General features: G+C 71.4%; 46 protein-coding genes and 2 pseudogenes (2 of these 48 cut by a window edge). 27 read left to right on the top strand and 21 right to left on the bottom strand.

The features are described from left to right. The 4 genes from PV796_RS00395 to PV796_RS00380 form a co-directional block, all read left to right on the top strand. Positions 1-1,311, top strand: the 3' portion of a protein-coding gene (locus tag PV796_RS00395) for a helix-turn-helix transcriptional regulator (RefSeq protein WP_274910679.1). The gene continues 1,590 nt to the left of window position 1, outside the view; 1,311 of the gene's 2,901 nt are visible here — the last part of the coding sequence; its start codon lies off the left edge, out of view; the stop codon is at positions 1,309-1,311. Positions 1,312-1,412: 101 nt separating this feature from the next. Continuing rightward, positions 1,413-4,172, top strand: coding sequence for a helix-turn-helix transcriptional regulator (locus PV796_RS00390; protein WP_274910677.1), 2,760 nt, complete (start codon positions 1,413-1,415; stop codon positions 4,170-4,172). Continuing rightward, positions 4,162-6,939, top strand: coding sequence for an ATP-binding protein (locus tag PV796_RS00385; protein ID WP_274910676.1), 2,778 nt, complete (start codon positions 4,162-4,164; stop codon positions 6,937-6,939). Before PV796_RS00390 ends, PV796_RS00385 begins: the two co-directional genes overlap by 11 nt. Positions 6,940-7,399: 460 nt before the next feature. Then, positions 7,400-7,981, top strand: coding sequence for a PAS domain-containing protein (locus tag PV796_RS00380; RefSeq protein WP_274910675.1), 582 nt, complete (start codon positions 7,400-7,402; stop codon positions 7,979-7,981). 747 nt (positions 7,982-8,728) lie between these two features. Here PV796_RS00380 and PV796_RS00375 read toward each other — a convergent pair. Then, positions 8,729-9,814 carry an Lrp/AsnC family transcriptional regulator gene (locus tag PV796_RS00375; protein WP_274910673.1) on the bottom strand — a complete coding sequence of 362 codons (1,086 nt, stop codon included), beginning with the start codon at positions 9,812-9,814 and terminating at the stop codon, positions 8,729-8,731. A gap of 122 nt (positions 9,815-9,936) precedes the next feature. Here PV796_RS00375 and PV796_RS00370 point away from each other — a divergent pair, with 122 nt between their 5' ends. After that, positions 9,937-11,157, top strand: a complete 1,221-nt coding sequence (locus PV796_RS00370) for a M20 metallopeptidase family protein (protein ID WP_274910672.1) — start codon at positions 9,937-9,939, stop codon at positions 11,155-11,157. Between the two features lie 99 nt (positions 11,158-11,256). On the opposite strand, the gene PV796_RS00365 is transcribed toward PV796_RS00370, so the two are convergent. Continuing rightward, positions 11,257-11,910, bottom strand: a complete 654-nt coding sequence (locus PV796_RS00365) for a DUF4360 domain-containing protein (protein WP_274910670.1) — start codon at positions 11,908-11,910, stop codon at positions 11,257-11,259. Between the two features lie 277 nt (positions 11,911-12,187). Here PV796_RS00365 and PV796_RS00360 point away from each other — a divergent pair, with 277 nt between their 5' ends. After that, a complete protein-coding gene (locus PV796_RS00360) occupies positions 12,188-12,745 on the top strand; it encodes a Uma2 family endonuclease (protein ID WP_274910669.1) in 558 nt (185 codons plus the stop codon). Positions 12,746-12,779: 34 nt separating this feature from the next. On the opposite strand, the gene def is transcribed toward PV796_RS00360, so the two are convergent. Next, positions 12,780-13,469 (bottom strand): peptide deformylase, encoded by a 690-nt coding sequence (gene def / locus PV796_RS00355; protein ID WP_274910668.1) that lies wholly within the window; start codon positions 13,467-13,469, stop codon positions 12,780-12,782. A gap of 115 nt (positions 13,470-13,584) precedes the next feature. Here def and PV796_RS00350 point away from each other — a divergent pair, with 115 nt between their 5' ends. Further along, positions 13,585-14,175 (top strand): ArsR family transcriptional regulator, encoded by a 591-nt coding sequence (locus tag PV796_RS00350; RefSeq protein ID WP_274910666.1) that lies wholly within the window; start codon positions 13,585-13,587, stop codon positions 14,173-14,175. 30 nt (positions 14,176-14,205) lie between these two features. Here PV796_RS00350 and PV796_RS00345 read toward each other — a convergent pair whose 3' ends face one another. Next, a complete protein-coding gene (locus PV796_RS00345; RefSeq protein WP_274910665.1) occupies positions 14,206-14,406 on the bottom strand; it encodes a hypothetical protein in 201 nt (66 codons plus the stop codon). On the opposite strand from PV796_RS00345, the pseudogene PV796_RS42190 reads away from it, so the two are divergent. Together PV796_RS42190 and PV796_RS00340 are read left to right on the top strand one after the other, a co-directional pair. Next, positions 14,369-14,509 (top strand): annotated as a pseudogene (locus PV796_RS42190) (recombinase-like helix-turn-helix domain-containing protein); the annotation flags it as partial. The gene PV796_RS00345 and the pseudogene PV796_RS42190 sit on opposite strands and share 38 nt — an antisense overlap. 1 nt (position 14,510) lies before the next feature. Then, positions 14,511-15,524: pseudogene (locus PV796_RS00340) on the top strand (Rieske 2Fe-2S domain-containing protein). A 17-nt stretch (positions 15,525-15,541) separates the two neighbouring features. On the opposite strand, the gene PV796_RS00335 reads toward PV796_RS00340, so the two are convergent. The 4 genes from PV796_RS00335 to PV796_RS00320 all read right to left on the bottom strand — a co-directional run bounded on the left by PV796_RS00335 (position 15,542) and on the right by PV796_RS00320 (position 19,092). Next, positions 15,542-16,072 carry a MarR family winged helix-turn-helix transcriptional regulator gene (locus tag PV796_RS00335; RefSeq protein WP_274910664.1) on the bottom strand — a complete coding sequence of 177 codons (531 nt, stop codon included), beginning with the start codon at positions 16,070-16,072 and terminating at the stop codon, positions 15,542-15,544. Between the two features lie 82 nt (positions 16,073-16,154). Then, positions 16,155-16,985, bottom strand: a complete 831-nt coding sequence (locus PV796_RS00330; RefSeq protein ID WP_274910663.1) for an NAD(P)H-binding protein — start codon at positions 16,983-16,985, stop codon at positions 16,155-16,157. Positions 16,986-17,121: 136 nt separating this feature from the next. After that, positions 17,122-18,357: an acyltransferase family protein gene (locus PV796_RS00325; RefSeq protein ID WP_274910662.1), complete on the bottom strand. Its 1,236-nt coding sequence runs from the start codon at positions 18,355-18,357 to the stop codon at positions 17,122-17,124. 54 nt (positions 18,358-18,411) lie between these two features. Then, on the bottom strand, positions 18,412-19,092 hold the full coding sequence (locus PV796_RS00320; RefSeq protein WP_274910661.1) for a TetR/AcrR family transcriptional regulator: 681 nt from the start codon (positions 19,090-19,092) through the stop codon (positions 18,412-18,414). A gap of 235 nt (positions 19,093-19,327) precedes the next feature. Between PV796_RS00320 and PV796_RS00315 the strand changes: the two genes are divergently transcribed. The 8 genes from PV796_RS00315 (at position 19,328) to PV796_RS00280 (ending at position 30,927) form a co-directional block, all read left to right on the top strand. Further along, the gene (locus PV796_RS00315) at positions 19,328-19,921 is read left to right on the top strand and encodes a GNAT family N-acetyltransferase (RefSeq protein ID WP_274910660.1); all 594 of its coding nucleotides are present in this window, start codon (positions 19,328-19,330) and stop codon (positions 19,919-19,921) included. Positions 19,922-20,961: 1,040 nt separating this feature from the next. Continuing rightward, complete coding sequence (locus PV796_RS00310) at positions 20,962-22,266, top strand: phenylacetate--CoA ligase family protein (RefSeq protein WP_274910658.1); 1,305 nt, start codon at positions 20,962-20,964, stop codon at positions 22,264-22,266. Next, the gene (locus PV796_RS00305; protein ID WP_274910657.1) at positions 22,263-23,582 is read left to right on the top strand and encodes an MFS transporter; all 1,320 of its coding nucleotides are present in this window, start codon (positions 22,263-22,265) and stop codon (positions 23,580-23,582) included. Before PV796_RS00310 ends, PV796_RS00305 begins: the two co-directional genes overlap by 4 nt. Beyond that, positions 23,579-24,781 carry a GNAT family N-acetyltransferase gene (locus PV796_RS00300; RefSeq protein WP_274910656.1) on the top strand — a complete coding sequence of 401 codons (1,203 nt, stop codon included), beginning with the start codon at positions 23,579-23,581 and terminating at the stop codon, positions 24,779-24,781. Before PV796_RS00305 ends, PV796_RS00300 begins: the two co-directional genes overlap by 4 nt. Continuing rightward, positions 24,778-25,944, top strand: a complete 1,167-nt coding sequence (locus tag PV796_RS00295; protein ID WP_274910655.1) for a LuxE/PaaK family acyltransferase — start codon at positions 24,778-24,780, stop codon at positions 25,942-25,944. Before PV796_RS00300 ends, PV796_RS00295 begins: the two co-directional genes overlap by 4 nt. Continuing rightward, complete coding sequence (locus tag PV796_RS00290) at positions 25,941-28,517, top strand: acyl-CoA reductase (protein WP_274910654.1); 2,577 nt, start codon at positions 25,941-25,943, stop codon at positions 28,515-28,517. The genes PV796_RS00295 and PV796_RS00290 overlap by 4 nt, the downstream gene beginning before the upstream one ends. 136 nt (positions 28,518-28,653) lie before the next feature. Further along, the gene (locus PV796_RS00285) at positions 28,654-30,153 is read left to right on the top strand and encodes a carboxylesterase/lipase family protein (protein ID WP_274910652.1); all 1,500 of its coding nucleotides are present in this window, start codon (positions 28,654-28,656) and stop codon (positions 30,151-30,153) included. A gap of 132 nt (positions 30,154-30,285) precedes the next feature. Beyond that, entirely contained in the window at positions 30,286-30,927 is a 642-nt protein-coding gene (locus PV796_RS00280) for a GOLPH3/VPS74 family protein (protein WP_274910651.1), read from the top strand. Positions 30,928-31,315: 388 nt separating this feature from the next. On the opposite strand, the gene PV796_RS00275 is transcribed toward PV796_RS00280, so the two are convergent. Next, complete coding sequence (locus tag PV796_RS00275; protein ID WP_274910650.1) at positions 31,316-31,954, bottom strand: TetR/AcrR family transcriptional regulator; 639 nt, start codon at positions 31,952-31,954, stop codon at positions 31,316-31,318. Positions 31,955-32,031: 77 nt separating this feature from the next. On the opposite strand from PV796_RS00275, the gene PV796_RS00270 reads away from it, so the two are divergent. Further along, entirely contained in the window at positions 32,032-33,561 is a 1,530-nt protein-coding gene (locus PV796_RS00270) for an MBL fold metallo-hydrolase (RefSeq protein ID WP_274910648.1), read from the top strand. Here PV796_RS00270 and PV796_RS00265 read toward each other — a convergent pair. Next, positions 33,474-34,445 (bottom strand): GNAT family N-acetyltransferase, encoded by a 972-nt coding sequence (locus PV796_RS00265; RefSeq protein ID WP_274910647.1) that lies wholly within the window; start codon positions 34,443-34,445, stop codon positions 33,474-33,476. The genes PV796_RS00270 and PV796_RS00265 overlap by 88 nt on opposite strands. 393 nt (positions 34,446-34,838) lie before the next feature. Between PV796_RS00265 and PV796_RS00260 the strand changes: the two genes are divergently transcribed. Together PV796_RS00260 and PV796_RS00255 are read left to right on the top strand one after the other, a co-directional pair. Further along, positions 34,839-35,438 (top strand): DUF4328 domain-containing protein, encoded by a 600-nt coding sequence (locus tag PV796_RS00260; protein WP_274910646.1) that lies wholly within the window; start codon positions 34,839-34,841, stop codon positions 35,436-35,438. A 185-nt stretch (positions 35,439-35,623) separates the two neighbouring features. Further along, the gene (locus tag PV796_RS00255; protein WP_274910644.1) at positions 35,624-36,148 is read left to right on the top strand and encodes a hypothetical protein; all 525 of its coding nucleotides are present in this window, start codon (positions 35,624-35,626) and stop codon (positions 36,146-36,148) included. On the opposite strand, the gene PV796_RS42185 is transcribed toward PV796_RS00255, so the two are convergent. From PV796_RS42185 to PV796_RS00245, 3 genes are all read right to left on the bottom strand, one after another. Next, positions 36,138-36,344: a hypothetical protein gene (locus PV796_RS42185; RefSeq protein ID WP_446750543.1), complete on the bottom strand. Its 207-nt coding sequence runs from the start codon at positions 36,342-36,344 to the stop codon at positions 36,138-36,140. The two genes, PV796_RS00255 and PV796_RS42185, sit on opposite strands and share 11 nt — an antisense overlap. Beyond that, positions 36,345-36,563, bottom strand: coding sequence for a hypothetical protein (locus PV796_RS42180; protein WP_446750542.1), 219 nt, complete (start codon positions 36,561-36,563; stop codon positions 36,345-36,347). An 85-nt stretch (positions 36,564-36,648) separates the two neighbouring features. Next, positions 36,649-37,680: a GlxA family transcriptional regulator gene (locus PV796_RS00245; RefSeq protein ID WP_446750541.1), complete on the bottom strand. Its 1,032-nt coding sequence runs from the start codon at positions 37,678-37,680 to the stop codon at positions 36,649-36,651. A gap of 34 nt (positions 37,681-37,714) precedes the next feature. On the opposite strand from PV796_RS00245, the gene PV796_RS00240 reads away from it, so the two are divergent. Beyond that, positions 37,715-38,311 (top strand): cysteine hydrolase family protein, encoded by a 597-nt coding sequence (locus PV796_RS00240; RefSeq protein ID WP_274910642.1) that lies wholly within the window; start codon positions 37,715-37,717, stop codon positions 38,309-38,311. Positions 38,312-38,386: 75 nt separating this feature from the next. On the opposite strand, the gene PV796_RS00235 is transcribed toward PV796_RS00240, so the two are convergent. The 3 genes from PV796_RS00235 to PV796_RS00225 form a co-directional block, all read right to left on the bottom strand. After that, positions 38,387-40,501, bottom strand: coding sequence for an alpha/beta fold hydrolase (locus PV796_RS00235; RefSeq protein WP_274910641.1), 2,115 nt, complete (start codon positions 40,499-40,501; stop codon positions 38,387-38,389). Positions 40,502-40,876: 375 nt separating this feature from the next. Continuing rightward, positions 40,877-41,554 carry an ABC transporter ATP-binding protein gene (locus PV796_RS00230; protein ID WP_274910640.1) on the bottom strand — a complete coding sequence of 226 codons (678 nt, stop codon included), beginning with the start codon at positions 41,552-41,554 and terminating at the stop codon, positions 40,877-40,879. A 1-nt stretch (position 41,555) separates the two neighbouring features. Continuing rightward, on the bottom strand, positions 41,556-42,998 hold the full coding sequence (locus PV796_RS00225) for an ABC transporter permease (protein ID WP_274910639.1): 1,443 nt from the start codon (positions 42,996-42,998) through the stop codon (positions 41,556-41,558). 188 nt (positions 42,999-43,186) lie between these two features. Here PV796_RS00225 and PV796_RS00220 point away from each other — a divergent pair, with 188 nt between their 5' ends. From PV796_RS00220 to PV796_RS00205, 4 genes are all read left to right on the top strand, one after another. Next, a complete protein-coding gene (locus PV796_RS00220; RefSeq protein WP_274910638.1) occupies positions 43,187-43,849 on the top strand; it encodes a response regulator transcription factor in 663 nt (220 codons plus the stop codon). After that, positions 43,846-45,078: a sensor histidine kinase gene (locus PV796_RS00215; RefSeq protein WP_274910636.1), complete on the top strand. Its 1,233-nt coding sequence runs from the start codon at positions 43,846-43,848 to the stop codon at positions 45,076-45,078. Before PV796_RS00220 ends, PV796_RS00215 begins: the two co-directional genes overlap by 4 nt. A 126-nt stretch (positions 45,079-45,204) precedes the next feature. Beyond that, positions 45,205-45,825, top strand: a complete 621-nt coding sequence (locus tag PV796_RS00210) for a PadR family transcriptional regulator (protein WP_274910635.1) — start codon at positions 45,205-45,207, stop codon at positions 45,823-45,825. Next, positions 45,818-47,386 carry an FAD-dependent monooxygenase gene (locus PV796_RS00205; RefSeq protein ID WP_274910633.1) on the top strand — a complete coding sequence of 523 codons (1,569 nt, stop codon included), beginning with the start codon at positions 45,818-45,820 and terminating at the stop codon, positions 47,384-47,386. The genes PV796_RS00210 and PV796_RS00205 overlap by 8 nt, the downstream gene beginning before the upstream one ends. Before the next feature lie 175 nt (positions 47,387-47,561). Here the strand turns inward: PV796_RS00205 and PV796_RS00200 are convergent, their stop codons facing one another. After that, positions 47,562-48,083, bottom strand: coding sequence for a hypothetical protein (locus PV796_RS00200; RefSeq protein ID WP_274910632.1), 522 nt, complete (start codon positions 48,081-48,083; stop codon positions 47,562-47,564). A 405-nt stretch (positions 48,084-48,488) separates the two neighbouring features. After that, positions 48,489-48,950 carry a hypothetical protein gene (locus PV796_RS00195; protein ID WP_274910631.1) on the bottom strand — a complete coding sequence of 154 codons (462 nt, stop codon included), beginning with the start codon at positions 48,948-48,950 and terminating at the stop codon, positions 48,489-48,491. 428 nt (positions 48,951-49,378) lie between these two features. On the opposite strand from PV796_RS00195, the gene PV796_RS00190 reads away from it, so the two are divergent. Beyond that, positions 49,379-50,599 carry a M20 metallopeptidase family protein gene (locus PV796_RS00190; RefSeq protein ID WP_274910630.1) on the top strand — a complete coding sequence of 407 codons (1,221 nt, stop codon included), beginning with the start codon at positions 49,379-49,381 and terminating at the stop codon, positions 50,597-50,599. A 96-nt stretch (positions 50,600-50,695) separates the two neighbouring features. Here the strand turns inward: PV796_RS00190 and car are convergent, their stop codons facing one another. The 3 genes from car to PV796_RS00175 all read right to left on the bottom strand — a co-directional run bounded on the left by car (position 50,696) and on the right by PV796_RS00175 (position 56,395). Next, complete coding sequence (gene car / locus PV796_RS00185; RefSeq protein ID WP_274910629.1) at positions 50,696-54,157, bottom strand: carboxylic acid reductase; 3,462 nt, start codon at positions 54,155-54,157, stop codon at positions 50,696-50,698. 91 nt (positions 54,158-54,248) lie between these two features. Further along, a complete protein-coding gene (locus tag PV796_RS00180; RefSeq protein WP_274910628.1) occupies positions 54,249-55,445 on the bottom strand; it encodes a cytochrome P450 in 1,197 nt (398 codons plus the stop codon). Positions 55,446-55,609: 164 nt separating this feature from the next. Next, positions 55,610-56,395 carry an SDR family oxidoreductase gene (locus PV796_RS00175; protein ID WP_274910626.1) on the bottom strand — a complete coding sequence of 262 codons (786 nt, stop codon included), beginning with the start codon at positions 56,393-56,395 and terminating at the stop codon, positions 55,610-55,612. A 417-nt stretch (positions 56,396-56,812) separates the two neighbouring features. On the opposite strand from PV796_RS00175, the gene PV796_RS00170 reads away from it, so the two are divergent. Further along, positions 56,813-57,671, top strand: partial view of an NADH:flavin oxidoreductase gene (locus PV796_RS00170; protein ID WP_274910625.1) — the 5' portion only. Its footprint extends 230 nt past the window's final position; 859 of the gene's 1,089 nt are visible here — the first part of the coding sequence; its start codon is at positions 56,813-56,815; the stop codon falls past the right edge of the window.

Genomic DNA, 57,671 nt, shown 5'->3' with positions numbered 1-57,671 from the left:
GCCACCATCGGCACCGTCCGCGAACGGGCGGCCCGGCTCACCGCGCCGCCCGGCGACACCCCCGCCGAGCGGCAACTGCTGACCATGGCGACCGTGCTGACCGCCATGGACGGCCGGGACGCCCGGGCCACCGCCGACCAGGCCCGGCGCGCACTGCGCGCACCCGGCGTCGAACGGGAACCCTGGTCGCTGCTCCCCGCCTCCTTCGCGCTGGCCCTCGCCGACGAGATCACCGACGCCCAGTACGCGCTGGACCTGATGCTCCAATACGGCCAGGACAACGCGGCCGTCTGGACCTACGTCCTGGCGCTCTCCACCCGCGCCCTGCTCCATCACGACGTGGGCGCCTTCCCCGACGCCCTCGCCGACGCCCAGACCGCGATGGAGATCATCGGCGAGGAACGCTGGGGCGACAGCGCCGTGTTGCCCCGCGTCGCCCTGGCCACCGCACTCGTCGACCGCGGCGAGCCCGAGCGGGCCGAACGGGTCCTTGACGGCATCACCCGCGACCGGCTCGAACGCTTCGTCATCGAGTACCACTGGTACCTGATGGCCCGGGCCCACGCCCGCTGGGCCCGCGGCGACCTGCACGGCGCCCTCACCGTCTTCCTCACCTGCGGCCGGTCCCTGGAGGAGACCCGGGTCAGCAACGCGGCGTTCGTGCCGTGGTGGGCCGAGGCCGCGGTGCTGTCGGCCGTGCTCGACCGGCACGGCCAGGCGCGGGAACTGGCCGCGTTCGGCCTGGAGTCGGCCGAGCGCTGGGGCACCACCAGCAGCCTGGGCCTGGCCCGCATGGCACACGGCGTCGCCCGGCCCGACGGCGCCGGCATCGAGCACCTCACGGAGGCGGTCGCCCTGCTCGCCGACTCACCGGCCCGCGGCATGGAGGCCCGCGCCGAACTCCTCCTGGGAAACGCCCACTTGCAGGCCGACGACCAGCGCGCCGCCCGCGAACACCTGCGCGCCGCCGCCGACCTGGCCCAGCGCTGCGGCGCCGTGTCCCTCGGCGACACGGCCCGGAAGCTGCTGGTGAGCGCCGGCGGCCGGGTCCGCAGAATGGCCACCTCACCGCTGGACATGCTCACCGGGATGGAACGCACGGTGGCAGACCTGGCGAGAACCGGCGTCAGCAACCGTGACATCGCCGAGACCCTGTTCGTCACCGTACGGACCATCGAAACGCATCTCACCAGCGTCTACCGGAAGTTGGGGGTCGCCGGCCGGACGGAGCTGTCCGCCGTACTGGAGACCAGGATCACCTTCGGCCCACAGTCGCCGGCCTGGGTCTCCCAGGCACGCGGCCGCGGTTGAGACGAACAGGACGAGAGGTAGCGGTGCACCGGAGCAAGGCGCGGAACGATCCGATCACCTGCAAGCCGCAGTGCCCACCGGACGCTCACGGCGATCCCACCATGCTGCTCGAATGCGGCCGGGAGCAGCGACTCATCCGCGACCTCCTGCACCGCCTCGGCCAGGGCGCCGGCGCGGTCCTCACCCTCACCGGACGGCCGGGCCACGCCCAGAACGCCCTGGTCCACTGGGGCGCGTGCCGCGCCGGGCACGACGGCCTGCACGTCCTGCGGGCCCAGGCAACCCCCGCCGAACGGGAGTTGAGGCACGGCGCGGTCCTGCAACTCCTGGCTGCCCTGCCCGACGTCGACGACGCCGTCCAGGACGCGCTGATCGGCCCCGACGACCACCAACCACCGCCCGGGATCGACCAGGTGCTGCGCGCCGCCCGTACCGCACCCGCCCTGATCGCGATCGAGGACGTCCAGTGGCTGGACCCGGCCTCGCGGAACTGGCTCGGGGCCCTGTTGCGCCGCCTCGGCCCGCAGGTCCCGCTCGCGGTCCTCGCCAGCAGTTGCGGCGCGGCCCTCGTCCCCGACGGGGACGCCGGCCCGACGTCCCGGACCGCCGCCCCCGTCCAGCGCGTCGTGGTGCCGCCGCTCACCGACCGGGGCGTCGCGGCCACCGTCCGCGCGTGCTGCGGCGTCCCCGGCGACGAGGAGTTCGTGGCCGCGCTGACCTCCGCCACCGCCGGGAACCCGGCCGTCCTGCGGGACGTGCTGCGCGAGTTCACCGACCTCGGCCTGGCCCCGGTCGCCCACCGACTGCCCGAACTGCACGCCCTGACCGCCGGCGTCGTCGGCGACCACACCGTGCGCGCCCTCGACGGCCTGCCCACCGAGGCGAGCGCCGTCCTGCGGGCCCTGGCCGTCTGCGGCGACCTGCTCGACTTCCCCAGGGTCCGCGCCCTCGCCGGCTCCCGCACCATGCCGGAGGACCGCATCCGCACCCTGCTGGAAAGCGTCGGCCTGACCGTCTCCGTCGGCGACAAGGTGCACATCCGCTTCCCCGCCTCCAAGGCGCGCGTCATCGAGGACATGCCCGCCGCCGAGCGCGCCGACCTGTACTCCCGCGCGGCCCAACTCGCCCACGGCTCCGGCGCCAACGACGAGGACATCGCCCATCTGGTGCTGCGCTCACCGCAGCTCGGCACGCCCTGGGTCGTGCCCCTGCTGCGCCGCAGCTTCGCCGCCGCGCTGCGCAGGGAGGACCATCACCGCGCCTGCGCCTGCCTGTCCCGCGCCCTGCGAGAACCCCTCGACGACCGCGCCCGCAGCCGGCTGACGCTGGAACTGGCCGCGGTCGAGGCCGTCGCCCGACCGGAAGCCAGCGACCGGCGCCTGGGCGAACTGGTCCGCAGCGCCGCGACCACCGAACTCCCGCCGCAGGACGTGGGGTTGTGCTCCCGCGCCATCGACCTGGGGTTCGCCCGGGGCAACAGCGAGTGGGCGCGCCGCACCGCGGGCGAGACCCTGCCGGTCGCCGGGCCCACCGACCGTGAGGAACTGGTCGCACTGTTCTGGCTGGCCACCCCCCAGGACGACGACGAGCCGATGGTCCCCGAGGTGCCTCCGTTGCCCGACCGCCCGGTGTCCCCGGCCCAGGCGGGCGCCCGCGCCTGGCAGCTCGCCACGGTGGGGGAGGGCGCGGACAAGGCCCGGAAGCTGGCACGGATCGCCCTCACCGGAGACGCCCGGGAGGGCCTGCTGATGCCGCGCCTGGCCGCCTGCGCGGCACTGCTGACCACCGACGACCACGACGAGGCGGTCGACGCCCTCGACGCCCTGCTGGCCACCGCCCGCCACGCCCACCTGCGCAGCATCGCCGCCCGCGTGCTGGCCCTACGCGCCCGACTGCACCTGTGCGCGGCCCGGCTGGAGGCCGCCGAACGCGACCTGGACAGTGCCGAACGCGCGCTGCCGCCGACCAGTTGGCACTCCCATGCACTGCCCAACCTCATCGCGACCCGCATCGTGGTCAGCATCGAGGCCGGGCGCGCCGACCGGGCGCGTCAACTCGCCGAGACCCTCGTGCCCGCCGACGGCGAGGAAGGCGCGTGGTGGCCCTCGCTGCTCTTCGCCCGCGCCCGACTGGCCGCCGACGAAGGCGACTGGGACGAGACCCTGCGGCTGTCCCGGGAGTGCGGGCGCCGGCTGCTGCGGCGGCGGTGGACCAACCCGGCCGTGCTGGGCTGGCGCCCGTTGGCCGCCGAGGCGTGCCTGGAGACCGGCGACCGGACCGAGGCCCACCGCCTGCGCGACGAGGAGCTGTCCCTCGCCGACCACTGGGGCACCGCCGGCGCCCGCGGCAGCGCCCGCCTGTGGACCCAGCGCCTCTTCGACGACGACCGCGACCGGGCCGCCCGGCGCGCCCGCGAGACCGCCGCCCTGCTGCGCGACTCGCCGGCCCGACTGGCCTACCTCTGGAGCCGGCTGCGCCAAGTAGGCGCCGAAGCGGCCCACGGGGACAGCGCCGCGGCCGTCCGTTGCCTGGAGGAGGTCTCCCGCACGGCCGTCGCTCACCCCGCCAGCCGCCTCGCCACCGCCGTCCGCGCCCTGACCATCCCGGCCCTCACCGTCCCCGCCGTGTCGCCCGCCGTCGTCCCACCCGGATGGCGCGCCCTGACCGAGGCGGAGAAGAGCACCGTGCTGCTCGCCGCCCGCGGCCACGGCAACCGCCAGATCGCCGAGCAACTCGCCGTCAGCAGGCGCACGGTGGAGCTCCGGCTGAGCAACGTCTACCGCAAGCTCCAGATCGGTGGCCGCAAGGAGCTCTACCGACTGCTGGCGGCGTTGGAAGGGCCGGTCGCGGATGCTTCTTGAACGGGAGGACGCACTGGCCCGGTTCCGGGCCGCCCTCGACGCGGCGCAGCGGGGCGTCCCCTCGCTCCTCCTGATCACCGGCCCCCTCGGCAGCGGACGCTCGGAACTCCTGCGCCGGCTGCCCGAACTCGCCGGCGACGACGCCCGCGTCCTGCGGGCCAGCGCCGCCTGGCGGGAACGCGACTACGCCTTCGGCGTCGCCCGCCAGCTCTTCGACCGCCTGCCGGCCACGGCCGACGGCACCGGACACCCCGGATGCCTCGCCGACGCCGAGCACTCCAGCCGCCCCGTGGGCATCGACCACCACCTGGACACCCCCGACCCCGCCGTCTCCGAAGCCGTCCTCCAAGCCGCGCACGCGCTGCTCGCCGACGCCGCCCGCAGCCGGCTGCTGCTGATCCTCGTCGACGACCTCCAGTGGGCCGACGCCCCCTCCCTGCGCTGGCTGGCCCACCTCGCCCGACGCCTGCACGGCCTGCGCGCGCTCCTGGTGTACACCCTCGCCGACGGCGACCACCGGGCCCGCCACCCACTGGTGCGCGAGGTCGCCGGCGCCGCCCGCGCCGTACTGCGCCTGCCCCCACTGTCCCGGGACGCCACCCGCGCCCTGCTCACCGGGCCGCACGGACGCCCGCCGCAGGACGCCCTGGTGCGGGCCCTGCACGATGCGTCCGGCGGCAACCCGCTGTTTCTCACCGCCTTCCGGAGCGCCCTGGGCCCGTCCCCCCTACCCAACGCACCCGAACTCGCCCTCACCGTCAGGAAATTGAGCCCGCCGGCGCTGCGCGACCGGATCGCGGGCCACCTGCGGATCCAGTCCGAACCGGCCCGCGGCGTCGCCAACGCCGTCGCCGCCCTCGGAGACCACAGCGACCCCGCGCTCCTCGCCCAACTCGCCGGCGTCGACGAGATCGGCTTCTCCGGTGCCCGCCGCGCCCTGGTCGAGGCCGGCCTGCTCGCCCGCGGACGGGACGTCCGCTTCGTCCACGGCGTCGTCCGCGACGCCGCGGACTCCCTCCTCACCCTCAGCGAACGCGAACGCTCCCACAACGCCGCCGCCGATCTGCTGTACCGCTGCGGGCGCCCCACCGAACAGGTCGCCGCCCACCTGCTGGCCGTGGTCCACCCAGGCCGGCCCTGGTCGGAGACCGTCCTGCGCGCCGCGGCCCTCAACGCACAGCGCGCCGGCCGCCCCGCCGACGCCGCCCGGTACCTGCGGCGGGCCCTGCTGCACCACCGGACCCAGGACGACAGCCGCGCCCGGCTCCTGATGGACCTGGCCACCGCCGAACGCGCCCTCGCGCCCGACGCCTGCGAGCGCCATGTCAGCCAGGCCGTGGCCCTGTTGGGCACCCCGCGGGACCGGGCCGTCGCCGCCCTGCACCTCCCGCCGAACCTCCTTGCCGCCCCCACCCCGTCCGCCGTGGAACTACTGCGACGGGCCGCCGCGGCGCTCGACGGACCGGGCGGGGAAGAGGAGGAGAGCGCCGGCGACCTCGCGCTGCGCCTGGAAGCGCGGCTGCGGCACGCCGGCCACGAGAACCCCGTCGAGTTGGCCGCCTCCGTCGCACGCCTGCGGGGCATGGGGCCGACGCCACCGGTGGACACCGTCGCGGAACGGGAGCTGGTCTCCGTCCTGTTGTGCGCGGGGGCGCTGAGCGGCCGGCTCGGAGCCGAGGAGGTCTCCCGGACCGGCAACCGCATCCTCGAACGCGAACCGGCCACCGCCGCCCACGCCCACACCACCCTGCCGCTGGTGATGATCGCGCTGTTTGTCGCCGAGTCCGTGCGGGGCGTCGCCTGCTGGCTGTCGAGCGAACAGCGCACCCGGCGCCTGTACTCGACCGGCGCCGACGACGTGCTGCTGACGGCGGAGCGGGCCTTCGTCCTGATGGCCCAGGGCCGCCCGGCCGCCGCCCGGGAACACGTCGAACGCGCCCTCACCAGGGAGGCGGACGCCTGGTCGGAACCGGCGGCGCTGCTGCATGCCTCGGTTGCCTTCGAACTGCGCGACCAGGACCTCAGCGAGCGCCTCCTGGACCGCACCCGCGAGCGCCGGCCGGCCGGGCTCGCCCTCACCGCCACCCGGGAGATCCTCCGCGCCGGCGTCGACACCCAACGCGGTCTGGGGCGCGAGGCGTTGGACGGGCTGCTCGCCTGCGGTCGTCGCCTGGAGACCGCGGGGTGGTGCAACTCCGCGCTGCTGCCCTGGCGGCCGTATGCGATCGGTCTGCACCAGCGGCTCGGCGAGAGCGAGGCCGCGCTGCGCCTCGCCGAGGAGGAGTTGGGCTGGGCCCGGGACTGGGGCGCGCCGACGGCCCTGGGCCGGGCGCTGCGCCTGAAGGGCTGGCTGCTCCAGGGCGACGGGATCGACCTGCTGCGGGAGGCCGTCGCCGTGCTGCGCACCTCGCCGTACGAGGTGGAACTCGCCCGTACCCTCGTGGTGTTGGGGCGCCGGCTGCGCAGCGGGCCCGAGGCCGAGGCGGTGTTGCGGGAGGCCGCACGGATCGCCGCGACCTGCGGTGTGCCCTGGCTCGCCGAACGGGCCGAGCACGGCCTGGGTAGCGCCAGCACGCCGCCGACCGCGGCCCTCACCCCCAGCGAGCGGCGGGTGGCCCTCCTCGTGGGCCGCGGTCTGACCAACCAGGCCATCGCCACCGAACTCGGCGTGAGTTCCCGCGCCGTGGAGAAGCACCTCACCAGTGCCTACCGGAAGCTGGGCGTCTCCGGCCGCCGTGAATTGGTGAACGCGTTGCCCGCCCGGTGATCGCCCGGCGGCTCGTTCCGGCCGCCGCCGTATACCGGCACCGCGCCCGTACGGGCATGTCCGCAACCTCAGGGAAACCTCAAGCGGAAGCGGAGTGCGCGCTTTCTCGCGAACGGTCATGCCCGATGTGTCGCCTTTGGCCTACCGCAGCTCCGTTCTTGCGGACCGAACCCCGTGAAGTGCGGACCACGGATTTAAGGGTGCGGAGATGCGCCACGTTGACGTGCCGAGCGGCGTCTAACTACGCTCAGTTTCAAGGAAATCGGAACTCTGCGGCATGAAGCGCATCGAACTTTGAACGAATTTTCAGATTCCGTTTTCTTGGAAACGCGGAAAATGACGGGGGTTATCCGAAAGGATGGCAGGTCTCGTGACCATCGCTCACCTCACTGAATCGACTAACAGTACGAACGGCGGGGTGATATCCGCACCGGCCGGGGGGCCCGGGAGCCCGGGGCTGATGGCGTCGCTCGACCGCGACCTCACCATCAACCAGGCCAACCAGGAGTTCCGCCGCCGCTTCGGCAACTCCGCCGGCGACGTCTGCGGGCGCAGCTTCCGCGAGCTCATGCACCCCAGCGTCCAGCAGCCGCTGATGCGGCAGTTCTCCCGACTGATCGAGGGCAAGCGGCACCGCTTCGCCTCGCACGTGGTCGCCGTCGGCGCCGAGGACGCGGCCTTCGCCGGCACCCTCACCGCCTCCGCGGTCACCGGCGCCACCCCGGACGTCGCCGCGATCCTGGTGCTCATGGACTCGCCCGACGAGCCAGGCTCCTCTGACGCCGGGGTCGTGACCAGCCAGAAGAAGTTCCTCACCGAGATCGACGCGCGGATCCTGGAAGGCATCGCGGCCGGGCTGTCCACCATCCCGCTCGCCTCGCGGCTCTACCTCAGCCGCCAGGGCGTCGAGTACCACGTGACCGGCCTACTGCGGAAGTTGAGAGTGCCGAACCGCGCCGCTCTGGTCTCCCGCGCCTACTCAATGGGCATCCTGAACGTCGGCACCTGGCCGCCGAAGGTCGTAGACGACTTCATCAAGTGACCCCGACGGGCCCGCCGCCCGCCGCGCCCTCCCGCCCGTGTCGTCGGACACCGCCTCTCCCGGGGCAGCGTCCGGCGACACGGGCGTGTTGTTTCCCCGGTATGCGTTTATCCATTCCCGCGTTACGTGCCCGCAATAGAGAAGCGCTCGCGCCGGGCCGCGCCGTCCGGCGTGGCCCGGGGAGCGACCGTCGCGCCCTTTTCGCTGACCGTTTTCGTGGCCCCCGGCGTCGCCCCCGTAGCCCGCTTCCCGGGCGCTGAACGCCACCCGGAGAGCCCGCACAGAAATACCCACGGTAACCCCCTTGCTTCCTGGCGCAATTCACCGTTGCGCGCATTCTTACGCACCTCTTGCACCACAGTTCGCCTCCTTTCCCTTGCGCCGCCGTGTTCTTGTGTGTCGCGACAAGGTTCAGCCGGGATGCCCGAAGTGCACGCGACGGCCGCCACGGTGAAGCGGAACGCTCCGCCCGACGCCCTCGCCGCCTCGCCGGATGTGTATCTGGTGACCGTTTTCATCAATGCGGGTCAACTTCCCCTGGAGAGCGGCCTGTTCAGGTCATGCGCGTGCTGCTCCGGTCGGGTTCGCTTATGTCGAACCGTCCGGAGTGACATGCCTGATGTGTCATCAACAGTGCCCGAATGTCAGGCAATCGCCGTGTAGGCGTGTGGTATCGGAGTCCAACTTGCCGTTATGGCAGGGGCGTTGCAGCGGGAGGCGTCGTCGATGCCCACCCGCGCCGGAGCGTCACCCCGAAGCCGCACCCGGAACCGGCCCGGTCGGCTCCGCCCCCTCCTCGTCCCACAGCGCCAAAGGCGTCGCCCCCACCCGGTAGCCCTCCTCGTCGAGGAGATGACCGCTGTGCTTCATGCTCCACAGTGCGACCGCGCGGTCGGTGACGGTCAAATCGGGGGCCCGTTCGGCGAGTCGGACCTCGAAGCGCTGGGCGTCGTCGAGCGAGCGCACCCAGGCGACCAGATGCAGGTTGTGGCGGCTGATGACGCTGGCGCACAGGCGGACCTCGCGCATGCCGGTGACCCGATGGGTCACCTCCCGAAGCTTGGCCGCCGGCACCTGCCCCCACAGGGACACCGCGACCGGCCACTCCGACAGCGGGCGGGCGACCTCGCACCGGGCGTGCAGCATGTCCGCCGCGAACAGCCTGTTGACATGGCGCCGCACCGTGTCGGGACTGGCGCCGCACTGCTCCGCCAGCGCGCGGTAGGTGGCCCGACCGTCCACCGACAGCGCGGTGACCAGCCGTTGGTCGAGGCCGTCGAGGGTGAAGGCGGGGGTGTCGGTACGCGTGCGGGGTGCGGCCGCGGCGAGTTGGGCGACCTGCTGCCCGTCCAGGGCCCGCAGCCGCCAGCGGCTGCCCTCGGTGTGCACCGGTCCGGCCAGGTGGGTGTGGACCCCCAGGACCCCGTCCAACGGGGCGAGACCGCGGGTCACCCAGCGGGAGAGCGCGGCCAGGTCCCGGGCCATCACGTTCAGGTGCAGGCTCCGGTCGCCGCTGACGTGGGAGAGCGCGGCGACGTGCGGGGCCGCGGCCAGCGCGCGGGCGACGGGATGGAGCCGGTCGGGGGCGCAGTCGACCTCGACGAACGCCAGACACCCCTGGCCCGAGGCGGCCAGAACCGGCGCCGGATGGCAACTGATCCAGGCGGCGCCGGACTCGGTCAGCCGGTGCCAGCGCCTGGCCACCGTCACGGCGTCCAGACCGAGGACGGATGCGATCCGGGCCCAACTGGCCCGCGGCGCGATCTGCAGGGCGTGCACCAGGGCCTGATCGACATGATCCAGGGTCCGAGGTGCTCGCCCGGAATCCTGCACGATGAGCCCCTCCTTGCGTGTTTCCGGCGAATTGCGGCCGCAGGTCGGCAAAAGCCACAGCCTGGACCGGGTACGGCCGGACCGTACCAGGCAACCCCCGGGCAACAGGAATGGGAATGGGCATGTCGGCAGTGGAACGCGCCAAGGAACTGCAACCCGAACTGGAGCGGCTGCGCCGGTCGCTGCACCGGCAACCGGAGTTGGGGCTCACGCTGCCGCGCACCCAGGAGAAGGTGCTCACGGCCCTCGACGGCCTACCGCTGGAGATCAGCCTGGGCCGGGACCTCACCTCGGTGACCGCGGTCCTCCGCGGCGGCCGGCCCGGAGGCGCGGTGTTGCTGCGCGCCGACATGGACGCCCTGCCGGTCACCGAGGAGAGCGGGGTGCCGTACGCCTCCGAGACCCCCGGCCGGATGCACGCCTGCGGACACGACCTGCACACCGCCGGACTCGTCGGCGCGGCCACGCTGCTGGCCGACCGCCGCGAACGCCTGCACGGCGACGTGGTGTTCATGTTCCAGCCCGGCGAGGAGGGCCACAACGGGGCCGGCGCGATGATCGAGGAGGGAGTCCTGGAGGCGGCGGGCAAGCCGCTCGCCGCCGCGTACGCGCTGCACGTGGCGTCCAACCAGGTGCCCGGCGGCGTGGTCATCACCCGCGCCGGCACCATCACCTCCGCCTCCGACCTGCTGACGGTGACGGTGCGCGGCAAGGGCGGCCACGCCTCCACGCCGGCCGCGGCCCAGGACCCCGTCCCGGCGGCCTGCGAGATGGTCACCGCGGTGCAGACCTGGGTGACCCGCACCTTCGACATCTTCGACCCGGTCGTCGTCACCATCGGCAGCTTCCACGCCGGGACCCAGGCCAACGTCATCCCCGACACCGCCGAGTTCCAGGCCACGGTGCGCAGTTACTCCGAGCGCGCCCAGGAACAGCTCGCCGCGGGCCTGCCCCGCCTGGTCCGCTCGATCGCCGCCGCCCACGGCCTGGACGCGGAGGTCGAGTACCAGCACCACTACCCGGTCACCGTCAACGACGCCGGCGAGACCGCCTTCTCCCTGACCACCGCCCGCGACCTCTTCCCGCCCCACGAGGTGTGGGAGTCCCCGCAACCCACCAACGGCTCCGAGGACTTCGCCCACGTCCTGCGGCGCGTCCCCGGCGCGATGCTGCTGGTGGGCGCCGCCCCCGAAGGGGCCGACTGGCAGCAGGCGCCGATGAACCACTCGCCGCGGGCCGTCTTCGACGACCGCGTCCTGTACCGCCAGGCGGCCCTGCTGACCGAACTCGCCGACCGCCGCCTGACGACCACGGCGGCGACCGCCGGGCCGGCCGCGGGCTGAACGGCCAGTAGCCGTCGTCGCCTCCGTGTCGGGGCCCGCACGCCGCAGCGTACGGGCCCCTGGCCTACGGTGATCCGGCCAACTCGCCACGCAGTGGCGCTACTTCGACGCGGGGCACTGCTTCCACGCGAAGTGGTACAAGGTGTTGATGCTGCCGTCGGTGGAGTCCATCGCCATGTAGCTGGTGGTCTTGGGGTCCGCCGCGGACCCGTCCAGCCGCAGCTCGGTGTTGATGTTGAGGTAACGCTCCTCGCCGCAGGGCGCGTAGACCAGGGCGTTGAGGTCGGTCTCGTCCGAGGTCTGCCAGTTGTCGCTGTACGGGCCGGCGAACGTGTGGGCCCTGTGGGCCGTCTCCGGCTGGCCCTGGAAGTAGTAGTTCGCCTGCTCCAGGCCCTTCGCCCCCTGGACGAGCGAGGCGTAGCCGCGGTAGTCGGCCCGGGCGATGGCGTAGGTGAAGCCCTGCGGGACGTGCACGTTGAGGGCGATCTGACAGTTCTTGCGGGCGTCGGTCGGCTTGCTGGCGCCGCCCACCTGCGCCAGGTACTCGCTGTAGGTGACGGTGAAGGCGGTGTTGTCGGGGGCGACCGCCACGGCGGCGCTGCCGGGTCTGCATCCCGAGCCGTTGACCGTGGCCACGTCGATGGTGATGTTGCCGGTCGGCGGGTCGTCGCCGAACCGCGCCGGTGCGGTGGGGGATGCCGATCCGAGGAGCAAGGCGGCCGCTGCGGCACCGGTACTGAGGGCGCTGAGCATGGGCTCTTCCTTCCGGTCGTCCTGGACCCGCGGTGCGGGCACACCAGGAGTGGATGACGACCGCATGCCAGCACGGGAACCTCGGCTTGCACAGCTCCGCTCCCGAGGATTGGGGTGAAACTACGCCTTGATTCGGACGCCCGGCGGAGGAGCGGGGCGCACCGGGGCGCGCGGGTTGCCGCCCAGGTGACCGCAGTGCGCCCGTCGCCCCGCGCTCACCCGGGCCGGGGCGTTAGGTTGAGGGCGCAAGCCGCCCCCGCGCCCTAGGACGGTTCTGGTGAGTGACGCGCCCGTCGACTACAGCAACGGCATCGACCCCGAACGTGCCCTGAAATACGCCATCCAGCACCTCAAGGACGACCGGGCGGAGATCATCGAGGGGGTCATCGACGCCGCGCCGCCCGACTGGGACCACGAGGCCGTCGCCGACGCCCTCCGCGAGCAGATCCGCGCCCGGGCGCGGGAGCTGGGCTGTGTGATCGGCTCCGGCAACCTCGACCTCCCCGGCTCGGCGAACTGGTACGTCCCCGACCTCGCCGTCGTCCCGGCCGCCGCGGCGAAGGGCGGCGCGGCGCTGCGACCGGTCGACACCCTCCTCGTCGTCGAGGTCACCTCGGGGGCGGACGAGGACACCGACCGGGTCGTCAAACGCCAGCGGTACGCCGAGTACGGCGCGCCGCTCTACCTCCTGGTCGACCGTCAACAGCGGTCCCTCACCCTCTACTCGGGCCCGGGCCGCCTCGGCTACGCCCGGACCGACGGCCCGCACCCCTACGGGTCGCCGGTCCGCATCCCGGATCCGTTCGGCATCGACCTCGACACCGGGGGGCTGTGAGCCCGCCCTCGGAGGGGGAGAGGGCGTCAGGGCGCTACCGCCCCAGGTCCGCCGCCTTGCTGGCCCGTCGGGCGGAGACCTCGGCCCGACGGGCCGTCATCTGCCGCAGCGCGTCCTTGCGTTGGCGCGTGGCGAGCCGGTCGAGGTAGGTGTGCCCCACGAGGTGGTCGGTCTCGTGCTGGAGGCAGCGGGCGAAGTAGCCCGTGCCCTCGATCACCAGTGGCCGGCCGTCCTTGTCGAGACCGCGGGCCACGGCGCGGTCGGTGCGTGCGACGTCCATGGTGGCGCCGGGGACGGACAGGCATCCCTCGGCGTCGTCGATGAGCCGGCGTTGGCCGGGCCCTGGGAGTTCGAGGACCGGGTTGATGAGGTGGCCGACGTGCCGGGTGCCGTGGTCGTCGGGGCAGTCGTAGACGAAGAGCCGGAGGTCGACGCCGACCTGGTTGGCGGCCAGGCCGGCGCCGTCGGCGAGGTGCATGGTCAGGAACATGTCGTCGATGAGCGCGGCGAGTTCGGGGGTGCCGAACTCGGTCACCTCGCGGCACGGACGGCTCAGGACCTCCTCGCCCACCTCGGTGATCCGACGCACCGACCCGCGCTCGGCCTCCGGCGGCAGGGCGGGATAGGAGTCGGCCGGGGCGCCCTGCACGCGGACGCGGACGCGTCGGTCGGGGGCGCTGGATCGGTGCGCGAGGGCGGTGGGTCGATGGTCGTGGTGCGACATGGCTGTCCCCCTGGGTCGGGCCGTGCGGATCTCGCGATCGGCGGTCCGCCGGTGCCGCGCGGATGCCGAACGGCCGGGCTTGCGCGGCGCTTTGCAAAGTAGCAGACTTTGCAAAGTGACCGAAGAAGACCTGGATGCCCCGCCCGGCAGGACCTCGCCGACCGGGCAGGGACTGCCCCAACACGCGGTCCGCACAGCCCTGTTGGAGCTGCTCGCCGAGGTGGGCACCGTCACGGCCACCGAGGCGGCCGCCCGGCTCGGCCACAGCTCCGGCCTCTGCTCCTTCCACCTGCGCCAACTCGCCCGCCACGGCCGGATCGAGGAGGCCCCGCACCACGGCGGTCGCGCCCGCCCCTGGCGACTGCGGCGGCCCGACCCCGAGGCCGGCCCGGCCGCGGAGGAGTTCGACGACCTCGCCCGCGGGCTGGAGGACGAGAGTTGGCGGCGCTGGCTGGAGCGGCGGGACGAGGCGCCCGCCGCCTGGCGCCGGGACGAAGCCTTCAGCGCCCTCGCCTATCTGACACCCGAGGAGATGAGCCGGGTCGCCGACGCGGTCCGCACGGCGCTCGCCCCGTACCGCGAGCGCGAACAGCGGCCGCTGGCCCGGCCCGACGGCGCCCGGCCGGTCGCGCTGATCACGCGGCTGTTCCCACTGTTCGACGAGGCGGCCGGGCGGCCGACGGGCGGCGCGGACGAGGACCGGTGACCGGGCCGACCGCCACGCGCCGCGGGCGGCTCAGGAGTTGAGGTCCTCCAGCGTCCGCCCCTTGGTCTCGACGGCGAACAGGGCGATGACCGCCCCCACCGCCGCCACGCCCGCCAGTTGGGCGAAGACCACGGCCAGGCCGCCGCCCGCCGCCAGGACCGCCCCGACGACGAGGGGTCCGAGGACGACGCCCCTGGAACAGATCTTCACCCAGGACGGCCACGAACTCACCGACATCATCGCCGGGTTGAACGCGCGTCAGGTAGCCGCACCCGACGGAACCCCGTGGACCGAAGAGTCCTTCCGCGCCGAGATGCACCGCCTGGGAGCCTGAGATGCCGCTGTCCACCACCGACACCGCCGAGCACATCTACGCCAACGGCCTGCGCAACCAATGGCACCCCGTCGCCCCCTCGACCTCCCTCGCCCGCGGCGCCATGCACAAGGTCACCGTCCTCGGCGAACAGTGGCTGCTCTTCCGCCGCTCCGACGGCACCCCCGCCCTGCTCGCAGACCGATGCCCGCACCGCGGTGCGCCCCTGTCCCTGGGCAAGCACCTCGGCGACCGGGTCGCCTGCTGGTACCACGGCGTCGAGGTCGAGACCGACGGCACCGTCTCGTCCGTCCCCGGCCTGCCCGGCTGCGCCCTCGAAGGCAGGAAACTGGTCGCCTCGCTCCTGGTCCGCGAGGTCGCCGGCGCGATCCTGGCCTACTTCGGCGACGACCAACACCCCGAACCCGTCCCCCTCACCCTCCCCGAACCCCTCGACGACCCCGACATCGAACCCATCCTCTGCCACGCCGAGTGGAACGCCCCCTGGCGCTACGTAATGGAGAACCTCCTCGACCCCATGCACGGCGCGTTCCTGCACCGCGAGTCGCACACCATGTACGACGGCGACACCACCGCAAAGTTCCGCATCCGCGAGACCGACCGCGGCTAGTTCTTCGAGAAGACCGACCAACGGGGCGTCAACTTCGACTGGGTCGAGCTGTGCCGCACCGGCGTCGACTGGGTGGACCTCTCCATTCCGTATCCGCCCTCAGCCGGCCCCGGCGGCCCCTTCGGCATGACCTGCCCGGTGGACGCCGAACGCACCGGCGTCTTCTTCTGGCGCTACCGCCGCGTACAGGGCTGGCAGCGCGACACCTGGCGCTTCCTCTACAAGACCCTCATCGAGGAACGGCACTGGGAGGTCCTCGAACAGGACCGCACCATGCTCGAAGCCATGCCGACCGACGCCGACCAACACGAGAACCTCTACCAACACGATCTCGGCGTGGTCCGGCTGCGCCGCCTGTACTGGGCCCGGGCCCAACAACAGGCCACCCCCGCCACACCCCAGTGATCCCCAGACACGCGTCGTCAGTCGGACAGGTCCTCGTCCGCCGCCAGGATCGAGTGCTCCAACTTGCCCAACAGCCGCGCGAGCTGACGGCACTCGGCCGGCGACATCCCACCCAACATCCGCCGCTCGTTGTCCAGATGCTCGGCGAACACCTCGTCCACCCTCGCCAACCCCTCGTCGGTGAGCCGCGAATAGACCACCCGCCGGTCCGCCGCGTCCCGCTCCCGCACGATCAGCCCGTCCTTCTCCAACCGGTCGATCCGCAACGTGACCCCGGCGGACGACACCAGCCCCGAATCGGCGAGCTGGCCCGCGGTCAACCGGTACGGCTGCCCCGACCGCCGCAGCGCCGTCAACACGTCGAAGCCGGCCACCGAGAGACCGTGACGCTCGATCGACGCCGTGAGCCGGGTGCTGTACCGCAGGAACGAACGGTGCAGCCTGGCCAGCACCTCCAACGGGGCGGTGTCCAACTCCGGACGCTCCCGCGCCCAGTCCTCGATGACCTCCGCCACGGCACCCCCGCCCGCCGCCGCCCTGCGCTCCATCCCGTCCCCTCACACGACCACCGGACGCCACCGCCGCATCGCAGCCACCCCGACGACAACACCTTCGCCCCATGCCCTGCCCCTACACTCCCGCCGCCAAAAACCCATCGAACGTGCGCGGTGCCCGTCCCGTGAGATCCCGTACGGCCGTCGTCACCTCGGACATCCCGCCGGACGCCAGATCTGCGTGGAGCCACAGCAGGTCCTCAACGAACCAGTCAGGCAGCCCTGTTGCGCGGAGTTCCGCGGCGGCTTCCTGCGGCGGCAGATCGCGGAACGGCACTCCCAACTTCCCGGCGATCTCCTCATGCGTCAGGGCCTCCGCACCGGTGAGGGCGTACGTCGCGCTGTCCCTCGGCGGACCTGTCAACAGCGCGGCCGCACAAGCCGCGACGTCATACGCGTCGATGTACGCCACCCGACCCGTGCCGTACGGGCCCGCCACGGCACTCCCGTGCGCAAAGCCACCTTCGCCGGTGAAGAAGTTCTGCATGTAGCCGGTGGGTTGCAGCATCGACCACCCCAATCCGGATGCCTTGAGGTGTTCCTCGATCTCCCAGTGCGCCCGCACGGAGAGCTTGGCCGCCGGACCGGGCTGCCACGCCGACACCTTCACCACCTGGGTCACGCCGGCGGCCCGCGCCAAGTCGATGGCGCTGGCCTGCTGCCGGACCATCGGCTGCTGCCCGGCGATGGGCAGCGCACCGCCACTGTTGAGCAACAGCCGGTCAACGCCGCGCAGCGCTGCCGCCACCGACGCCGGATCGTCAAAGTCCCCGACGGCGAACTCGCAGCCCAACTCCCGTCCCTTGGCCGTGTCCCGCACCAGCGCGCGAAAGCGGGTGCCGGACTCGGCGAGTGCCCGCACGAGATGCCGACCGATGGTGCCGGTCGCGCCCGTCACGAGGATCATCCGTCCTCCAATGGCCCCGAGGAGCCCGAGAAGCCGTCATGGCCCGCGGCCTCGGCCGCGGGCCGTTGACGTTACCGGAGGAACCCTCCAATTGTCTGGGGGGCTTCGGACTTCCGCAGCGGGGGGACGAACCCGTCTACAGCACCCGATCCGCGTGCGGCAGGCGTCGGACGGCGTATGCCAGAGCCCAGCACAGCGGGAGCGCGAGCGCGGCGACGACCGCGAACTTCGCCACCGCCGGGGCGTGCAGCCAGCCGAAGGCATGCCCGAGCGCCACGAGCACCGGCGCGTGGAGGACGTACACCGCGAAGGCGTGTGGCGAGAGGAAGGCGGCCGATCGGCCCTGGCGGTTGAGGTGTTCCCGGAACGTCACGGTCAGGCCCAGGACGATGCCGACCGCGAACGCGGACTCCCAGGCAGCGCCGATCAGCGACTGCCAGCTTCCGTGACCGTTGAGCGTCCCGGCCTTCGCGGTGGCGAGCACGGGCAGATAGGCGAGGGTCGCCACCGTCGCGACGACGAATCCCCAGCGGCCCGCCCGACGGGAGAGCGCCTGCGGCCAACCACGCCGGTACGCGAGCACGCCGAGCACGAAGAAGCTGGCGTACTGCACCGCAAAGCTGGGCGTGGGCAGTCCGAGGAAGGGGACGGTCATGTCGTTCGGCACGAGGATGCGCCATCCATAGGTGGCGAGGGCCAGTCCGACCGTGAAGAGCGCGATCGCACGCGGGCGCGGTGCCCGAGGCGTCGATCGATCAAGCGTCGACGGGTCGATGGACGGCGACCGTCCGAACTCCGTGCCACCGGTGGCGTGTTGGAGACGGCGGGCGGCGCGTCGGCGGACGATCGCGTACACCAGGGCGAACGCCAACAACACCTCCACGAACCACATCGGACCCGCGTCCCAGCTCGCGAGGTAGTAGATCCAGTAGGGGAGGGAGTCGCCGCGCTGTGCGAAGGCGTCCCGCAGGTGCAGATACCCGCCGAAGTCCGTGACCGGGCGTATCAGTAGCAGGAAGAGGAGCAGTGGTATGCCCAGCCGCTTGAGCCGGTCGCGGAGGAACGGCCGCGGGCCCTTGCGGTCGTACGACGCCGGGGTGAAGTACCCGGCGATCATGAAGAAGAAGCCCATGAAGAACGCCTGGTTGAGGGTGACGAAGGCGTCCAGGACGAGGCCGGTCCCGTCCTTGGCCGGCTCGGTGTAGTACCAGGCAGGGATGTTGCCGTAGGTGAGGGCGACGTGGTGCAGAACCACCAGTGCCGTCAGCGCGATGCGCAGGTTGTCGACGTAGTACAGGCGTGTTGGGTTGGGCGTTGTCGCGGTGTGTGCCTGGCCGGCAGGCGCCACCGCGCGCCCGACATCGTGTGCCATCGAGATCTTCCCCCGTTCCGTTTTCTGTTGTGTGTAGGGTGTGCCGTTCTCCGCTCAGGCTTTGGCCGCGTGGCCTGCCTGGCCGTCCGCCCGGGTGGCGTGCCAGAAGAGATCGATGAGTTCGTGGGCGTGCGCCATCAGGTCGTGCTCGGGATGGGCGCTCCAGTACGCGAACATGTCGTCTATCCCGGCCTGCAGGCTGACGGCCATGACGCGGACGTCGAACGCACGGAGTTCGCCGCGCTGTTGGCCCTCGCGGAAGACGCTCTCGACGTGGGCGTACAGCGGCTCGCTGGAGGCGATGCCGTACCGCAACTCGCCCGCATCGGTGCGGGCGTGGGTGAAGATCTCGCCGAGCGCGGTGAGTTGGGGCCGGTGGTCGGCCATGTACGTGGCGATCGAACCGATGTAGACGCGCAGCCAGGCGTCCGTGCCGGTCTGCCCCGCGAGCCGGGAGGCGACGAAGGCCCCGAGTCCCTCGTACACCTCCTCGACGGTTCGCGCGATCAACTCCTCCTTGCCGGCGAAGTGGTACGAGATTACGCCCTTGCTCACACCGGCCCGTGCGGCGATCTGAGCCATCGAAGCCTTCGCGAACCCCCGTTCCGCAATGACTTCGATGGCAGCTTCGATGATCTGGGCCCGGCGCACCTTCTCGATGACCGAGCGCCCCCGCCCCGCCTTTCGGCCCTGCCCATGGTCGGGTTGGCCGTCCGGACTAATTTCTGACCGCATGGCCAGAAATCTAGCCGCCCGGCCAACTGGTTGTCCAGTGGCCTTGATCACTCCCTGATGCGGCCGAGGGGCACCGCCTGAAGTGGTCCAGCGGCCAGTCGATCAACCAGTCAGCGAACCAGTCGGCCACCCAGTCAGATAGCCGGCAGGTCGGCAGGGCCGGACGCGTAGAGTCGAGCCAGGACCTAACCAGTGGCGGGAACAGGGGAGTTGATGGTCGTGCGACGATGCCGCGATGGTGACCTTCCTCCCTCCCGTCCCGGCACCCGTCGTTCCCGCGGGGCAGATGGCCCGGCAGGCCCAACCGGTGCTCGGGCTGCCGTGCGGCCTGGAGTTGCGTCCCTGGCGCCTCTCCGACGCCGGCGCCCTGGTGGCCGCCAGCCGCGATCCGGCGATTCGCCAGTGGAACCGCCTTCTGGTGGAGACAACGGACCAGGCCCGCCGGCGCATCGAGACCATGCACGAGCGCTGGCGGGCGGAGCTCAGCGCGATCTGGGCGATCGCACGGCCGGACGGCGAGGCCCTCGGGCTCATCGGATGGGGCGACATCGATCTCAAGGGCGGCAGCGCCGAGATCTTCTACTGGATCCTGCCGGCAGCACGTGGTGGTGGCGTCGTGGTCGAAGCCACCGAACGCCTCACCCAATGGGCCTTGAACGACCTCGGCCTGCACCGTCTCCGCCTGTGCCACTCGGTGGCCAACCCGGCCTCCTGCCGGGTCGCGACCAAGGCCGGCTACGCCCTCGAAGGCACCATGCGCAGCGCGCTGTTGCACGCGGACGGCTGGCACGACGAGCATCTGCACGCCCTCGTCCGGGGCGACGTCTGACCCCGGCGCATCCGATCTGACCTGCGCCGTGCGTGCGAGGCGACGGACCCCAGTCGAGGCCGGAGTGGCCGTGAGGCTGGGGTAGTTCTCGGGGGAGTAGGGAGTCCAGGTGGTATTCGGACACTTTGTGGGGATGATGTGACGATCGTCGTCACGCCATGGCCATGCTCTGATTGATGCGCTAGGGCGGCCCGCGGTAAGGCTCTAGGCTGCGGTCGTTGCTCGCGACGGCCCGACCCGGAAGCGGGAAGGCGATGGCGAGGGGTTGCCCGGAGTCGGGCTGAACATCAGCTCACCGCCGGCGTGTTGGTGATCGAGGCCCGCTACGGTGCGGGCGGTCGGAGCCCTGGTCAGTTGGCCGAGCCGGCCCTCCGTGAACTGTGGGGGACTTCGCGGCGGGGGAGTCGACTGGCTCCGTAGGCGCCTTTTCCTCGCCGGAGGGAGGGGCGTTGGGGGCCCGGCGGCGCGCGCACCCCGTTCGCTCGATGGTGTGCCGATGTCCATCTGCCCGTGCCGTTAGGCGAGTTCTCACTCTTTCGATCCAGGTCGCGCGGCCGTGGCGGTTTCCCGTCCTGGATGGTTTTCCCGGGCCCGCGGAAGTTGGCTGATTTTAACGGCCTGCGTACGGCCGGTGGCCCAACGCTATTTCGCGACCGAATATCCTGATGGTCGGTCGGCGGGAGTGGATCGCGTTCACTGTCGTCGCCGTAAGCGGGGGTCGCTGTGGTCGCTCAGAAAGGCGGTTACGGTTCCATAAATCGGCGGTGAGGTACGTCACCGTAAACAGGAGGAACCCGATGGATGGGTGGGCCATCCGGTGTGATCTCGGTTGGTAAAAATCCCGTTTACGGTGGTGGGACTTGTCAGCTGGAACAAGCCATATGACATAGCATCACCGACGGAAGTCACCCGTGCGGAAAGGCATGTGAGGACGGCCCGGAACGGGCCCAGCCATGCCTTCTGCCGCAGAAAAACGTCAAGAACTGGTGCCGCACACCCCGCGGTTCCGGTCCTTCGGAATGCCGAAAAGCAGGAATGTTATGCCCGTTCAAACATTGACGGAACTCGTACGCTTCGTGCGTGCCAACTCCCCGTTCTACCGGGATCTCTACGCCGGTCTACCCGACCGCGTGAGTGAGATAACGGAGCTCCCGGTCGCGCCCCACGACGCATTCTGGCGAGCCAATACACCCCGCGACAACGGTCTGTTGACCGGGCCGCTCGACGAGGCGTTGGTCTTCAAGAGCGGCGGCACGACCGGCGCGCCGAAGTTCTCCGTCTATACACGCGATGAATGGCGGGAATTCACCTCGGCGTTCGGCGCCGGACTCGTCGAGGCCGGATTGCGTCCCGGCCATCGGGTCGCCGACCTCTTCTACGCCGGCGAGCTCTACGCCAGCTTCACCTTCATCCTGGACTCCCTCCACCGGGCACCCGTCGCCAACGTGCGACTGCCCATCGGCGGCGGCGCACCACTCGCCTCCACCGTTCACACGCTGGAGGAATTCGACGTCGACGTCATCGCCGGCACCACGACCACGCTCTGCGGCCTGGCCGACCACCTCGTGCGCGAGGGGCGCCAACTCCCGGGCGTGGAGCTGCTGTTCTTCGGCGGCGAGGGACTGTTCGAGGACCAGCGGCCGCTGCTCCGCAGGGCGTTCCCGCGGGCGGAGGCCCGTTCCATCGGCTACGCCGGCGTCGACTCCGGGCTCCTGGGCCAGGCCGTCCCCGGCGCGGACCCCCGCGTCCACCGCGCGTTCACGCCCCACACCCTCGTCGAGATCCTCGACGAGGACACCGGCGAGCCCCTGACCCGCGAGGGCGTCCCGGGCCGCATCGTCGTGACGGACCTGCGCCGCCGCCTGATGCCCATCATCCGCTACCCCGTGGGCGACCGGGCCGAATGGACCGATGTGGCCGCCGGAGTCTTCCGCGTCCTCGGCCGCGCCGAGGAGGGCGTGCGGATGGGCGCGGTGTCCCTCTACACGCGGGACGTGCACGACCTGGTGCGGGCCGCCGACCCGACCGGCCGGGTGATCGGCACCCAGCTCGTGGTGCGTCGCTGGGACGGCCGGGACGGACTGGTGCTGCGGCTGGCCGTCGACGGCGGACCGGGCTCCGACGCGCCGGTCGCGGCCGGCAGCAACGGTGAACCGAGCGAACTGGCGCACCTGGCCGCCGCGATCGCCAAGGAGATCGACGCGGCCCGCCCGATGTACGCCGACGAGGTCGACGCCGGGCGCGTCCACCCGCTGGCGGTGGAATGGGTGCGGCACGACGAACTCGTCGTCAACGCACGCACCGGCAAGCTGCTGCGGGTCATCGACGAACGGCCGCACTCATGACCGCGACCCCGGCCCCGCGCCGACTCCCGATCGTTCTGCGCAACCGGGCCTTCGGCGCCGTCTGGGCCGCACAGGTACTCACCCAGGCCGCCGGCCGGATGTTCCAGGTCGGCGTGGTGTGGTGGATCGTCGGGCACGCCGCCGCCGGCGTCAGCGACCGCGGCCTGGCCTCGGGGGTGTTCCTCGCGGTGAGCACGCTGCCCGCGGTGGCGCTCGCCCCGCTGGTGGCGCGCGTCATCGCCCGTTGCCCACACCGCACGGTGCTGGCGGCGGCGGCTGCCGTGGCCGGCCTGGTCGCGGCCGGCACCGCCGGATGGACGTACCTCGCACCGCCCCCGACCCTCGTCGCGTACGGCGCCGCACTGTTGCTCGCCGGTTGCCAGGCACTCTTCGACCCGTGCCTGACGACCTCCGTGCCCGAACTCGTCGACGACGCCGACATCGAGGCCGCGACCGGCTTCGAACTCGCCACCCAGTCCCTGGCCGGACTGGCCGGCGGGCTGCTGGGTCCGCTCGTGGTGGATGCCTGGGACCTGACGGGCATCGTCTCCGGATGCGCCGGCGCGTATCTCGCCGCCGCGGCGCTGGTGTTCCTCACCCGCTTCCCCCGGGCCGCCACGGCACCGGAGGAGGGAGCGCCGTCCGACGGCGGGCCCGCAACGCGGACGCTCCGTCAGATCCTGGCCGAACACCCCTTCATCCGCCGGGTGTTGCTCTGCTTCGCCGCGGTGAACGTCTTCAGCACCGCCGTCTATGTTGTCATGCCCCTGTACGCCCGGGGCGTGCTGCACGCGCAGGGGGCCACCGTGGCCGCACTGGAAACCGCACTGGGCCTCGGCGCCCTCCTGGGCTCGTTCACCGGCGCCAAACTGCCCGGATCCCCGACCACCATCGGCGGGGCCTGCCTGGCCCTGATGGCCGTGGCCCTGGGCACCCCCGGGCTGTTCGCCGACCGATCGGCGGCCGTGTGCGCCCTGATCGTCGCCGGCTGGTGCGTGGGCGTCATCGGCGTGCGGTTCGTCGCACTGTTCCAACGACTGGTCCCGGCAGCGGACAAGCCCGGGTTCTTCGCCATGATGCAGGCCCTGCTCGGCGCTACCTTCCCGCTGTCCTCCCTGGTCTTCGGCGCCCTCGGGGACCACCTCTCACCACAGACCCTGTGCCTGGTACAGGCCGTCGGACTGGTCCCGCTCGCCGCCGCGCTGTGGTGGCTGGGCAGGCGCACGACAACACCACAGGACGCCACCGTCGAGGCCGCCACGACCGCGCCGGCCCCGGCGGCCGTCGCAGGCGCATCACTGGGGGAGGCTTCATGACGACCATGCACCCGGCGATGTCCCAGGACATCGCCGAACTCCGACAGCTCTACTTCGACGTCTACGGCCACGGCTACCCGGTGCCACTGGGCAGCGATCCGGCCGTGATGTCCCGCCTGATCACCGACCCGCACTGTCACTGGCTCGTCGCGCGCACCGAGAACGGTGAACTGGCCGGCTCCGTCGTCGTCCAGACCGACCGCGGCAACCGTGTCGGCAAACTCGTCGGCCTCGCCGTCCACCCGCGCCACCGCCAGGGCGGCCTGGCCGGCCGGCTGACCGGCGCGGTCACCGCCGACGCCCTCGCCACCGGCGCGATCGACTCGCTCTACACCACCGTCCGGATGGTCACCCAGGCACCCCAACGCGTCGTCGCCCGCAACGGATACCGGCCGCTCGGCCTGTTGCCCAACGCCGCCGACGTCTCCGGCTGCGAGACCCTGGCGCTGTTCGCCTGCTACGCGGAGGGCGTCCTGGACCGCCGGGAACAGGCGCCGGCCGTACCCCAGGCACTGGTACCACTGCTGCACGCGGCCGAGGAGAGCACCGGCGTTCCCTACGCCGCGGCGCACGCACCGGCCGTGGCGGACCCGGCCCCGCCACCGTTCTCCCCAGCCGGTGGCCTGGCCACGGCCACGGCACCCACCGCGGTCTTGACCGCCCCCGCGGCCACCCGCACCCAGGCACCCCTGGAAGTGATCACGGCCCCTGGATTCGTCCGCCGCCGCTTCCGCGAGCTGTTCCCCGACCCGGCCGGCGCCTACTCGCCGCTGCGCGCCCCGAACACGGTGCTCACCGCGCCGGACGGCGCGTTCGAGATCTACGCCGACCTCGACCCGGCGGCCAGCAGTTGCGCCCTGGTCGCGGTGCACCCGCACCCGTCGGCCGCCACCGGCGCCCTGAACTCGCTGATGGCCACGCTCAGTCGAGCCGGCGCCGACTACGTCGAGACGCTGGTGCCGCTGTCCGACACCGAGGGCCTGCGGGCGTTCCTGAACGCCGGGTTCGTCCCCAGCGCCTGCTATCCGGCCATGCGTCGGATCGGCGACCGCTTCCACGACTACGTGGTCCTCTCCCGTACCGACCGTCAGATCGACTTCCGGACCACAGCCGTCAGCCCGCTGATCCAGCCCTACCTGAGCGCGTACCTGACCGCCTGGGCGTCCACCTATCTGCCCCAGCACGAGGTTGCCCGATGAACACCCATCTCGCCCCCGTCGAGGTCCCCGACCCGACGACCCTGGCCCACGTCCAACAACTCTGCGACCTCCCATCGCCCTACACCACCGGCCCCGAGGCCGACGCCCTGTTCGCCGCCGCGATGGCCGAGACGAACGCCTGGCACGCCGAGCGCTCGGACCTCTTCCGGTCCCTCCTCGCAGACACCCCGGAGACCCCGGCCCCGACCGTCGGCCAGGAGACCCGCACCCCGCTGCTGCACGCCAACTTCTTCAAGCGGCACGAGGTGCTCTCCATCCCGCGCGACGAGGTCTTCCTGCACCTGACCTCCTCGGGCACCACCGGGCAGAAGTCCCAGATGTTCTACGACCAGTGGACCATCCGCTCCGCCCAACGCATGGTCGCCCGCATCTTCGACCACTACGGATGGATCACCCCCGAACAACCCGTCAACTACCTCCTCTACAGCTACGAGCCGGCGCCGCAACTCCGCGTCGGCACCTCCTTCACCGACAACTACCTGTGCGACTTCGCGCCGGCGCGCCACACCACCCACGCCCTGCGCCACACCGGCAGCAGCCACGAGTTCGACGTGCACGGCTGCATCGACGCCCTGCACCGCTACGCCGAGGAGGGGCTGCCGGTGCGCATCCTCGGCTTCCCGGCGTTCTTGCACTTCACCCTGGAACGGATGCGCACCGCGGGCATCCCGCCCCTCCAACTCCCGCCCGGCTCCCTGGTGATCCTCGGCGGCGGCTGGAAGGGCCACGCCGACCGCAAGATCCCCAAGGAGGAGTTCTACGACGAGGTGACGCAGCAACTGGGCATCCCGGGGGAGCGGATCCGGGACACCTACGGCTCCGTCGAGCACTGCGTGCCGTACATCGAGTGCGACCACCACCGCCTGCACGTACCGGTCTGGTCCCGCGCCGCCATCCGCGACACCCGGACCCTGCAACCCCTGCCGTACGACCGGCCCGGCTACCTCCACCTGGTCTCCCCGTACATCACCTCCGTCCCGGCGCAGAGCGTCGTGATGGGCGACCTGGCCTCACTGCACCCCGGGGACGCCTGCGGCTGCGCCCTGGAAACCCCCTGGTTCACCATCCACGGTCGCGCCGGGGTGAGCCGCAACCGCAGTTGCGCGGTGGCCGCCGCAGAACTCCTGAAGGGAATGTCATGACCCGTCAACTCCACTACTGGCAGGGCTCGTTCATCGACGACGCCGAGGCGGCCAAGCGGCTCGCCGAGCTGCCGACCCTGGTCGAGGGCGTTCTGGCGGAACCACTGTCCACCGAGACGGTCCTGCTGGCCTGCGACACGGTCAGCCAGGCACTGCGGGAACCGGACGGCGACCTGCACGCCCGCCTCATGGCCCAGCAGACCGGTACCGCGGACGGACCCGACCGCGCGGAGGCCGCGGCCACCCTCGCCGAACTCGCCGACGCCCTCGCCCGCCCCGCCCTGGAACGCAAGCTGCGGCGCGAACTCGGCGGCCCGCGCCCCGAACGGCTCACCAGGCCCGATGCCAGGGAGACCCGCTACGAGGCATGGGCGCCGGTGGGCCTACTCGTCCACATCGCCCCGGGCAACGCCGCGGGGGTCGCCCCGTTGAGCGTGGTGGAGGGCCTGCTCGCGGGCAATGTCAACGTCCTCAAGACCAGCAGCACGGACACCCCGCTCGCCCAGCACCTGCTCGCCGAGATCGCCGCGGCCGATCCCACCGGCGCCGTCGGCCGCCGGATCATCGCCCTGCGCTTCTCCTCCCGTCGCCAGGACCTGATGCGGTTGCTGTGTGCGCCCGCGGACGCCGTGGCCGTATGGGGCGGCGAGGACGCCGTGGCGGGCGTCGCGGCCCTCGTCCCGCCCGGGTGCCGGCTCGTCGAGTGGGGCCACAAGATCTCGTTCGGCTATCTGACCCGCGATGCCTGGACGGACCGGGCGGCCCTGCTCGCGCTGGCCACGGACGTCTGCCGACTCGAACAGCAGGCGTGCTCCAGCCCGCAGGTCGTCTACCTCGACACCGACCCGGACGCCGACTCACCCTCCCAACTCTTCGCCTTCGCCGAGGAGTTCGCCGCGGTCCTGGACGACGTGTCGGCCAAGTTCCCCACCCCGTCGAGCGGTTGCGGGGGCGCCGAAGACGGTGCCGACCCCGCCGAGCAGGCCGAGCTCACCACCACCGAACTGGTCGCCCGGGCCGAGCAGCACCTCGGCCTGACCAAGGTCCTCGCCGCGGACGACGGGAGCTGGCGGGTCTTCGCCGACACCCGCCCCGCGCTGACCGCCTCCCCGCTGCACCGCACCGTCTGGATCAAGCCGCTGCCCCGCCGGGACATCGTGGCCACCCTGCGGCCCATGCGCCGCTACCTCCAGACCGCCGGGGTCGGCGGCAACCGCGCGGATCTCGCCCAGTTGTCCAGGACGCTGTTCACCGCGGGCGTGGACCGCATCACCCCGCTCGGCGCCATGCTCGACGGCTACCACGGCGAACCCCACGACGGCGTCTACGCCCTCCAGCGCTACAGCCGGCGCGTCAGCGTCCAGGCCCCCGAGGCCGCGTTCACCACCACCCCGTGCCTGGACGACCTGGTCGCTCCCGCCGCGCTGCCCGCCCCGCCCACCGGCCCGCTCATGGACAAGGCGGCCGCCCAGGCCCAGATCCGCACCCTGGCACCGGAGCACGCCCAGCTCTACTTCCACAGCGGCGGCACCACCGGCGCCCCGGCGCTGTCCGTCTTCACCTGCGACGACTACGACACCCAGATGACCGCCTCCGGAAACGGCCTGATCGCGGCGGGCTTCGACCCGGCCCACGACCGCGCCGCCAACCTCTTCTTCTGCGGGGAGATGTACGGCAGCTTCATCAGCTTCTTCTCCATCCTGGAACGCCTGAACGCCACCCAGATTCCCATCGCCGCCGGACCCGACCACGAGGCGATAGCCAACGCCCTGGTCACCTACCGCGTGGACACCCTCTTCGGGATGCCCTCCTACCTGTGGCAGCTCTTCCACGCCCAGGGCGACCGGCTCCGCTCCTACGGCGGCATCCGCAAGGTCTTCTACGGCGGGGAACACTTCACATCCGAGCAACGCCGCATCCTCACCGAGGAGTTCGGCGTCGAGGTCATTCGCTCCGCCGCCTACGGCAGCACCGACCTGGGCCCGCTCGGCTACCAGTGCGCCCACGCGCAGGGCACCGTCCACCACGTCCTGACCGACCTGCACACCCTGGAGATCCTCGACCCGCAACAGGACCGCCCGGCCCCCGCCGGGCAGCCCGGCCGGCTGGTCTTCACCACCCGTACCCGGGCCGGCCAGCGCCTGGAGCGCTACCAGATCGGTGACTTGGGCCGGGCCGTCGACGGGGTCTGCCCCTGCGGCAGCCACATCCCGCGCATCGAACTCCTGGGACGGTACGGCGATGTGTTCCGCATGGGTACATACCACTTCAACTACCGCCGCTTCACCCAGGTCGCCGAGGAACACCTGGGCTACCGCGGCGAGTTGCAGCTCATCCTGACCTCCCAGGCCGACCGCGAACAGCTCACCGTCCGCCTGGACGGTGCCTACGCGCCGGACCCCGAGGCGGCCCGCACCGCACTGCTGGCCAACATCCCCGAACTCGGTTCGGCGGTCGGTCCGGAGGCGCTGCTCGCCTGCACGGTGGAGACCGCCGCCACGTCCGCCTTCGAGCGCACGCCCACCAGCGGAAAGCTCCGCACCGTCATCGACCGCCGGACGACGGCGAGTTGATGCGGCGGTGACTCGTGTGTGGGGGTGGGGCCACGGCCCCACCCCCACACGGGTTTCCGCCCTTCCGCCTTTTTCATACGCTTGACATAATACGGCCGACCGAGAACGCTAGGGGCCTCCTCAGGAAGGAAGCCACATGTCCGAACGACCAAGGGCGCGGACCGCCGAGGGCCTGGTGCAGGGCCGTTGGAATCAAGGGCACGCGGTCTTCCGCGGCATCCCCTACGCCCAACCACCCGTCGGCGCACTCCGGTTCGCGGCGCCCGTGCGCGTTCCCCACTGGGAAGGAGCGCGCCAGGCAACGGAGTTCGGGCCGCCGGTACCGCAGGCCGGGCCGGTCCGTGCGGAGGTGGGGGAGGACCCGGGGTCGGACTGGCTGACGCTCAACGTCCGCACCCCTGACCTCGGCGCCGCCGGGCTACCGGTGTTGGTGTGGATCCACGGCGGCGGCTACCTCGCCGGCACCTCCGGCGATCCCATGTACGACCCGACGGCGCTCAGCGGCGCCGGACTCGTCGTCGTGAGCCTCAACTACCGTACCGGCGCGGAGGGTTTCGCCCTCCTCGAAGGGGCGCCGCCCAACCGTGGCCTCCTCGACCAGATCGCGGCGCTGGAGTGGGTCCGGCGCAATATCGCCTCCTTCGGAGGCAACCCCGACCACGTCACCGTCGCCGGACAGTCCGCCGGAGCCGGCTCGATCGCCGCCCTGCTGACGGTGGCATCCGCCCGCGGCCTGTTCCGACGGGCCGTCACCCACTCCGTTCCGGGCAACCTCTGCACCCGCGCACTGGCCGAAGAGGTCGCTGCCGAACTGGCCGGCCGCCTCGGCGCGGCGCCCACCGCCGCCGCCCTCTCCGCCCTCGCGCCCCACTGCCTGGCCGAGGCCGTCACCTCCCTCGGCACCGACCTCCCCGCCCACCACGAACGCTGGGGCCGGCTCTCCCGCATCGGCGTCGCCACCTGCCCCGTCATCGACGGCGACGTCCTCACCGAGGCGCCCTGGACCGCCCTGGCCACCGGCCGCGCCCCAGGAGCCGAACTCCTCGTCGGCCATACCCGCGACGAATTCCGGCTGTTCAGCGCGATGAGCGGACGAGTGGACGGGTTCACCGACGAGGAGGCCCGCACCGCACTGGACCTGTTCGCCCCGGCACCGCACGGACCGGACGCCTACCGCGCCGCCGCCCCGCACGCCACCCCCAGCGAACTCCTGGAAACCGTCTACTCCGACGCCCTCTTCCGGATGCCGTCCCTGCACCTGGCCCGGGCCAACGCCGCGGCCGGCGGCACCTCGTTCCTCTTCGAACTGTGCCTGACCGCACCGGCGTTGGGCGGCCTGTTCGGCGCCTGTCACAGCCTCGACGTGCCCCTGGCGTTCGACACGCTGGACAGTCCCAACGGCCGGGAACTCCTCGGCGACCCGCCCACCCCCGAGGCCCGCGCGGCATCACGGGAACTCCACCGGGCCTGGATCCGCTTCGCCACCACCGGCGACCCCGGGTGGGCCGCCTACCGCCCGGACCACCAGCTCACCCGCGTCCTGGACGCCACCTCCACGACCGCCCGCTACCCCGAACAGGACTCCCACCACATCTGGGAGAACCACCCCCCGACCCCCTTCACCCTCTTCTCGTAGGGGCCGCCGCGGCCGCGGTTCACCGGCTGGAGCGGACGGCCGCCCCGCCCATCCCCTCGGCGCGCGCGATCGGGAGGCGACTGGTGTGCTGGAATGCAGGGGCCCTCGCCCCTACACCTGGGAGAGAACCGGATGAGTAGTGCATCACGGGACCTGATGATCGTCTCCGCGGACGCGGTCTCCAGTCGCTCCATGCCCCAAGGTAACCTCTCGCTCGCCCTCGCGGGCGGTGAGTTGATCGACCTCCTCGCCGCCGGGGCACTGACCGTCGACGGCGAACGCATCGTCCCTGGCTACCGCCCCGCCATCGACGATCCGTTGCTGGACCAGGCGGCAGCGGCACTGGTGCGCCAGACACCGTACGAGACGATCAGTGACTGGCTGTGGCGCAGGGGCGACGGCCTGTACGCGGCCTACCGTGCGAGCCTGGAAGCGGAAGGACTGTTGCGTCAGGAGCGCCGCCGCGGCATCCACCTCCGGGCCGATCACGTCGTGCTCGCCGATTCACCGGACCGACGCGCGGCGGAGAACCGCCTGGCCTCGGGCGAGCCGGTCCTCGCCGCCCTCGCGACGGCCGTCGGGATCGCCGGTGACGGGGAGGCGGGGGAGGGCGACCAGCACGCCCCGGACGCGTCCAACTCACCGAGCGTGGACGACAACGGCGTGGACACCGTGCTCGCCGCGGTCCACGGCGCGCTGATGGAACTGGAGGCCCTGCGTCAACGCCGCGCCATCGAGCAGGCCGCCTTCGACAACATCTGGCGCGGCAACTGACACCGGGGGAGGGCGAAGGCCACGTCCCCTACCGGCGTATCGCCTCCCGCACTCCGCCCAGACAGGCGGCGATGACCGGACCCTCGCGCACCGTGGACGCGTCAGCGCCAGGATGTCTCGGTGCATCCCCGGCGCGAGCGGCCGGGCGGCGAGCCCCGGCTGGCCGCGGAGACCGGGAGCGGGGCCTGCGCGAGGGGATGGTCCGCCGCGACCGCCAACACCGCCGCCCCGCACCGTAGATGACGCACCGTGAGGCCGTTGCTGTGGGTGAACCGCTGACGCCCACGCGGCTGATGCGCAGGCGCCCGCCCGCCGCCGCTCCCGCCGCCGGGGAGCGCCCGGCGGCGGTGCGGGGCGGCAGGTGGGCAGGTGGGGCGACGGCCGGTGATCAGGCGGTTGCGTTCCGGCCGGCGGGGGTGGTGAAGCCGGTGGCGAGGACGGTGAGCCTGGCCAACAGAGCCTCGGCGAGCGGGAAGGCGCCGTCGCTGCGCAGCCAGCGGCTCAGCGCGGTCACATACCCGTCGAAGATCATGTCGGCGAGGGCCGCGGCGTCGAGGTCGCGGCGGATCTCGCCGCGCCGTTGGCCGCGGGTGACGGCGGAGCCGATCGCGGGGGGAGTGGTGGTGCCGTGGCCGAAGGCGGTGTGCAGCACCCCGCCGTCGTGCAGCTCCTTGGCCAACGCGTAGTCCCGCTCGTTGAGTTCGGCCAGCGCGCGCAGCTCGTCCGCCAGCGCCTCGACGGCGGTTTTCCCCGCGGTGCTCGCGTCCGCTTCGTCCTGCCGGTCCAACTGCTCGTGCCGCCCACGGACCCAGGCGGTCACGAAGTCCTCCTTGCGGCGGAAGTGGTTGAACGCGGTCTGGCGGCCCACGTCCGCGCGTTCGGCGATGTGCTCGTAGGTGGTGGCCGCATACCCCTGCGCGGCGAACAGCTCCAGGGCCGCGGTCAGCAGCCTCTCCCGCGTCGCGCTGCGGCGTCGTTCGCGACGGTCCTGCGGTGCGCCCGCGTCCTGCGGTGTTGTCGACGTCACCCCGTAAGTGTACTTGAATCCAACATGGACGTGAATATAGCTTGGTACTCAAGTACACATACTGAGGAGGTCGAGCAATGGACGTTCCCCGCGTTCCCTACGCTCCCGGACTGCACCACATCGCCGCCGAGACCTACGCCTACCTGCAACCCAACGGCTCCTGGGGCTGGAGCAACGCCGGACTGGTGGCCGACGGCGACGAAGGACTGTTGGTCGACACGTTGTTCACCGTTCCGCAGACTCGCGCCATGCTCGACGAGATAGCCCAGGCACTTCCCCGGCTGACGATCGGAACACTGGTCAACAGCCACAGCGACGGCGACCACTGGTGGGGCAACCAACTGCTCCCCGACGCCACGATCGTCGCCTCCGAGGCCGCCGCAACCGCCATGCGCCGCGACCGCTTCCACGCGCTGTTCGCCGCGCCGGGCGCGATCCGACTGCCGGGGATCGTCGAGGAGATGCGCCAGACCTTCGACTTCACCGGCATCACGCCGACGCTGCCGACCCGGACCTTCAGCGGGGAAGCGGAAGTGACGGTCGGTCGACGAACCGTCCGGCTGATCGAGGTGGGCCCGGCACACACCACCGGGGACGTCCTGGTCCATGTCCCGGACGCGGCCGTGCTGTTCGCCGGAGACATCCTCTTCGTCGGCGGCCATCCGGTGATCCACAGCGGACCGGTGGAGAACTGGATCAGCGCCTGCGACCTGATCCTCGACCTGGACGTCGAAGCGATCGTCCCCGGGCACGGCCCGGTCGTCGGCAAGCCCGAAGTCCGCCTCTTCCGCGACTACTTGGAGCAGGTCCGCGACCACGCCATCCGGGCGCACCGATCGGGCCTGCCCGTGCTGCAGGCCGCCCGGGAGATGGACCTGGACGGCTTCGCCGACTGGGCCGACCCCGAACGGCTGGTGCTCAACATCGGCGCCATCTACCGCGAACTCAACGGCGACGGCACCCCCGAAGAAGAGCAGTTGATGGGCCTTCTCGACCACTACGTCCCGTCCCCACGCGCCGACGCCGCCCCGCGCATCGCGCCCCGCCCCGCGGAGGAGATCACCGCCCTGGCCGGGCGGCTGAAGGGCCCCGCGGCCCAGGCACTCGCGAACGACGCGGGGCCGCTCGCCGGTCGCCCGGTGCTCAACGTCCTGGCCACCATCGGCAACCACCCCGACCTGCTGCTCTCCCTCGCACCCCTGCTCGCCCAACTCGCCCAGGGACTCCTGCCGCCGCGCGAACGGGAACTGGCCATCCTCCGGACCGCCCACCGCACCGGCTCGACCTACGAATGGCACCACCACGCCCATCTCGGTGCCACCGCCGGCCTCACCGCACCCGAAATCGCCAGCATCCGCCGCGGGCCGGACACAGCCGACTGGAACGAAGCGGACCGCGCCCTCCTGCGAGCCGTCGACGAACTGTGCGACAAGCGGAGCCTCTCCACGGCCACCTGGCAGACCCTGGCCGCGCGCTACTCCGCCCCACAACTACTGGAACTGCTCGCCCTGATCGGTACCTACACGCTGGTCGCCGGCATCCTCAACTCCTGCCGGGTCCCACTCGACACCTGGCTCGCCGACCCGGCAGGTCTTTCTTCCCCCTGACTGGCGCCCGGTGCGTCGTCGCGGGTGAAGTCGTACCCGGTGAAGTCGGCGACCGGAACATATCCGAGGCGTTGGTAAAGGGCGTTGCTGGTGGAGTTGGCCGGATTCGTGAACAGGACGACATCCGTCGCGCCCGCCGCCAGCGCGGCTCCGCTGGCCTCGACCGTCACCGCGCCCGCGTAGCCAAGACCCCGAAGGTGGGCGGGGGTGTAGACGGGGTCCACCCGGACCATGCCGCCCACCATCGAAGTCGAACCCGCCATCGAGACCGGAGTGCCGTCCGGGGCCTCCCAGAACGTGAAGTGCTTGTCGGCGAAGCGGGAGCCGGCCCAGGAGTCGGCATCGATGGCGGGGGCCTCTCCGACGTCGGCGACGAACTCGCCGCACCAGCGGATGAGTTGCTCGTGATCCCGCTCGCCGGCGACGCGGCCCCGCCCCTCCGGGCACGGCTGCGGCGGAGTGAGCGTCCCGAGCCGGTAGAGGCGGCCCCGCCAACTGCGCACGGGCGTCGGGCCTGCGTACCGCTGCCATGCCTCGGCGAAGGCGGTAGCGGTGTCGTGGTCAGCGGTGACGCCGGAGAGGGAGTGGCCGAGGCCGGTCAGATGGGCGGCGAGGACGTCGGCCTGACCAGGGGAGAGGTGGGTGAGAGTCAGGCGGTAGGACGGAGCGCGGTAGAGGATGGCGTGGACCTCGCCCCCCGTCTCCAACCGGCCGAAGAAGACGCCGACCTCGGCACCGGATGCGGGGTCCACCCCGCGCGTTCGCAGTCTCTCGATCGTCGTCAGTGGCGTGTTGTGCAGGGCGGGGCGCGAAAGCAGGAAGTCTCCGGCTCGATCGAGAAAGCCGTCGATGTCTTCGGTGAGGTGCCAGTCAGTCGAGCGCATGCTTCATCGTCCCGCGAATCACTCGCAGCGAACCCGGCGCGCACGGAATCACCGTCAACTGCATTCATTGGCCAGGACCGTTGCGGGCCACTTGCGCAAGCGTGGCGCTCGGGAGGCGACTTGAGCTTGTGTACCGGATAGGACGCAAAGGGAAACGAGGTCGTATCTGCCCCTTTTTGATTGGACAGGCAATGTATGGAGCGCATAAGTTCCGTACGCGCTCGGGCCGTCTCGGAGGGAGGCGGCCCGCTCCGCGTGCAAATACTGTGATGTAGAACTCGGGGGTCCTCCATGTCCCACATGATGCCTGCTGCGGCACCGCCGCCTGATTGGTCCGTGCCGCCTGGCCCGCAGGCCGTTCTCCGGTCGCCCATCGGGCTCTCCAAGGCCGTGATGACCCTGCTCGGACTCGTCATCGCCACCGACCTGTTCGCCCTGTGGCAGGGCGTGCACCTGTACGGGCTGATCGGCCGGCTCATCGCCGACGTCACCTCCGTTCCTCTGCGAGAGGTTGAGCGGGCGGACGACTGGTATGCGGCCTCCGGGTACGCGCAGATTGCGGCCATGATCGCGACCGCTGTGGTCTTCATCGTGTGGTTCCACCGGACCAGGGTGAATGCCGAGGTCTTCGACCCCGAGGGCCACGCGAAGCAGCGTGCCTGGGCGATCTGGGGCTGGATCGTCCCGGTGATCAACCTGTGGTTCCCCCGCCGGATCGCCATTGACGCCTGGAACACCAGCGCTGGCGCCAACTCCCGTTCCACGGCGCTGTTGAACTGGTGGTGGGCGCTGTGGATCGTGGACCTGTGCTTCAGCCGCGCGGCCTCTCGACGGTATGCCAGAGCCGAAGGGCTGGAGGAAATCAAGGGGGCAGTCGCCGGGGTCATGGCGAGCGAGGCCCTCGACATCGCGGCCGCCGTCCTCGCCATCCTCTTTGTGCGCCGCCTCACGCGCATGCAGCACGAGAAGGCCCTGAGGGGCCCGCTGCTCTGACGGCAGCGGCCAACAAGCCTTTGAGTGCTGGGGTGTTGGTGCTGAAGGCAGCATCAACGTCCCAGCCTGCCGTCTCTTTCCGTCATGCTGCACTGTGCTTGACGGAACCGGGTGACGGAATGCGCGCTCGTCTGTGACTGTCCGCTGACCGGCTCCACTCCGGGACGAGCCGTAGGGTTGTGCGCATGAGTTCATTGACCACCGCTCTCCGGGAGCAGGGCGAAGCCGCGCGGTTCCTGGCTTGGCCGGGAGGCTTCGACCTGGACCGCGGGGACCATGCCGAGGAGGTCCACCTGGCCTCGGGCGCCGCACTGGAGGGATTCGCCGGCGACGGAGCCGGGGGCACCTTCTTCTTCTGCGGTGAAGGCGGTGCGGAACGTCCCGTCCTGTACGCGGACTCCGAAGGCGGCGCGGCGCTGGTCGCGATCGGCCTCGCCGAACTCCTGCGGCTCCTGTTGGTCGCCCCGTGGTGGCGTGACTGCAAGGCGTTCACGGCGGAGGAAAGCCGCGAGCTCGCGGCCGAGTACCTGGACGACATGCCGGACCTCGCGGCCCGAAGGGACCGCGCGGCCACGGCACTTGGCCTCACCCTTCCCACCGAAGGCGAAGTCCTGGCCCGCTTGCAGGAGGTGGCCCGCGGTATCGGAAAGGACTACGTCCTCATCTTCACGCCGGAGGGCGAACCGTACGCCCCTTTGCTCACGGGCTGAGAGGCCCCATGACGGGCCGGGGCCAGTCACCGCGCCGCCGCGTGGCCTTCCGGCACGAGCCCAACCAGTGGCGCTGGTTGTGCAGTTGGGCGGGGCCGCGGTGCCCCTCGGGTGGGCCCTCGTAGTCGTCCAGGCCGGTGAGCACCAACCCGTCCGTTCCGGGGTGCGGTCCGAGGCTCTCGGCGTCCTGCAACAATCAGGGACCGAGCGTCTCGTCCTCCGGCACCAGCCACACCCGGCTGCCGACCCAGCCGCGTACCTCGGCCGCTTCCGGAACCCAACCGAACAGCTCGTACGTCTCGCGCCACGGTTGCCCGAACAATCCCGCCACCTCGGCGCAGACGCCCCAGGCATGGCCGTGGGCGTCGGTGAGTGTGTAGCGCGCGCGTCCGGGGTGGTTCTTGTTCTGCTGCACGGTGACCATCATGCCGGGCCCGGAAGCGGACGGTAGGGCGAGGGGCCGCGAGGGGTTCGGGAAGGCCGGTCTCGGGCGGTATGGCTCAGCCGCTGCGCCGGAATCGGCTCCGGTACTCCGTGGGCGTCGTGTTGAGTGTACGGCGGAAGGCGCGGATGAGGGTGTCTGTGGTGTTGAAGCCGCAGGTGGTGGCGACGCGTTCCAGGGTGTCGTCGGTGGTTTCGAGTTGGTTGCGGGCGGCTTCGACGCGGGCCGCTTCGATGTAGGCGGCCGGGGTGGTACCGAGTTCGGTCTTGAACAGACGGGTCAACTGGCGTTCGCTGAGGTGGAGTTGCCGGGCCAGGTCGGGGACGGTGAGCGGCCCGGCGAGGTGGTGGGTGATGTGCAGTCGTAGGTCGTCCATGCGCCGGGTGGTGGAGACGGGTTCGAGGGGGACGCTGAACTGGCTCTGTCCGCTGGGGCGTTTGAGGTACATGACCAGTTGGCGGGCGACGCGTAGCGCGGTGGTCTCGCCGAAGTCCTCGGCGACCAGGGCGAGGGAGAGGTCGAGGCAGGCGGTGATGCCCGCGCCGGTCCAGACCTGACCGTCGCGGATGAAGATCGGGTCGGCGTCGACAGCGACGGACGGGTGCTCGGCGGCGAGTTGCTGGGCGGTGGACCAGTGGGTGGTGGCGCGCCTGCCGTCCAACAGCCCCGCGGCGGCGAGGAGATGCGCGCCGACGCAGACGGAGGCGACGCGTCGGGACTGCGCGGCGAGGGTGGCGACCCAGCGGACGATGCCCGGTTCGGTGCGGGCATGGACGCGGCGATCGGCGTCGACCTCGACGGAACCGGGCACCATCAGGGTGTCGATGCGCTGCGCGGCGGCTTCCGCGAAGGTGATGTCTGGCAACACCCGGACGCCGGCCGAGGTGGTGACTGGCGCCATGGTCTCGGCGGCCAGCGCGACGCGGTAGCCGGCGGCATCGTCGGTCTCGCGTCGCAACAGCGAGAAGACCTCCGGCGGGCCGGTGACGTCCAGCAGGTCGACCCCCTCGAAGAGCAGGACGACGAGGAACTGATTGCGGGTGCGCACCGGGCCTCCCAACGATGTCGGAATCTGCAAGTTACCTGACATTGCCGCCACGGGTGAGGGTTCATAGCGTGGGGGCATGGCAACCAAGACTCTGCGAGAGCTCAGCGGATGTGATCAGACCCCGGCGAAGTTGGCCGGCGCGACCGTGATCCTGGTCGACTATCAGCACACCTACACTCGTGGCGTGCTCGAACTGGCCGGCTGGCAGGCGGCGTTGGAGCGGGCCGCGGATCTACTGGCCCGTGCCAGGCAGGCGGGCGCGAAGGTGGTCCACGTCATCCACGACGGCGGCGAGGGCACCCCGTATGACATCCGGGCGGAGATCGGACAGATCCATCCGGAGGTGGCGCCCGTGGAGGGCGAACCGGTCGTGGTGAAGAAGGCGCCGAACGCCTTCCTCGACACCGAGCTGGCCGAGCACGTCGACGCCGCGGGCAACGAGGACGTCATCATCGCCGGGTTCATGACCCATATGTGCGTGACGTTCACCGCGCAGGGTGCGTTCCTGCGCGGCAACCGGCCGACCGTCGTCGCGGACGCCTGCGCCACCCGCCCGCTCCCGCACGGCGCCCACGACGGCGAAGTCGCCGCCGACCAGCTCCACCACAGCGCCTTGGCAACGATCGGCGACCTCTACGGCGTTGTCGTCCCGTCCACGTCCGCGCTGGGCTGAACCAGCCCCTTTGGGTCGGCAGAGGCCCGGCAAGTCAGCCCCCGCGAGAGGGGACGACCTCGGGCCGCCCTCCGATCACGGTGCGGGAAGGACACCGCGCAGGGGGGCGTCCCCGGCCGTTCCGGTCACGTACGCAGGGGTGTGCGGGGCGAGGGTGTTCCAGGTGACGTCCATGCTGACGTCGGGGGCGGCGTCGGGGTCGGTGTTGGTGTCGGAGGTGACGCGCAGGTGCGCGGTGACGGCTCCGCTGGTGTGGTCCCAGGTGGCGGTGCCGCTCACGGTGGCGTCGGTCACCCAGCGCACGTCGGTGAGGCTGAACTGTGCCTGGGGAGCGCCGGTGACGGTCCAGGTGCCGCCGCGCAGCCCGGTGTTGTGGCCGTGGGTGAGGTAGTTGCTGCGGGCGATCGCGTCGCCCACGGCGGACGTGCCAACTGCGGCCAGGCGCAGGGCTGGTGGGCGGGCGCGGTTGCCGGGCGTGGGGGTGAGGGGGACGGCGTCGGCGAGGTGGTGGGGATAGTCGGCGAGGGTGGGGATGGCGGGGGTGTGCCTGGTGCAGGAGGTGTTGAGATGCCTCAGGGCGGCGGGCGTACGGACGAACTGGCGGTAGAGCGACTGACCGCAGGCTTCCGGACCCGGTCGGGTGTGGTCGGCCATGGCCGTGATGTGGGTGAGGTTGGGGACGGTGACGAAGCGGGCGGAGGGGCCGAGTTGGGCGGCGACGTGTCGGCCGCCGGCGGCGGGGGTGAGTGAGTCGAGGTCGCCGCCGAGGACGAGGGCCGGCACGGTCCGGGGCAGGAGGGGCGGGCGGGTGGTGATGGGGGTGTGGGTGTGCTGTGGGGCGGGCCAGTTGAGGCAGCCGTCGTAGGAGTTGGTGTAGGCGTTGACGGTGGTCCACTCGGCGGCCGTGAACGGGGCGAAGGTGGCGGTGGGCTGGGCGGCGATCCGGCGTTGGAGTTGGCGGGTGCGTTCGGCGGCGGGACTGGCCATGCTGAACAGTTGCGGGTAGTCGGTGCAGGCGGCGGCGAAGTACAGGGCGCTGGAGAAGTCGGGGGGCGCGGAGTTGGTGCCGTCGTGGGCGGTGGTCTGTTCGGCCAGGCGGAGCAGCGGGGCGTCATCGCCCCTGACGAGCAGTGCCCGTGTCGCGGCTTGCAGGCTGCGGTAGATGCCCGGGTCGGAACCCGCGTCGTTGACGAGGTCGACGAGGGTGGTCACGGTGACCGTGACGGCGATGGGTTCGCCGTCCAGACCGGTGGTGGTGCCGGTGAGCGGCGCGGTGCGCAGGCGCTTCGCCAGGGCGGAGATGAGCGACCACGCGTCGGTGGAGGCGTGGGCGGCGCACTGTGGTGAACGTCGGCAGACGGTGGTGAAGGCGGCGCGGGCGGTGGCGGCGCCGCTGGCGTACCACGGGTCCAGGCCGAGGACTTCGTAGGTGGCGTCCAGCGTGAGCGAACGGAGCACGGACGGGTGGCGCGCGGCGAAGACCTGGGCGAACCAACTGCCGTAGGAGTCGCCGTAGAGGTCGACGTCCGAGAGACCGAGGCGGGTGAGGACATCGGCGAGGTCCTGGGTGGCGTCGACGGTCCCGAAGAGCTCGGAGGCGTGCAGCCAACTGCCGTCGGGGCGCTGCCAGGTGTGATCGAGCAGGTCGCCGCAGGCGCCGACGGTCCGGGCGAAGTCGGGCCCGGACGGCTGGTCCGCGTAACGCTCCAGGTCGGGGCAGGTCAGGGCCTGCGAGCGGCCCGTGCCGCGCAGGTCGAACAGCAGCAGGTTCCGGGTGGCGAGCAGCGGCCCGAGCATCTTCAGGTAGGACTCGCGGGAGTGGTGCGTGGCCCAGCCGGGGCCGCCGTCGACCACGACGACCGTGCCCTGGGGCTGTGCGGTGGCCGGCACCCACTCGAAGCCGATGTCGATCGTCGGACTGTCGGGGGCCCGCCGGTCCAGCGGGAGTGCGGCGCTTCCGCACCAGCCGGTCGGGTCGTCCGGGCACGGGAGGAGCTGGAGCGAACCGAGCCGGAGCCCGGCTCCTGCCCCGCGGGCCACGGCACGCGTCGCCGGAGCGATCACCGCGGTGAGGAGCACCATGGCCGCCAGGAGGGCGACGGCCAGGAGCCCCTGGTGGAGCCCTGTCCGGCGGACGACCGTGGAGCGGGGACGGGCACGGCGGCTCGGAGCGTCAGCGGCAACGGTCATGGCGATCCTCTGCGGCGGCCTCGGAACGGTACGAGCGGGTACGGCGCGTGGTGCCGGTGGTGGAGCAGGTATTGCTGGCTCATGTATGCCCGGAGAGGCGAGGTCAACGCACGGGGGGCCGGCGGCCGGTCGTGAGGTCCGCGGGATGTTTACCGGGCGCCCTCCCGGTTGCGTCGAACGGCCCCCGCCCGCCCGAAGTGGCCGTCAGCCAGGGACGGTTGGGTGACGCCGAGGGCGCGAGGACGCACGCCGGCTGCTTACGGCGGCCCTCCGGCGAGCGCCGGGGCAGTGGCTGGAGGCCGTGGCCCCGGCGGTCGGGCGTTCCGCCGGGGCCAGGTACCCGCGTTCACGGACCGCACCGCGCGCGGCACGTGGTCAGCCCTGTGGCACCAGTTTTCCCCGCTTCAACTGGAGGATCTCGTCGGAGGCGTGCGCGACCTCCTTCGAGTGGGTCACCACGATGACGCACTTGCCGTCGTCGTGGGCCAACTTCCGGAAGACCTCGACGATTCCGGCGGCCGTCTCGTGGTCCAGGCTGCCGGTCGGCTCGTCGGCGAAGAGCACGTCGACCTCGCAGGCCAGGGCGCGGGCGATGGCGACGCGCTGCTGTTGGCCGCCGGAGAGTTGCAGGGTGCGTCGGGTGCGGTCGGCCGGCTCGATGCCGAGCAGTTCGAGCAGTTCGTGCGCCCGTTGCCGCTTGCGTACCCCCTTCACCCCGGTGATCTCCATGGCGGAGGTGATGTTCTGTACGGCGTTCATGTACGGGAGCAGGTTGAGGGATTGGAACACCGTGGCCGCGTGCTGGTTGCGGTAGGTGCCCAGGCCGAGCTCCGCGATGTCGCGGCCGCGGAAGCGGACGCTGCCGGAGGTGGGCGAGTCCAGGCCGCTGGCCAGGGACAACAGGGTGGTCTTGCCGGAGCCCGAGGGGCCCACGATCGCGTACATGCGGCCCGCGTCGAAGGCGTACGAGACGGAGGCGAGGACGGTGCGGCGGCGGGTGCCGTTGCTGTAGGCGCGGGTGACGCCGGTGAGTTCGAGGGTGGGGGTGGTCACGTCAGTCGCCCTTCGTGAGGATGTCGCGCGGGTTCAGGCGCAGGATGCGGGCGCCCGGGACGCAGGTGGCCAGGGCCGCGATGCCGAGGCCGGTCGCGCCGACCTTGGCGATGTCGACGGGACTGAGTCGGACGTCGATGGAGTCGATGGGCTTGGCGTCGGGTTGGTCCTTCTTGGCCGTGCCGGTGGGGTCGCTGGGGTCGGGCTGGTTGGCCTCGTTCGCGGCCGCCTGGTTGGCGGACGAGACCTCGCTGGCGAGGAGCCGGTCGCCGATGGTCTGGGAGAGGAACTGGCTGCACACGCCGGCGAGGCCGATCGCGAGCACCGCGCAGGCGACCACCTCGACGAGGTGTTGGCCGAGCAGCCTGGGCTTCTTCTCGCCGAGCGAGAGCAGGATCCCCAACTCCCCGCGGCGCTCACGCAAGTTGGAGGCGACGATCAGGGCGAGGATGATGGTGCCGGCGACCGCGACCAACCACACCGTGACCGTGGCGAAGGCGGCGGTCTTGGTGATGGGCCCGACGAGGGTCCGGTACTGCTTGTCGTTGATCGACAGCGGGAAGATCTCCAGGTCGGCACCCGCGGCCTTGGCGTCCTTCTTGAGCCGGTCCAGGTCCTTGGGATCATTGAGGGTGAAGGTCGCCTGCTTGAGGACGCCGTCCTTTCCCGTGCCCTTGCCGAGAAGCGTGCTCGCGCCATCCGTCGTGGCGTAGATCTGGTTGGCGGGATCCATCATCGCCGGCACATAGGTGCCGGTGTCGGCGATATCGCTCCGGTAGATGCCGATGACCTTGAACGCGTATTCCCGTTCGTCGGCCTGCTGCCCCGCTGCCGGCAGTTCACCCACCTTGAGTTTCGCCGTATCGCCGACCTTGAGCCCGTTCTCCTTGGCGAGGCGTTCCTCGATGACGATCTCGTCGCGCTTGCTGTGCGGCCCGATTCCGTGCCCGGCCACCAACTTGGCGTCGCCATTGCGGAAGGCGCCCACCGCATTGAGGTCACGTATGCCGTCCACCTTGAACAGGTCGGTGCCGACCGAGTCCTGGCCGCGGGGCGGCGGAACCGGCTGGTACAGCTTGGTGGACTTGGTGGCGAAAGCGCCGCCGTCCGTCGTGTAGTTGCACTGGCTGACCACGGGTGATGCGCAGATCTTCTCGACCAGCGAACGGCGCAGATCGCCGTTGGAACCGATCGTTCCGCCCTGCTGCCCCTGGGGATTCGTGCCGTTGTTCTTGCCCGAATTGATCAGGGCGTTCACGTCGAGCTGCATGGTGGCCACGGCCCCCACGCTCTCCTTGGCGCGGTCGGCCGCGCGGGCCGCCGCCGACTGGATCAGAAACCCGGACAACACCAGGGTGCAGATCACGAAGAACAAGCCGACCAGCATCGCGGTCTTGCCCAGATGGCCGGTGAGCCGCCACCACGCCCGTTTGAAGAGATTCATGAGCGCAACGCTAGGAAGCACCCCTTGTGAGCGGCGTTTGCGAAAAACGGCGTCCCGCGAACCCTCATATGCGACTCACATGCCGCATCTGATAGACGTGAGAGAAACACCGGGAAAAGGGCCGGAATCACGCCCGACCCTCCCGCCATTTTCAGGTAATTCTCAGCAACACGGAAGGTCCGGCGCGCATGCGGGTTTTGGTGGTCGAGGACGAGCAGTACATGGCGCGCGTCCTGGAGCTCGGCCTGCGCCGCGAATCCATCGCCGTCGACGTCGTGCACGACGGCAACACCGCGCTGCACCGCGTCGCCGTCTACGACTACGACGCGGTGGTGCTCGACCGCGATCTGCCCGAGGTCCACGGCGACGAGGTCTGCCGCCGCATCGTCGCCATGGGCCTGGACTGCCGCATCCTGATGCTCACCGCTGCGGGCCGACTCGGCGACAAGGTGGAGGGCCTCAGCCTGGGCGCGGACGACTACCTCGCCAAACCCTTCGACTTCCCCGAACTCGTCGCCCGACTGAGGGCGTTGTACCGACGCAGCCCGATGGCGCACCCACCCGTCCTGACCTTCGCCGACCTCAGCTTCGACACCCATCGCCGCCGCGTGACGCGAGCGGGCACCGAGATCCGCCTCACGCCCAAGGAACTGGCCGTCCTGGAATTGCTGATGCGCGCCGAAGGCGGGGTCCTCAGCCCCGAATACCTGTTGGACAAGGCGTGGGACGCCCACACCGACCCGCTCACCAACGCCGTACGCCTGGTGGTGCACACCCTGCGCAGGAAGCTCGGCGAACCCCGACTCGTGCACACCGCGATCAGCGCGGGCTACTACCTGGGGACCGAGTGAGGTTCCGCCGGGGCCGCGACCGGCTCCGCACGCTCAGCATCCATGCCAGGCTCTTCCTCGGCTTCGGCGGGGCCCTGGCCGCCTGCTCGGCGCTGATGGTCGCCATCATCTACGTCGGCATCCGCTACCTGCCCACCTACGACCTCACCACCCCCGTCAAGGTGCCGCCCCCAACGTCCCTCACGCCCGGCCCGACCCCAGACACCCAGCCCCCCAAAGACCTGCAGAAGGGCCAGCCGCTCGACACGTCCGGACTGATCCGCGACAAGGAGGACGTCTGGTCGACCGTCCTCCTGGTCTCCATCGGCGGGGTGCTCCTCGTCCTGGTCGTCGGCCTCGGCGCGGGATGGATCCTCTCGCGGCGGCTGCTCGCGCCCCTGCACACCATCAACCGGGCCGCGGCCAAGGCCAGCGAAGGGGACCTGTCGTACCGCATCAACGCCGTAGGCCCGGCAGACGAGTTGAAGCAGTTGGCCGACACCTTCGACACCACCCTGGGTCGCCTGGAAGAGTCCTTCGCCGCCCATCAACGGTTCGCCGCCAACGCCTCGCACGAGCTGCTCACCCCACTCGCCACGACGCGGGCGATCCTCCAGATGGCAGGGTCCGATCCGTCGCGAGACGAGTTCGCCGAGCTGGTGCCGATGCTGCGGGAGACCAACGAGCGCAACATCCGCGTGGTGCAGGAACTGCTCCAGCTCGCGGTGGCGGACCAGGCGATCCCGGACGCGGAACCGGTTGACCTGGCCGCGCTCGCCGAAGGGGTGGTCAACGCCACGGCCGCCGAACAGCCGGACGGCACGGACGAGACGGAAGGGACGACCGGGATCTCCGTCACCTTCACCACCACCTCCACCGGCGCGGCTGCCGGCAGCGTCCACGGCAGTGCCACGCTGCTACGGCAACTCGTCATCAACCTCGTCGACAACGCCCGTACCCACAACGTGCCCGGCGGCACGGTGCAGGTACGGGTCGACAACCGCGCCGACCAGGTCGTTCTGGAAGTCACCAACACCGGGCCGGTGGTGGCCCCGGAGGTGGTGGGCCGCCTGTTCGAGCCCTTCTACCGGGCCCGCCCCCGCGTGGCCAGCGACCGCACCGGACACGGCCTGGGCCTGGCCATCGTGCGGTCCATCGCGCGCGGCCACCACGGCACCGTGACCGCCTGGGCGCAGCCGACCGGCGGGCTGCGCGTACGGGTCACCCTGCCGGCGCGGTCGCGTAGTTGAGGGTGCCCCGCCGCACCTGCTCTCAGGCCCCACGCGCTTGCGGCCGGCATCTCCACTCTCATATGCTCGGAACCGAGTAATCGATACCTAGTGGTCAAACCCATCAACCCGGCGCACTGGAGCTCCATGCCCACCCGTCGACACCCCACCGCCGTCCCCAAGCCCCCGAAGCGGCCCGCCAACGCCCTCGCCCTTGCCGTGCTCGGGCTGTTGCTGGAGCGGCCGATGCACCCCCACGCCATGGCCGGCGCGCTCCGCGAGCGCGGTATGGAGCGCGCGTTCAAGCTCACGACCGGATCGCTCTACGACACCGTCCGCGCGCTCGCGCGGGACGGATGGATCGAGGCGGACGGCACCGAACAGGTCGGCAACCGCCCGGCCCGCACCGTCTACCGCCACACCCACGCCGGGCGGGACGGCTTCACCGACTGGCTCGACGAGCTGATCCGAGAGCCCTCGCCCGAGTACCCGCGGTTCCTCTCCGCCGTCGGTTACCTCGGCGCGTTGGGCCGCGTCCGTGCCGCGGAGGCGCTGCGCGAGCGGGCCACCGCGTTGCGGGAGCGGATCGCGGAGGGCGCCGAGGCCCACCGCGCGGCCCGCGAGGAGCACCACGCGCCACGCCTGTTCGTCATCGAGGCCGAGTACGCCGCCGCCATGGCGCGGGCCGAACTCGCCTGGGTGGAAGGCACCGCCGACGAGATCGAGCGCGGGACGCTCACGTGGCCGGAGGGGACCGACGGTGAGTGACACCGCGGTGAGTGACACCGCATCGCAAGGCGAGGTCGTCGACGTCCTGATAGCCGGCGCCGGGCCGGCCGGGCTCGCGCTCGCCGGGGAGTTGGGGCGCGCGGGGGTTCGGGCACGGGTCCTGGAGCGGGACCCCGAACCGCCGGGATTCTGCCGCGGGTTCAACCTCAACGCCCGCAGCCTGGAACTGCTCGACCGCCGGGGCCTTGCCACCCGCTTCCTGGCCGAGGGGCCGACCGTCCCGACGACCATGTTCGTCGGCGCAGCCCGCCTCGACCTCGCCGCCATGCGCACCGAACACCCCTACGTCCTCGGCATCCCCCAGACCCGCGTGGAGGAACTGCTCGCCGAGTGGGCCGTGGAGTCGGGCGCGCGCCTCCTCCGCGGCCGGTGCCTGACCGGCTTGCGGCAGGACGGTGCCGGCGTCACGGTCGAGGTCGACGGCCCGGACGGACCGTCAACCATGCGCTGTCGATGGCTGGTTGGCTGCGACGGGGGCCGCAGCACGGTGCGGAAGGCGGCCGGGATCGGCTTCCCCGGCACGCCCGCACGGCGGTTCACCCTGCTCGGGGACGTGGTGCTCGCCGACCCGTCGACCGTTCCGTTCGGCCCCCATACCGGGCCCGACGGCCGCTCGGTGTTCGCGATCCCACGCCCCGGCTACGTCCGTCTCCTCACCGCCGACCCGGCACCGCCCGCAGACCCGCGCGAGCCGGTCTCGCCGAGCGCCTTCCAGCACGCGATCGATACCGCGTTGGGACACCGGGCCGAGATCGCCGAGGCGCTGTGGCTGACCCGGTTCGGGGACGCGGCGCGGCTCGCCGAGCAGTTCCGGGCGGGTCGGGTGCTGTTGGCCGGGGACGCCGCGCACATCCACCCGCCGGCCGGCGCCATCGGCGTCAACGCGGCGCTCGACGACGCCGTCAACCTGGGCTGGAAGCTCGCCCTGGTAGCACGCGGCCAGGCACCGGACACGCTCCTCGACACCTACCACGACGAGCGCCACGCGGCCGGCGAGCGCCTGCTCCGCAACACCCGCGCGCAGGCGGTGCTCACCCAGGTCAACGGGGACGACGACCCCCTGGCCCCCGTCCGCGATCTGCTCTCCGAACTGGCCGAATCCGGGGACGCAGCAGGCCCGTTGGCCGAGACGATCACCGCTGTCGGCACCCGCTACCCCGCCTCAGGAGACCCCGAACACCGCTGGGCGGGACGGATGGTGCCCGACATCCCGCTGGGCCAGGACGACGGGGACAACCTCACGGCACTGCTGACCCGCACGCCCGGCGGCGTCCTGCTCCTCAACGACACGACGCACCGTCAACCCCTCACCTCCGCCGCCCACCCATGGGCGGACCGGGTCACCACCGCCCACACCCACCCATGCGCCCTGGAGCACGCCCGCGCGGTCCTCGTCCGCCCGGACGGGCACGCAGCGTGGATCGGGGCGCCCTCGACACCGGTGGGCGAGGCCGCGGAGGAGTTGCGGGAGGCCCTCATGCACTGGTTCGGCAACCCCGTGGCAATCCCCTGCAAGATCCTCATCGACCCGCAGAAGTGACCGGCTTGGCGTATCGGCACCGGCATGAAGAACAGCTCTCCGAGGGCGGGCCGGTGCAGGAACGCAGGTGCCTGGACGGTGATGTCGGTCCGTCGTCGCGATGTTGCGCCCGGTGTTGACGGCCACCTTCCGCGGCCGTCAACGCCGGAGTGGGGTCCCTCGTACCGGTCCGCGGTCAGCCGATTCCGACCTTTGACAGGGCGGTGGTCCAGTCGGTGGCGATGGCGCTGCGTGCGGCATCGAGTTGGACGGTGCCGTCGCACACCGCGGTCTTGAGCTTGTTCTCCACGGAGTCCTTGCTGGCCGCCGGCTGATCGCCGTAGCGGGGCTCGGGCCACAGGTTCTTCGGGTCGCGAGGGGCGCCGCCCAGTTCGAGGGGAACGAGGTGGTCTTCCTCGTAGTCGGCGGTGTCGGTGTCCGAGTATCCGTACTCGCCGATCTGCTTGACCTTGAGGGGGTTGGTGTAGGAGACGGGCGGTCGGACGGTCTTGGTCCAACCGGGCACACAGATCGTCGATTCGATCGTCGACTGGGTGACGTCGGGGTTGTAGGCGCCCGGCTGGCAGATGGGGTCGGGAAGCGGTAGGTGCGATGCTGAGCAGGTGGCTGCGTGGGCGCTTCCCATGGTGAGGGCGAGTCCGGCGACGGTGAGCGCGGTGGCCGTTATGGCGGAGGCGAGACGTTGTGTCGATCGCATGGGGGCTCCGTGTGGGGGAGGGGCCCGGCAGGGTGCCGGGTGAGTGACGCCATGGCAGCAGCCCCGTGGTCCGTGCGGGTAGAGGGTGACGGTGAACAGCAGATGTCCATGCCGTTTTCCGACCGTTGGGTGGCGTGTTCTCAGCCAACTCCGGCGATAGGTAAGGGATTTCGAGCCTGTCCGCCGATTGGGTCCCGTTCCTTCGGCGTCCGTGCAGCCGGCGGTGCCGACCCCGCTCCGCCCTGCCTCGCTGTGCTGTGCGCACTGCGCGGGTCACCGACCGACGCGTTGGGTGGAGGCGAGGAGGGGGTGGGGCAATTGCCGACGAAGCGTGCGGCTACCACCCGATGAGGTGCCGTCGGCAGGCCGGGGAGCGGCCTGCCGACGGCCGGGGGCGGGCCCGGGTCAGTGGGCCGTGCCGGTGTTCCAGATGGCCTGGCTTCCGTCATAGATCACGACGTTGCCGTCGTTTTGGACCACGAGCCGGGAGCCGGGGTGGCCGGCGGTCTGCGAGTTCCACACCGGGCGTCCGGTACGGGTGTAGACGACGAAGTTGCCGTCGGTCTGGAAGACGGCCCGCCAGCCCTGGTTGACGGTGGAGGTGTCCCAGCGGGCCCGGCCGAACTCGTCGTAGACGACGAGGTTGCCATCGGTCTGCATGACCAGTCGGGCCGTGTCGGAAGTCCAGGACTCGCCCCGTTCCAGCGCGGCGGGCGCGTCCAGCACCTGGTCGGACGCGGGTCTCGCCGTGGCCGCGGTTCTGGCCGCGGCGGCCGAGGTGCCTGGGACGGCGGCACTGGCCTGGCCGGCGAGTGACAGGGTGGCGAGCGTAGCAACTGCGAGGAGTGCACTGACCCTCTTCTTCATAGAGGGCCTCCTTTCGCCGAGTCGGTCGTCCATCGGCATATGCCGGGGACGGCGGACAGAGTCTGCCATCGTGTGGCAAATGGAGATTCAGTAGATATGGAGGATGGCGTATTTGCGCTGACGATTGGCCAACTGGCTACTGTGGGTGGGGCGTTCGACGGGAAGCGGGGAGTGGCCTTCGGCGGCGGCACGCCACCAGTCGCAGGGCAGGTGACGCATGGCGAGGCGAACTCCCCTACCGTGGCGCTTGGTTGGCGTCCGGGGGTTTCCCCTACCCTGGACCGGTGGGTTTACGGGATGGTCCACGGCCGTTGCCGCCGGGAAGCTGGGAGGCCATCGCGGAGAAATCGGGGGAGATCGTGAACAGTCCTGGTCCCAGTGTCAGTTCCGAGGGACGTGCGCTGGCGCGTCGTACGTTGCTCGGGGCCGTGGCGGCGTCGGGTGTGGGGATATGGTGCGGGCGGCCGGCCTTCGCCGACGCCTTGGGCCGACCGGTGGCGCGCCCGGAAGTGGCCACCGGGGTGGCCCGCCTGGAACGTGAACTGGTCGCATTGCGGCGGGACATCCACCGGCACCCCGAGGCACCGGGGAAGGAACGCCGCACCGCCGGCCTGGTAGCTCAGAGACTGCGGCACGCCGGATTGAGCGTGACGACAGGAGTGGGTGGTAACGGCGTGGTCGGCGTCCTGCGCGGCTGTCTGCCGGGTCGGACGGTCGCCTACCGGGCCGACATGGACGCGGTGCCGCCCGAAGGCATCATCGGGGGTGGCACCGCGACGGCGCATGTCTGCGGGCACGACATCCACACCACGGTGGCCGTAGGGGTCGCGCAGGTCCTGGCCGGGATGCGGCAACGGCTCAGCGGGACGGTGGTGTTCCTCTTCCAGCCCGCCGAGGAGTCGCTGGCGGGAGCCCGCAGGATGCTGGATTCCGGAGTGCTGGAGCGCACCGGGGTCCAGGAGATCCATGCCCTGCACTGCGGACCGTTTCCGGTGGGGCAGTTCGCCGTGACGCCGGGCTTCGGGCTGCCCGGCCTGGACCACGCCGAGGTGGACCTCCACGGACCGGATGCGCCCGTGGCCGCGCGGCAGCTCGCCGCCGGGATCGGCGCCCTCGCCACGGTCACGCAGCCCAAGACGGCCGCGGAGTTGGCCCGGCTGGTCGCTGATCTGCAGCGGCCGGACAGTCCGCTCGCCCGGTTCGTGTTTGCCCGAGCCGGGGCCCAGGGCTCCGCGGTGCGGGCGTCCGTGCGTTGCTGGCCGCCGGAGCGGTATCGGGAGGTGCGCGAGGAGATACGGCAAGTGGCCGGGCGGTACTCGGGGGCCGAAGTGGCCTTCCCCGCAGAGCCGTTCCCGGCCATGGTCTGCCCGGCAGCCGATGCCCGCGCCCTCGCCCGTCATCTGCGCCGCACGCTCGGCAGGGACGCGGTGACCGTGATGCAGGCCGCCATTCCCTTCAGCGGCGAGGACTTCGCCCTCTATCTGCAACGCGTCCCGGGTACGTACACCTTCCTCGGCGTCCGCCGCCCCGGCGCCTCCGTCGACACCGCCTACCCGCACTTTCCGGACTTCGCTCCGGACGAGCGCGCGATCGGCCTGGGCGTGCGGGCGATGGCGGGGTGGCTCACCGAGCGGACCCGCCGCCCTTGAGGCTCGCCTCCCATCGGCGGGAGTTGCCGGCTCGCCCCGAGCCGCTGCGCGGGGATGCGCGTGCGCGCACCGGCGGGGCCGAACGGAGCCGCCGCATCACCCGCCGGGCGGTGCCTGGATCAGGCCGATGCGGCGCAGATCGGTGACGTACTTGCGGATGAGGTCGACCGAGAGGTGCGGAACGTCCGCGTCGGGGCCGACCGCGGCAGCTCGCACGGCGGCCCGGAACCGTTCGGCCGGGAGCGCCGAACCGGCAACGCCCTCCTCCGGTTCCGCCACGGCGTGCAGCAGGGGCAGCAGCGAGTGCTGACGCTGCTTCTCCGGCAGCGCACGGAGGGCGGCCGTGAAGCGGGTGAGCCACGCGGCGTAGTCGTCGATCCGCTGGATCGGGTGGCCGGCGTCGATGAGCCAGTCGACGAAGGTGTCCAGGGAGACGCCGTCGTCGTGTGGGTTCAGCGCGTTGAAGGTCCGGTGGCCCTCGGTGACTTGGGCGCCGAGTGAGGCGATGGCCTCGGCGGTGAAGTCGACCGGCAGGCCGTCGTAATGGGCACGTGCGCCGTCGTTGCGGTAGAACGAGACCGGCGCGATGCCGGTGGTGATCAGACTGAAGAGCAGGCGGGTGAACATGTCGGGCACGTTCACCTGACCGGGATACCTGCGGTGCGCCAGGACCATGTTCGACCGGAAGGTGGCGACCGGCAGGTCGCACAGGTCGTGGGCCTGGCGGAGCAGGACCTCGCCGGCCCACTTGCTGGTGGCGTACCCGTTGGCGTAGCTCTCGTCGAGGCGCCGGGTCGGGCTGGTGCTGCGGATGTCGGCGTCCTCAACAAGCGCCGCGGCCGAAGCTCCGAGGTACACGGCGACGGTGGAGACGTAGCTGATGGGCTTCAACCGGGTGGTGAGCGCCAAACGGATCAGTTCGGCCGTGCCGACGACGTTGGGGCCGAACAACTGGCGGTACGGCAGTACGTGGTTGACGAGGGCGGCCGGGTGGACGATCAGGTCCACCGATTCGGTCAGCCGGCGCCAGACATCCTCGTCCAGCCCGAGGCGTGGCTCGGCGATGTCCCCCGCGAGCACCTCCAGTGTCCCGTCCGCCAATTCCCGGTAACGGCACAGTAGTTCGTCGTCTCCGGTGTCGAAGGACGCGTCCAGCCGCTGCGCCGCGGCGGCGGCGCTGCTGCCCCGAACGACGCAGATCAGCCTGCCGCCCGTGGGCGCCAGGCGCGCCAACCACTCCAGGCACAGGAACCGGCCGAGGTAGCCGTTGGCTCCGGTGAGCAGGACGGTCCGCACGGCACCTCGGGGGCGGGCCAGCGTCGGGGCGGCGGCCAGCGTGTCCGCGTCGAGGAACTTCTCCAGGGCGAGGTCATCGGCGCGGACCGTGGTGCTGTGTTCGCCGTGCACGGAGGCGAACGTGGGGCGCCGCGCCTCGCAGCGTCGTTCCGCCTCGATGTACCCCGCCACCCGCGCGAGGTTGTTGGCCGGGCTGATCACCACCCCGACCGGCACCTCGACCTGAAAGATGTCGTGGAGGAGCTGGGAGAAGGACAGGGCGGACAGGGAGTCGCCGCCCAGGTCGGTGAAGTGCGCCTCGGGGCTCGGGTCGTCGTGCGCGCTGCCCAGCAGCGCCCGGGCGGCCCGGCCTACCGTTTCCACCACGGGCCGGGCCGCGCCGGTCCGCCGCAGTGTGCGCAGTTGCTCGGCCTGTCCCTCGGCGAGCTCGGCGTAGAGCCGTTCCAACGCCTCGCCGTAGCGCTCCTTGAGCCTGGGGCGGAGCAGTTTGTGGCTGTCGGCGAGCAGGCCGTTCTCGGGGCTGAAGGGCTCGGCCTCGATCAGGAAGTCGCGCGGGATCTCGTACGAGTTGAGTTCGGCGTCCTTGGCGACGCGCTGGAGCGACGCGCTGAGCAGCGACTTGAGCGAGGCGGTGTCCCCGCCGCACCTGGTCAGCGCATCCGGGGCGGGCACCACCACCGCGAGCAGGTGGGCGCGCTCGCTGTTGCCGTACACGTAGATCTGTCCGATCAGGGGGCTGCCGAGGAAGACGGCTTCCAGGCGGGAGACCGCCACGAACTCTCCCTGGGACAGCTTCAGGGTGTCCTTGGTGCGGTCGACGTAGACCAGCCGGTCCGGCCCGATCTCGGCCATGACGTCGCCGGTGCGGTAGTAGCCGTCCTCGTCGAAGATCTCCGCGGTGAGCTCGGGGCGCTTGTAGTAGCCGGGGATGAGGGTTTCGGACTTCAACAGCAACTCTCCGCGCGGGTACGGAGAGTCGGTGCGGTAGTAGCCCAGTTCCGGGACGTCCGCCAGCTTGTAGTCGAGCACCGGCGGACGTTGGACCACCGAGTCCAGCAGCACCCCGCCGGCTTCGGTGGAGCCGTACCCGCTGTACAGGTGGAACCCGAGGCAGGACTCGACGAAGGCCGTCAACTCGGCCGAGAGCGGGGCGGTGCCGACGAACGCCTTGGCGACGCGTCCGCCCAGGAAGTTCTCGCGCAGGTCCGCCTTGACCGCCGCTTCGAGGTCGCCGGACTCGTCGGCCCGCCGGTCCAGTTCGCTCTGGTACTGCTGGAACAGCATGTCGCAGACGCGGGGAACCATGGTCAGCTCCGTGGGGCGGGCCAGCGCGATGTCCTCGAAGAGGGTGGACAGATCGCTCCGCGCGGTGAAGTAGCCCACGCCGCCGCGGACGAGCGAGCCCATCAGCGCGTAGCGACCGGCCAAGTGGCTCTGCGGCATGTAGAGGACGCTGACCGAGGGCACGTCCGCGGAGCCGTAGCTGAACCCGTACCACGCGGTGCCGACCAGCCGCTGGGTGTACATGGCGCCCTTGGGGGCCCCGGTGCTGCCGGAGGTGTAGATCAGCAGCGCCAACGGGTCGTCGCCCGGTGCGGCGGTGAACAGGGGAGGGGGCGGCAGGGCGGCACCCTGCTCGATCACCTCCGCCAGTGACTCGACGACCACGGGGCTGTCCGCCCCGGCCAGGCGCCGCCGGGCGGACGCCACGGCCTCGAACTGGGCGACGTCCTCGGGACGGTGGTCGAACACGATCAGGCGCTGGACCGAGGGGGCGTCGAGGGCGAGGGCGACGGCGGTGTCCAGGTGCTCGACGCTCGTCGCGAAGACCCGCGGCTCGGACTCCGCGATGATCGGCCCGAGTTGGGACGGCGGCGCGCTGTACTGCAACGGCACGGCAACGACGCCGATGTGCAGGCAGGCCAGGTCGAGAGTGGCGTAGTCGGCGCTGGCGAAGCCCAGGGTGCACAGCCGCTCGCCGGCGCCCAACGGGTACTCCGGGTCGTGGTACCACCGGCCAGCGACCGCACGGACGCGTGCCCACAGTTCGCGGTAGCTGAGGGTGTCGAACCGCGGGAGGAGGCGCCCCGTCGACGGGTCCTTGGCACGTTCGCCGAGGGCCGGTCGGTCGCCGTGGCTCTCCATGACGGCCGCCATGACGTCGGCGAGCTGCCTGCCCGGATCAACGGCGGCCAGGGCCTGGGCGAGTCCCTCACCCGGGTCGGGCACGGGCGGAGTGCTCGCCTCCAGTGGTTCGGCCATGGTCAGCCTCCGGTAGCGTTCTGGTGGTGTCGGTGCGTCGGGTGCGGGCGGGGCGCCGCCGACGGTCGAGGGGCGAACGGCCGGCGGCCTCTCACCAACTGACCGGCAGTGCGGCAACCCCGCGGATGAGGCGCTCGGTTCGCCAGGACAACTGGTCGACCGGCACGGCGAGCCGGAGCGCGGGCAGGCGCTCGATCAGGGCTTCGAGCACCACGCGCAGCTCCAGCCTGGCCAGTTGTGCGCCCAGGCAGTGGTGCACGCCGTGCCCGAAGGTGACGTGCGGGACGGTCCCGCGGTGGAAGTCGATCTCGTCGGGGCGGTCGAAGACCTCGGGGTCCCGGTTGGCCAGGCCCAACTCGGCCACCACCGCGTCGCCGGCGCGGATGGTCTGCCCGCTGAGCTCCACGTCCTCGGTGGCGATCCGGGTGAAGCCGGCGGTCGCACTGATCGGGATGAACCGGGAGAGCTCCTCGACCGCACCGGGGATGAGGGCCGGGTCGGCGGCGAGTTCCCGCCAGAGGTCGGGATGGGTCAGCAGGATGTAGACGAAGTTGCCGATCTGGTTGGCGGTGGCCTCCTGGCCGGCGGAGAGCAGACTGACCCCGAGGCTGACCAGTTCCTCCTCGCCCAACCGGTCCTCCTCGTCTTGCACGGCGACCAGTTCGCCGAGGAGGTCGTCGGTGGGTTGGGCGCGTCGGAGCGCGACCAGACCGGCGAGATACTCGCAGAGGTGCTCACGGGCCCGCGCGGCCTGGGCCGGATCGGAGAGCATCAGCAGGCCGTCCACCCAGACGTTGAACCGGTCGCGGTCGGCCAGGGGCACGCCGAGCAGTTCACAGATCACCGTGATGGGCAGCGGCCAGGTCAGGGCCTTGGTGAGGTCGGCCGGCGACCCGGTGGTGATCAAGGTGTCGAGCAGGCCGTGCACGATTTCCCGGACCCGCGGACGCATCTTCTCCACCCGGCGGACGGTGAACGCGTTGGCCACCCGGCGCCGCAGCCGGCTGTGTTCCGGCGGATCCATGCTCAGCATGGAGGTGCGCGGCAGACCGACCGCGACCGTCCGCGGCACGTCGTCGCCGACGGCGGCGGCACGGCTGAACCGGGTGTCGGCCAGCACCGTCTTGACGTCCGCGTGGCGGGTGACCAGCCAGCCGTCGCCCCCGAAGGGCAGCGTGACGCGCAGTACCGGCTGCTCGCCGCAGATCTCGACGAGCTTCGGGTCCACGTTGAGTCGGTCGATCGGACCGAACGGGTAGGCCCGCACCCCGTTGTCTGTCGCGCTCATCGTGTCAGTCCTTCCCGTGGTGGGATGCGGTTGCCTACGGATGGTGGGTGACCCGCCCAACCGGCATGCGGTCTCCGCTCGTTCACGGGCCGGGGGCTGCCGGGGCCGGGCGGGGGGGCCCGCTGGACACGGTGCCGTCCGCGGTCAGGGGCGAGAAGCGCGGGTCACAGGGCCGCGCACCGTCCGCCGTCGATGACGAGCGTGCTGCCGGTGATCCACGCCGCGCGGGAGGAGACCAGGAAACCCACCGCGTCGGCGATGTCCTGGGACTGGCCCAGGCGCCCGAGCGGAATTTCCTCGGCCCAAGTCTCGGCCGGCCCCGGGTCGTTGCCGAGATAGTCGGTGATCTGGTCACGCGCCGCGTCCGCACCCGGGGTCGCCACGTTTCCCAGCGAGACGGCGACGACGCGGATGCCGTCCGGTGCCAACTCGGCGGTGAGTCCCTTGCTGTATGTCTCCAGCGCCGATTTGGCGGCGGCATAGTGCAGGATCATCGGGTACGACGAAATGGTGGCGATCGAGGAGACGTGGACGATGACTCCGCCGCCCTGGGTGCGCATGACCGGCACCAGCGCGGCATTGAGCCGGACGGCGGCGAGGAAGTTGATGTCGACCGTGTACTGCCAGTCGTTCTCTATCTCCAGCGCGCTCTGGAAGGCGCGACACCCGCCGGCGTTGTTGACGATGATGTCCACGCCGCCCAGGGTGTCCAGCGCGGTGTCCGCGAACTCGCGTACCCCGTCCGGCGTGCTGAGGTCGGCCTTGACGAAGGTCGCGTCGGACGGCGTGTGCTCGGTCGTGCTGCGGGCCGAGGTGACGACGGTGGCGCCGGCGTCGAGCAGGTTCTGCACGACCGCGGCGCCAATTCCGCGGCTGCCTCCGGTGACCACGGCTCGCTTGCCGGCCAACTCCTGAGGAACCCCCGCCGTACGGTGGTTTCGACTTGCCATGGATTCCACCCCTGATTCCACCCCCTTCGCTGCCGCGGCACCCCGGTGCGCGAAACGCATCAGTGAGGAATTTCCCTGACGGCAGTGGGGAGTGGGAGTTTTTGCGCCGACTGATGGTGATAATGCGGAGTTGCCACGGCCACTATCCAAGACCTCATCGACGACGGTCAAATGGAATATTCCGATGCATTGGATCGCCTCAGACAATGCAGCGGTCACGTCCGAATTCCGGTCGGCGGCACGGGTATTGCCGACTGGACGAGGAGATCAACAACACGAATAATCATGCGCTGTTGACGCGCGGCCGCCGACGTTTTTCCGCGCGGCCTGGAAAGGTCGCGTCGGGTGGGGGAGAGGGGCGCGCACAGGGGCGTCGTCATGAGCGGCGCCCCTGGTGCCGATAACTCGGGAGGAACAATGGCCAGTTTGGACGAACCCTTCGTCGTGGGTGACCTCAGGGTGCCCAACCGGATCGTGATGGCTCCGATGACCAGGATGCAGTCCCCGGGCGGCGTCCCGGGCGAGGACGTGGCGGAGTACTACGCCCGCCGCGCGGCCCACCACGTCGGATTGATCATCACCGAGGGCACCTACATCAACCGCGCCGCCGCCGGCGCGTACGACAACGTGCCCCAGTTCCACGGCGAGCGGCCCCTCGCCGGCTGGGCCCATGTGGTGCGACGGGTGCACGAGGAGGGCGGCAGGATCATTCCGCAGCTCTGGCACACCGGCGTCGTGCGCACCGGGGACGAACCGCCGGCCGAAGGCCCGTCCGGGCTCGGCCTGGACGGCGCCCCGGCCGGGAAGGCCATGACCCAACAGGACATCGACGACACGGTGGCCGCCTTCGCCACGGCCGCCGCGGACGCCGAGCGACTCGGCTTCGACGGCGTCGAGTTGCACGGTGCTCACGGCTACCTCATCGACGACTTCCTGTGGAGCGCCACCAACCGGCGCGGCGACCGCTACGGGGGCGACCCCGCCTCCCGCGCCCGCTTCGGCGCCGAGATCGTGCAGGCCGTCCGCGCGGCCGTCAGCCCCGGATTCCCGATCTTCTTCCGGCTCTCCCAGTGGAAACTCGGCGCATACGACGCACGCATCGCCACGAACCCGGACGAGCTGGCACAGCTACTGGCGCCGCTGGCCGACGCGGGCGTAGACGTGTTCCACGCCTCCACCCGCCGGTACTGGCTGCCCGAGTTCGACGACAGCACCCTCAACCTGGCCGGCTGGGTGCGCAAACTCAGCGGCAGGGCCACCGTGACGGTCGGCTCGG

It is taken from the genome of Streptomyces sp. WZ-12 (genome assembly GCF_028898845.1).
Classification (GTDB): domain Bacteria; phylum Actinomycetota; class Actinomycetes; order Streptomycetales; family Streptomycetaceae; genus Streptomyces.
This window is presented reverse-complemented; position numbering and strand designations above follow the sequence as displayed.

What these genes read in the sequence shown, in the direction of transcription:
- PV796_RS00390 (WP_274910677.1), top strand. Translation starts at nt 1,413, where the DNA reads ATGCTGCTCGAATGCGGCCGGGAGCAGCGACTCATCCGCGACCTCCTG.
- PV796_RS00385 (WP_274910676.1), top strand. Translation starts at nt 4,162, where the DNA reads ATGCTTCTTGAACGGGAGGACGCACTGGCCCGGTTCCGGGCCGCCCTC.
- PV796_RS00380 (WP_274910675.1), top strand. Translation starts at nt 7,400, where the DNA reads ATGGCGTCGCTCGACCGCGACCTCACCATCAACCAGGCCAACCAGGAG.
- PV796_RS00370 (WP_274910672.1), top strand. Translation starts at nt 9,937, where the DNA reads ATGTCGGCAGTGGAACGCGCCAAGGAACTGCAACCCGAACTGGAGCGG.
- PV796_RS00365 (WP_274910670.1), bottom strand. Translation starts at nt 11,910, where the DNA reads ATGCTCAGCGCCCTCAGTACCGGTGCCGCAGCGGCCGCCTTGCTCCTC.
- def (WP_274910668.1), bottom strand. Translation starts at nt 13,469, where the DNA reads ATGTCGCACCACGACCATCGACCCACCGCCCTCGCGCACCGATCCAGC.
- PV796_RS00335 (WP_274910664.1), bottom strand. Translation starts at nt 16,072, where the DNA reads ATGGAGCGCAGGGCGGCGGCGGGCGGGGGTGCCGTGGCGGAGGTCATC.
- PV796_RS00330 (WP_274910663.1), bottom strand. Translation starts at nt 16,985, where the DNA reads ATGATCCTCGTGACGGGCGCGACCGGCACCATCGGTCGGCATCTCGTG.
- PV796_RS00325 (WP_274910662.1), bottom strand. Translation starts at nt 18,357, where the DNA reads ATGGCACACGATGTCGGGCGCGCGGTGGCGCCTGCCGGCCAGGCACAC.
- PV796_RS00320 (WP_274910661.1), bottom strand. Translation starts at nt 19,092, where the DNA reads ATGCGGTCAGAAATTAGTCCGGACGGCCAACCCGACCATGGGCAGGGC.
- PV796_RS00315 (WP_274910660.1), top strand. Translation starts at nt 19,328, where the DNA reads ATGGTGACCTTCCTCCCTCCCGTCCCGGCACCCGTCGTTCCCGCGGGG.
- PV796_RS00310 (WP_274910658.1), top strand. Translation starts at nt 20,962, where the DNA reads ATGCCCGTTCAAACATTGACGGAACTCGTACGCTTCGTGCGTGCCAAC.
- PV796_RS00305 (WP_274910657.1), top strand. Translation starts at nt 22,263, where the DNA reads ATGACCGCGACCCCGGCCCCGCGCCGACTCCCGATCGTTCTGCGCAAC.
- PV796_RS00300 (WP_274910656.1), top strand. Translation starts at nt 23,579, where the DNA reads ATGACGACCATGCACCCGGCGATGTCCCAGGACATCGCCGAACTCCGA.
- PV796_RS00295 (WP_274910655.1), top strand. Translation starts at nt 24,778, where the DNA reads ATGAACACCCATCTCGCCCCCGTCGAGGTCCCCGACCCGACGACCCTG.
- PV796_RS00290 (WP_274910654.1), top strand. Translation starts at nt 25,941, where the DNA reads ATGACCCGTCAACTCCACTACTGGCAGGGCTCGTTCATCGACGACGCC.
- PV796_RS00285 (WP_274910652.1), top strand. Translation starts at nt 28,654, where the DNA reads ATGTCCGAACGACCAAGGGCGCGGACCGCCGAGGGCCTGGTGCAGGGC.
- PV796_RS00280 (WP_274910651.1), top strand. Translation starts at nt 30,286, where the DNA reads ATGAGTAGTGCATCACGGGACCTGATGATCGTCTCCGCGGACGCGGTC.
- PV796_RS00270 (WP_274910648.1), top strand. Translation starts at nt 32,032, where the DNA reads ATGGACGTTCCCCGCGTTCCCTACGCTCCCGGACTGCACCACATCGCC.
- PV796_RS00265 (WP_274910647.1), bottom strand. Translation starts at nt 34,445, where the DNA reads ATGCGCTCGACTGACTGGCACCTCACCGAAGACATCGACGGCTTTCTC.
- PV796_RS00260 (WP_274910646.1), top strand. Translation starts at nt 34,839, where the DNA reads ATGACCCTGCTCGGACTCGTCATCGCCACCGACCTGTTCGCCCTGTGG.
- PV796_RS00255 (WP_274910644.1), top strand. Translation starts at nt 35,624, where the DNA reads ATGAGTTCATTGACCACCGCTCTCCGGGAGCAGGGCGAAGCCGCGCGG.
- PV796_RS00245 (WP_446750541.1), bottom strand. Translation starts at nt 37,680, where the DNA reads ATGTCAGGTAACTTGCAGATTCCGACATCGTTGGGAGGCCCGGTGCGC.
- PV796_RS00240 (WP_274910642.1), top strand. Translation starts at nt 37,715, where the DNA reads ATGGCAACCAAGACTCTGCGAGAGCTCAGCGGATGTGATCAGACCCCG.
- PV796_RS00235 (WP_274910641.1), bottom strand. Translation starts at nt 40,501, where the DNA reads ATGACCGTTGCCGCTGACGCTCCGAGCCGCCGTGCCCGTCCCCGCTCC.
- PV796_RS00225 (WP_274910639.1), bottom strand. Translation starts at nt 42,998, where the DNA reads ATGAATCTCTTCAAACGGGCGTGGTGGCGGCTCACCGGCCATCTGGGC.
- PV796_RS00220 (WP_274910638.1), top strand. Translation starts at nt 43,187, where the DNA reads ATGCGGGTTTTGGTGGTCGAGGACGAGCAGTACATGGCGCGCGTCCTG.
- PV796_RS00210 (WP_274910635.1), top strand. Translation starts at nt 45,205, where the DNA reads ATGCCCACCCGTCGACACCCCACCGCCGTCCCCAAGCCCCCGAAGCGG.
- PV796_RS00200 (WP_274910632.1), bottom strand. Translation starts at nt 48,083, where the DNA reads ATGCGATCGACACAACGTCTCGCCTCCGCCATAACGGCCACCGCGCTC.
- PV796_RS00195 (WP_274910631.1), bottom strand. Translation starts at nt 48,950, where the DNA reads ATGAAGAAGAGGGTCAGTGCACTCCTCGCAGTTGCTACGCTCGCCACC.
- car (WP_274910629.1), bottom strand. Translation starts at nt 54,157, where the DNA reads ATGGCCGAACCACTGGAGGCGAGCACTCCGCCCGTGCCCGACCCGGGT.
- PV796_RS00180 (WP_274910628.1), bottom strand. Translation starts at nt 55,445, where the DNA reads ATGAGCGCGACAGACAACGGGGTGCGGGCCTACCCGTTCGGTCCGATC.
- PV796_RS00175 (WP_274910626.1), bottom strand. Translation starts at nt 56,395, where the DNA reads ATGGCAAGTCGAAACCACCGTACGGCGGGGGTTCCTCAGGAGTTGGCC.